This window comes from Ruegeria sp. BG9, assembly GCF_056538305.1.
In genome coordinates this window covers 1-55,613 of sequence record NZ_JBQFSY010000001.1, presented here as the reverse complement: position 1 = coordinate 55,613, position 55,613 = coordinate 1, and the positions used below count along the sequence as shown (strand labels likewise).

General features: G+C 58.1%; 55 protein-coding genes and 3 tRNA genes (1 of these 58 running past the window's edge). 30 read left to right on the top strand and 28 right to left on the bottom strand.

What is annotated here, in order from left to right; translation table 11 throughout:
- The 4 genes from ACR0I8_RS00290 to grxD all read left to right on the top strand — a co-directional run.
- On the top strand, positions 1–852 hold the end of the coding sequence (locus ACR0I8_RS00290; RefSeq protein WP_170688601.1) for a mechanosensitive ion channel family protein. 1,410 nt of this gene lie to the left of the window's left edge; 852 of the gene's 2,262 nt are visible here — the last part of the coding sequence; its start codon lies beyond the left edge, outside the window; the stop codon is at positions 850–852.
- A gap of 188 nt (positions 853–1,040) precedes the next feature.
- Positions 1,041–3,200 carry a phosphoribosylformylglycinamidine synthase subunit PurL gene (gene purL, locus ACR0I8_RS00285; protein WP_170688600.1) on the top strand — a complete coding sequence of 720 codons (2,160 nt, stop codon included), beginning with the start codon at positions 1,041–1,043 and terminating at the stop codon, positions 3,198–3,200.
- A 138-nt stretch (positions 3,201–3,338) separates the two neighbouring features.
- Entirely contained in the window at positions 3,339–3,575 is a 237-nt protein-coding gene (locus ACR0I8_RS00280) for a BolA/IbaG family iron-sulfur metabolism protein (RefSeq protein ID WP_170373612.1), read from the top strand.
- Positions 3,576–3,824: 249 nt separating this feature from the next.
- Positions 3,825–4,187, top strand: coding sequence for a Grx4 family monothiol glutaredoxin (grxD, locus tag ACR0I8_RS00275; RefSeq protein WP_170548961.1), 363 nt, complete (start codon positions 3,825–3,827; stop codon positions 4,185–4,187).
- A 7-nt stretch (positions 4,188–4,194) separates the two neighbouring features.
- Here the strand turns inward: grxD and ACR0I8_RS00270 are convergent, their stop codons facing one another.
- Genes ACR0I8_RS00270 through ACR0I8_RS00260 form a run of 3 tightly spaced genes read right to left on the bottom strand, consistent with a single transcriptional unit; the run spans position 4,195 to position 5,782 of the window.
- Positions 4,195–4,542, bottom strand: a complete 348-nt coding sequence (locus tag ACR0I8_RS00270) for an MliC family protein (RefSeq protein ID WP_170373610.1) — start codon at positions 4,540–4,542, stop codon at positions 4,195–4,197.
- The gene (locus tag ACR0I8_RS00265) at positions 4,539–4,931 is read right to left on the bottom strand and encodes a cell division protein ZapA (RefSeq protein ID WP_170638781.1); all 393 of its coding nucleotides are present in this window, start codon (positions 4,929–4,931) and stop codon (positions 4,539–4,541) included. Before ACR0I8_RS00265 ends, ACR0I8_RS00270 begins: the two co-directional genes overlap by 4 nt.
- Entirely contained in the window at positions 4,931–5,782 is an 852-nt protein-coding gene (locus ACR0I8_RS00260; RefSeq protein WP_170641455.1) for a coiled-coil domain-containing protein, read from the bottom strand. Before ACR0I8_RS00260 ends, ACR0I8_RS00265 begins: the two co-directional genes overlap by 1 nt.
- Before the next feature lie 236 nt (positions 5,783–6,018).
- Here ACR0I8_RS00260 and tkt point away from each other — a divergent pair, with 236 nt between their 5' ends.
- Entirely contained in the window at positions 6,019–8,040 is a 2,022-nt protein-coding gene (gene tkt / locus ACR0I8_RS00255; RefSeq protein ID WP_170688599.1) for a transketolase, read from the top strand.
- Between the two features lie 50 nt (positions 8,041–8,090).
- Here the strand turns inward: tkt and ACR0I8_RS00250 are convergent, their stop codons facing one another.
- Positions 8,091–8,891, bottom strand: coding sequence for a thioesterase family protein (locus ACR0I8_RS00250; protein ID WP_170688598.1), 801 nt, complete (start codon positions 8,889–8,891; stop codon positions 8,091–8,093).
- 77 nt (positions 8,892–8,968) lie between these two features.
- Positions 8,969–9,940 (bottom strand): DUF808 domain-containing protein, encoded by a 972-nt coding sequence (locus ACR0I8_RS00245; protein ID WP_170373605.1) that lies wholly within the window; start codon positions 9,938–9,940, stop codon positions 8,969–8,971.
- Between the two features lie 181 nt (positions 9,941–10,121).
- Between ACR0I8_RS00245 and gap (ACR0I8_RS00240) the strand changes: the two genes are divergently transcribed.
- The 3 genes from gap (ACR0I8_RS00240) to gap (ACR0I8_RS00230) all read left to right on the top strand — a co-directional run bounded on the left by gap (ACR0I8_RS00240) (position 10,122) and on the right by gap (ACR0I8_RS00230) (position 12,425).
- Complete coding sequence (gap, locus tag ACR0I8_RS00240; protein WP_170688597.1) at positions 10,122–11,123, top strand: type I glyceraldehyde-3-phosphate dehydrogenase; 1,002 nt, start codon at positions 10,122–10,124, stop codon at positions 11,121–11,123.
- A 71-nt stretch (positions 11,124–11,194) separates the two neighbouring features.
- Positions 11,195–11,338, top strand: a complete 144-nt coding sequence (locus ACR0I8_RS00235; RefSeq protein WP_170458101.1) for a hypothetical protein — start codon at positions 11,195–11,197, stop codon at positions 11,336–11,338.
- A gap of 82 nt (positions 11,339–11,420) precedes the next feature.
- On the top strand, positions 11,421–12,425 hold the full coding sequence (gap, locus tag ACR0I8_RS00230) for a type I glyceraldehyde-3-phosphate dehydrogenase (RefSeq protein ID WP_170688596.1): 1,005 nt from the start codon (positions 11,421–11,423) through the stop codon (positions 12,423–12,425).
- Here gap (ACR0I8_RS00230) and coaD read toward each other — a convergent pair.
- The 3 genes from coaD to ACR0I8_RS00215 all read right to left on the bottom strand — a co-directional run bounded on the left by coaD (position 12,417) and on the right by ACR0I8_RS00215 (position 14,389).
- The gene (coaD, locus tag ACR0I8_RS00225; protein ID WP_170688595.1) at positions 12,417–12,908 is read right to left on the bottom strand and encodes a pantetheine-phosphate adenylyltransferase; all 492 of its coding nucleotides are present in this window, start codon (positions 12,906–12,908) and stop codon (positions 12,417–12,419) included. The two genes, gap (ACR0I8_RS00230) and coaD, sit on opposite strands and share 9 nt — an antisense overlap.
- A gap of 81 nt (positions 12,909–12,989) precedes the next feature.
- A complete protein-coding gene (locus ACR0I8_RS00220; protein WP_170659465.1) occupies positions 12,990–13,427 on the bottom strand; it encodes a CBS domain-containing protein in 438 nt (145 codons plus the stop codon).
- A gap of 59 nt (positions 13,428–13,486) precedes the next feature.
- Positions 13,487–14,389, bottom strand: a complete 903-nt coding sequence (locus ACR0I8_RS00215) for a LysR family transcriptional regulator (protein ID WP_170688594.1) — start codon at positions 14,387–14,389, stop codon at positions 13,487–13,489.
- A 103-nt stretch (positions 14,390–14,492) separates the two neighbouring features.
- Here ACR0I8_RS00215 and ACR0I8_RS00210 point away from each other — a divergent pair, with 103 nt between their 5' ends.
- Positions 14,493–15,992, top strand: a complete 1,500-nt coding sequence (locus ACR0I8_RS00210; protein ID WP_170665200.1) for a CoA-acylating methylmalonate-semialdehyde dehydrogenase — start codon at positions 14,493–14,495, stop codon at positions 15,990–15,992.
- A 202-nt stretch (positions 15,993–16,194) separates the two neighbouring features.
- Positions 16,195–16,779, top strand: coding sequence for a L,D-transpeptidase (locus tag ACR0I8_RS00205; RefSeq protein ID WP_170688974.1), 585 nt, complete (start codon positions 16,195–16,197; stop codon positions 16,777–16,779).
- Positions 16,780–16,851: 72 nt separating this feature from the next.
- On the opposite strand, the gene ACR0I8_RS00200 is transcribed toward ACR0I8_RS00205, so the two are convergent.
- Both ACR0I8_RS00200 and ACR0I8_RS00195 read right to left on the bottom strand, forming a co-directional pair.
- On the bottom strand, positions 16,852–17,328 hold the full coding sequence (locus ACR0I8_RS00200; protein ID WP_170373597.1) for a fasciclin domain-containing protein: 477 nt from the start codon (positions 17,326–17,328) through the stop codon (positions 16,852–16,854).
- A 71-nt stretch (positions 17,329–17,399) separates the two neighbouring features.
- On the bottom strand, positions 17,400–18,251 hold the full coding sequence (locus ACR0I8_RS00195; RefSeq protein WP_170688593.1) for a class I SAM-dependent methyltransferase: 852 nt from the start codon (positions 18,249–18,251) through the stop codon (positions 17,400–17,402).
- A gap of 150 nt (positions 18,252–18,401) precedes the next feature.
- Here ACR0I8_RS00195 and ACR0I8_RS00190 point away from each other — a divergent pair, with 150 nt between their 5' ends.
- The 4 genes from ACR0I8_RS00190 to mmsB all read left to right on the top strand — a co-directional run bounded on the left by ACR0I8_RS00190 (position 18,402) and on the right by mmsB (position 22,690).
- Positions 18,402–19,517, top strand: coding sequence for a carboxylate-amine ligase (locus ACR0I8_RS00190; RefSeq protein WP_170373595.1), 1,116 nt, complete (start codon positions 18,402–18,404; stop codon positions 19,515–19,517).
- A 106-nt stretch (positions 19,518–19,623) separates the two neighbouring features.
- Positions 19,624–20,766, top strand: a complete 1,143-nt coding sequence (locus tag ACR0I8_RS00185) for an acyl-CoA dehydrogenase family protein (RefSeq protein WP_170688592.1) — start codon at positions 19,624–19,626, stop codon at positions 20,764–20,766.
- A 7-nt stretch (positions 20,767–20,773) separates the two neighbouring features.
- Positions 20,774–21,814, top strand: coding sequence for an enoyl-CoA hydratase/isomerase family protein (locus ACR0I8_RS00180; protein WP_480702609.1), 1,041 nt, complete (start codon positions 20,774–20,776; stop codon positions 21,812–21,814).
- A 3-nt stretch (positions 21,815–21,817) separates the two neighbouring features.
- On the top strand, positions 21,818–22,690 hold the full coding sequence (gene mmsB / locus ACR0I8_RS00175) for a 3-hydroxyisobutyrate dehydrogenase (protein ID WP_480702607.1): 873 nt from the start codon (positions 21,818–21,820) through the stop codon (positions 22,688–22,690).
- Positions 22,691–22,769: 79 nt separating this feature from the next.
- Here mmsB and uvrA read toward each other — a convergent pair whose 3' ends face one another.
- The 3 genes from uvrA to ACR0I8_RS00160 all read right to left on the bottom strand — a co-directional run bounded on the left by uvrA (position 22,770) and on the right by ACR0I8_RS00160 (position 26,002).
- Positions 22,770–25,628 carry an excinuclease ABC subunit UvrA gene (gene uvrA / locus ACR0I8_RS00170; protein ID WP_170688591.1) on the bottom strand — a complete coding sequence of 953 codons (2,859 nt, stop codon included), beginning with the start codon at positions 25,626–25,628 and terminating at the stop codon, positions 22,770–22,772.
- 175 nt (positions 25,629–25,803) lie between these two features.
- A tRNA-Asp gene (locus tag ACR0I8_RS00165) sits at positions 25,804–25,880 on the bottom strand.
- Between the two features lie 45 nt (positions 25,881–25,925).
- Positions 25,926–26,002 (bottom strand) — tRNA-Asp (locus tag ACR0I8_RS00160).
- A gap of 289 nt (positions 26,003–26,291) precedes the next feature.
- On the opposite strand from ACR0I8_RS00160, the gene ACR0I8_RS00155 reads away from it, so the two are divergent.
- The 3 genes from ACR0I8_RS00155 (at position 26,292) to ACR0I8_RS00145 (ending at position 28,851) form a co-directional block, all read left to right on the top strand.
- The gene (locus tag ACR0I8_RS00155) at positions 26,292–27,011 is read left to right on the top strand and encodes a porin (protein WP_170688590.1); all 720 of its coding nucleotides are present in this window, start codon (positions 26,292–26,294) and stop codon (positions 27,009–27,011) included.
- An 89-nt stretch (positions 27,012–27,100) separates the two neighbouring features.
- Positions 27,101–27,175, top strand: a tRNA-Val gene (locus ACR0I8_RS00150).
- A gap of 89 nt (positions 27,176–27,264) precedes the next feature.
- Positions 27,265–28,851: an APC family permease gene (locus tag ACR0I8_RS00145; protein WP_170688589.1), complete on the top strand. Its 1,587-nt coding sequence runs from the start codon at positions 27,265–27,267 to the stop codon at positions 28,849–28,851.
- 38 nt (positions 28,852–28,889) lie between these two features.
- Here ACR0I8_RS00145 and lon read toward each other — a convergent pair whose 3' ends face one another.
- From lon to ACR0I8_RS00130, 3 genes are all read right to left on the bottom strand, one after another.
- Positions 28,890–31,298, bottom strand: a complete 2,409-nt coding sequence (lon, locus tag ACR0I8_RS00140) for an endopeptidase La (RefSeq protein ID WP_170688588.1) — start codon at positions 31,296–31,298, stop codon at positions 28,890–28,892.
- Between the two features lie 203 nt (positions 31,299–31,501).
- Entirely contained in the window at positions 31,502–32,632 is a 1,131-nt protein-coding gene (tgt, locus tag ACR0I8_RS00135; protein WP_170688587.1) for a tRNA guanosine(34) transglycosylase Tgt, read from the bottom strand.
- Between the two features lie 63 nt (positions 32,633–32,695).
- A complete protein-coding gene (locus ACR0I8_RS00130; RefSeq protein ID WP_170688586.1) occupies positions 32,696–33,607 on the bottom strand; it encodes a nucleoside hydrolase in 912 nt (303 codons plus the stop codon).
- 175 nt (positions 33,608–33,782) lie between these two features.
- On the opposite strand from ACR0I8_RS00130, the gene ACR0I8_RS00125 reads away from it, so the two are divergent.
- The 3 genes from ACR0I8_RS00125 (at position 33,783) to ACR0I8_RS00115 (ending at position 35,506) form a co-directional block, all read left to right on the top strand.
- A complete protein-coding gene (locus tag ACR0I8_RS00125) occupies positions 33,783–34,673 on the top strand; it encodes an SPFH domain-containing protein (RefSeq protein WP_170688585.1) in 891 nt (296 codons plus the stop codon).
- Positions 34,673–34,951, top strand: a complete 279-nt coding sequence (locus ACR0I8_RS00120; RefSeq protein ID WP_170458086.1) for an NfeD family protein — start codon at positions 34,673–34,675, stop codon at positions 34,949–34,951. Before ACR0I8_RS00125 ends, ACR0I8_RS00120 begins: the two co-directional genes overlap by 1 nt.
- A gap of 192 nt (positions 34,952–35,143) precedes the next feature.
- The gene (locus tag ACR0I8_RS00115) at positions 35,144–35,506 is read left to right on the top strand and encodes an SUF system Fe-S cluster assembly protein (RefSeq protein WP_170458085.1); all 363 of its coding nucleotides are present in this window, start codon (positions 35,144–35,146) and stop codon (positions 35,504–35,506) included.
- A 211-nt stretch (positions 35,507–35,717) separates the two neighbouring features.
- Here the strand turns inward: ACR0I8_RS00115 and ACR0I8_RS00110 are convergent, their stop codons facing one another.
- Entirely contained in the window at positions 35,718–36,056 is a 339-nt protein-coding gene (locus ACR0I8_RS00110; protein WP_480702604.1) for a hypothetical protein, read from the bottom strand.
- Between the two features lie 206 nt (positions 36,057–36,262).
- Here ACR0I8_RS00110 and ACR0I8_RS00105 point away from each other — a divergent pair, with 206 nt between their 5' ends.
- Positions 36,263–36,628 carry a HesB/IscA family protein gene (locus tag ACR0I8_RS00105; RefSeq protein WP_170467154.1) on the top strand — a complete coding sequence of 122 codons (366 nt, stop codon included), beginning with the start codon at positions 36,263–36,265 and terminating at the stop codon, positions 36,626–36,628.
- Here the strand turns inward: ACR0I8_RS00105 and ACR0I8_RS00100 are convergent.
- Positions 36,625–37,536, bottom strand: coding sequence for an isopenicillin N synthase family oxygenase (locus ACR0I8_RS00100; RefSeq protein ID WP_170688584.1), 912 nt, complete (start codon positions 37,534–37,536; stop codon positions 36,625–36,627). The two genes, ACR0I8_RS00105 and ACR0I8_RS00100, sit on opposite strands and share 4 nt — an antisense overlap.
- A gap of 127 nt (positions 37,537–37,663) precedes the next feature.
- On the opposite strand from ACR0I8_RS00100, the gene tpiA reads away from it, so the two are divergent.
- Entirely contained in the window at positions 37,664–38,413 is a 750-nt protein-coding gene (gene tpiA / locus ACR0I8_RS00095; RefSeq protein ID WP_419740153.1) for a triose-phosphate isomerase, read from the top strand.
- A gap of 6 nt (positions 38,414–38,419) precedes the next feature.
- On the opposite strand, the gene ACR0I8_RS00090 is transcribed toward tpiA, so the two are convergent.
- From ACR0I8_RS00090 to ACR0I8_RS00060, 7 genes are all read right to left on the bottom strand, one after another.
- Positions 38,420–38,731 carry a DMT family transporter gene (locus ACR0I8_RS00090; protein WP_170373583.1) on the bottom strand — a complete coding sequence of 104 codons (312 nt, stop codon included), beginning with the start codon at positions 38,729–38,731 and terminating at the stop codon, positions 38,420–38,422.
- A gap of 155 nt (positions 38,732–38,886) precedes the next feature.
- Entirely contained in the window at positions 38,887–40,263 is a 1,377-nt protein-coding gene (locus tag ACR0I8_RS00085; protein WP_170549035.1) for a TRAP transporter large permease, read from the bottom strand.
- Entirely contained in the window at positions 40,263–40,940 is a 678-nt protein-coding gene (locus ACR0I8_RS00080; protein ID WP_170688583.1) for a TRAP transporter small permease, read from the bottom strand. Before ACR0I8_RS00080 ends, ACR0I8_RS00085 begins: the two co-directional genes overlap by 1 nt.
- Positions 40,941–41,055: 115 nt before the next feature.
- Positions 41,056–42,057: a DctP family TRAP transporter solute-binding subunit gene (locus ACR0I8_RS00075; RefSeq protein WP_170641417.1), complete on the bottom strand. Its 1,002-nt coding sequence runs from the start codon at positions 42,055–42,057 to the stop codon at positions 41,056–41,058.
- 355 nt (positions 42,058–42,412) lie between these two features.
- Positions 42,413–43,642 (bottom strand): sigma-54-dependent transcriptional regulator, encoded by a 1,230-nt coding sequence (locus ACR0I8_RS00070; protein WP_480702602.1) that lies wholly within the window; start codon positions 43,640–43,642, stop codon positions 42,413–42,415.
- Positions 43,639–45,372, bottom strand: a complete 1,734-nt coding sequence (locus ACR0I8_RS00065) for an ATP-binding protein (protein ID WP_170688582.1) — start codon at positions 45,370–45,372, stop codon at positions 43,639–43,641. Before ACR0I8_RS00065 ends, ACR0I8_RS00070 begins: the two co-directional genes overlap by 4 nt.
- Before the next feature lie 266 nt (positions 45,373–45,638).
- On the bottom strand, positions 45,639–46,118 hold the full coding sequence (locus ACR0I8_RS00060) for an Lrp/AsnC family transcriptional regulator (RefSeq protein WP_170373577.1): 480 nt from the start codon (positions 46,116–46,118) through the stop codon (positions 45,639–45,641).
- Between the two features lie 141 nt (positions 46,119–46,259).
- On the opposite strand from ACR0I8_RS00060, the gene cobA reads away from it, so the two are divergent.
- From cobA to infC, 7 genes are all read left to right on the top strand, one after another.
- Positions 46,260–47,036 carry a uroporphyrinogen-III C-methyltransferase gene (cobA, locus tag ACR0I8_RS00055; RefSeq protein ID WP_170688581.1) on the top strand — a complete coding sequence of 259 codons (777 nt, stop codon included), beginning with the start codon at positions 46,260–46,262 and terminating at the stop codon, positions 47,034–47,036.
- Positions 47,036–47,350, top strand: a complete 315-nt coding sequence (locus ACR0I8_RS00050; protein WP_170373575.1) for a DUF2849 domain-containing protein — start codon at positions 47,036–47,038, stop codon at positions 47,348–47,350. The genes cobA and ACR0I8_RS00050 overlap by 1 nt, the downstream gene beginning before the upstream one ends.
- Before the next feature lie 65 nt (positions 47,351–47,415).
- The gene (locus ACR0I8_RS00045; RefSeq protein WP_170688580.1) at positions 47,416–49,080 is read left to right on the top strand and encodes a nitrite/sulfite reductase; all 1,665 of its coding nucleotides are present in this window, start codon (positions 47,416–47,418) and stop codon (positions 49,078–49,080) included.
- Entirely contained in the window at positions 49,070–49,831 is a 762-nt protein-coding gene (locus tag ACR0I8_RS00040; protein WP_170688579.1) for a phosphoadenylyl-sulfate reductase, read from the top strand. Before ACR0I8_RS00045 ends, ACR0I8_RS00040 begins: the two co-directional genes overlap by 11 nt.
- The gene (locus ACR0I8_RS00035) at positions 49,828–50,235 is read left to right on the top strand and encodes a DUF934 domain-containing protein (protein WP_170373572.1); all 408 of its coding nucleotides are present in this window, start codon (positions 49,828–49,830) and stop codon (positions 50,233–50,235) included. The genes ACR0I8_RS00040 and ACR0I8_RS00035 overlap by 4 nt, the downstream gene beginning before the upstream one ends.
- A gap of 106 nt (positions 50,236–50,341) precedes the next feature.
- Positions 50,342–51,193: a ferredoxin--NADP reductase gene (locus ACR0I8_RS00030; RefSeq protein WP_170688578.1), complete on the top strand. Its 852-nt coding sequence runs from the start codon at positions 50,342–50,344 to the stop codon at positions 51,191–51,193.
- Between the two features lie 116 nt (positions 51,194–51,309).
- Positions 51,310–51,900 carry a translation initiation factor IF-3 gene (gene infC / locus ACR0I8_RS00025; protein ID WP_480554529.1) on the top strand — a complete coding sequence of 197 codons (591 nt, stop codon included), beginning with the start codon at positions 51,310–51,312 and terminating at the stop codon, positions 51,898–51,900.
- 54 nt (positions 51,901–51,954) lie between these two features.
- On the opposite strand, the gene ACR0I8_RS00020 is transcribed toward infC, so the two are convergent.
- The 3 genes from ACR0I8_RS00020 to ACR0I8_RS00010 form a co-directional block, all read right to left on the bottom strand.
- A complete protein-coding gene (locus tag ACR0I8_RS00020; protein ID WP_170688577.1) occupies positions 51,955–52,344 on the bottom strand; it encodes a hypothetical protein in 390 nt (129 codons plus the stop codon).
- Positions 52,345–52,419: 75 nt separating this feature from the next.
- Positions 52,420–53,736, bottom strand: coding sequence for an aspartate aminotransferase family protein (locus ACR0I8_RS00015; RefSeq protein WP_170688576.1), 1,317 nt, complete (start codon positions 53,734–53,736; stop codon positions 52,420–52,422).
- The gene (locus ACR0I8_RS00010) at positions 53,733–54,485 is read right to left on the bottom strand and encodes a beta-keto acid cleavage family enzyme (RefSeq protein WP_170688575.1); all 753 of its coding nucleotides are present in this window, start codon (positions 54,483–54,485) and stop codon (positions 53,733–53,735) included. Before ACR0I8_RS00010 ends, ACR0I8_RS00015 begins: the two co-directional genes overlap by 4 nt.
- Positions 54,486–54,661: 176 nt before the next feature.
- Here ACR0I8_RS00010 and ACR0I8_RS00005 point away from each other — a divergent pair, with 176 nt between their 5' ends.
- Complete coding sequence (locus ACR0I8_RS00005; RefSeq protein WP_480702599.1) at positions 54,662–55,474, top strand: MurR/RpiR family transcriptional regulator; 813 nt, start codon at positions 54,662–54,664, stop codon at positions 55,472–55,474.
- Positions 55,475–55,613: the final 139 nt, after the last annotated feature.

The window sequence follows — 55,613 nt, the reverse complement described above, 5'->3', positions numbered from 1 at the left end:
ATCAACCGCCGACTGGCGAAAGAGATGACCGCCGCGCAAAGCCCGGACGAAGAAGCTGGCGAAGGCGGCGGTGCTGGTGGCTCGCGTCTGGCAACGGTTCTGCCGCTGCTGCGAGTAACGGCTCAGGTGGCGATTGCCGTGATCTTCGTTTTGCTGGCATTGGGCGCCCTTGGGCTCGACATCACGCCACTTCTGGCTGGTGCAGGTATCCTGGGTCTGGCCATCGGTTTCGGCGCGCAAAAGCTGGTATCCGACATCGTTGGCGGCATTTTCTTCCTGATCGATGATGCATTCCGCGTTGGTGAGTATGTCGATGTGGGAGGCACCACCGGGACAGTCGAGAAGATCTCGATCCGCTCCATGCAACTGCGTCACCATCGCGGGCCGGTGCACACCATTCCATATGGTGAGATTCAGAAACTGACCAATTACAGCCGCGACTGGGTCATCATGAAGCTAAAATTCACCGTGCCGTTCGACACCGATCCCAACAAGGTGAAGAAGATCTTTAAGAAGATCGGCGCCGAGATGATGGAGGACGAGACCCACAAGGATGGCTTCCTGCAGCCGTTCAAGTCTCAGGGTGTGTTCGACTTTGACGATGTCGGCATGATCATCCGGGGCAAGTTCATGGCCAAACCCGGCAAGCAGTTCACCCTGCGCAAAGAGATCTTCAACCGCGTCAAAGCCGCCTTCAAAGAAAACGGCATCGACTTCGCACGCCGCGAAGTGCGTGTCGCCATTCCCGGTCTGGATGATGCGGAACACCTGAGTGAAGACCAAAAAGCAGCCGTTGGCGCTGCCGCTGGTGCCGTCGCGCAGCAGGCGCAGCAACAGGACCAGCAGAAGTAAACTCATCCGGCACGCGGCTGTCTCTGTCGCGTGCCGGAACCCTATTTGTGGCTCTGTCCGATCCCCGCAATTTGCACCTTTGTCCGGTTTGCAACAGGACAGCGCGCGGAAAGTGCCTTTTCTCTTCCCCCCGGCGGTCCCTTCCCCTAAAAGGCGCCAAACATTGCCATCTCGGGGACCGAAACAGGATGCAAGAGCCAGCCATCACACCTGATCTGATTGCCGCCCACGGGTTGAAGCCCGAGGAATACGACATGATCCTCGAGATCATCGGGCGTGAGCCGACATTCACCGAGCTTGGCATTTTCTCGGCCATGTGGAACGAGCATTGCTCTTATAAATCCTCCAAGAAATGGCTGCGCACCCTGCCAACGTCTGGTCCTCAGGTCATTTGCGGACCGGGTGAGAACGCAGGCGTTGTTGATATCGGTGACGGGCAAGCAGTTGTTTTCAAGATGGAAAGCCACAACCACCCGTCTTACATCGAACCCTATCAGGGTGCGGCAACCGGCGTTGGCGGCATTCTGCGCGACGTCTTCACCATGGGCGCGCGCCCGATTGCCTCGATGAACGCCCTGTCCTTTGGTGAGCCCGGTCACCACAAGACCCGCCAACTGGTCAACGGCGTGGTCGAAGGCATTGGCGGCTATGGCAACTGCTTCGGTGTGCCCTGTGTCGGAGGTGAGGTTCGCTTCCACCCGGCCTATAACGGCAACTGCCTTGTGAATGCGTTCGCTGCAGGTTTGGCTGATAGCGACAAAATCTTCTACTCGGCGGCCTCTGGCGTCGGCATGCCCGTCGTTTACCTCGGTGCCAAAACCGGACGTGACGGCGTTGGTGGTGCGACCATGGCCTCGGCTGAGTTCGACGATACCATCGAAGAGAAACGCCCCACCGTTCAGGTCGGCGACCCCTTCACCGAAAAGCGCCTGATGGAGGCGACGCTGGAGCTGATGAAAACCGGCGCTGTAATCTCGATCCAAGACATGGGCGCGGCAGGCCTGACCTGCTCGGCCGTTGAGATGGGCGACAAGGGTGGTCTGGGTGTCCGTTTGGACCTCGAAAACGTCCCGCAGCGCGAAGAGAACATGACAGCTTATGAAATGATGCTTTCCGAGTCACAGGAACGCATGCTGATGGTTCTGAAGCCCGAGCTGGAGGCCGAAGCCCGCGCCGTATTCGAAAAGTGGGACCTTGACTTTGCCATCGTCGGCGAAACCATCGCCGAAGACCGTTTTCTGATCATGCACAATGGAGAGGTGAAGGCTGATCTGGTCCTGTCGAAGCTCTCCTCGACCGCGCCGGAATATGACCGCCCATGGGTCGCGACGCCTGAGGCTGAGGAACTAGCCGACGTCCCGCAGATTGACCCGATTGATGGTCTGCGCGCCCTGCTCTCTTCGCCCAACTATGCGGGCAAGCAGTGGGTGTATGAGCAGTATGACACCATGGTTATGGCCGACAGCGCCCGCACCCCGGGTCTGGGCGCCGGTATGGTCCGTGTTCACGGTACCGACAAGGTGCTGGCCTTTACCTCAGACGTGACGCCGCGCTATGTCCGCGCCAACCCGGTTGAAGGTGGTAAGCAAGCGGTGGCAGAGGCTTATCGCAACCTGACCGCTGTCGGGGCCAAACCGCTGGCCACAACCGACAACCTGAATTTCGGCAACCCTGAAAAGCCCGAGATCATGGGCCAGTTCGTTGGCGCGATTCAAGGCATCGGAGCCGCCGTTGGCGCGCTGGATGTGCCCATCGTGTCCGGCAACGTCTCACTTTACAACGAGACCGATGGTCAGGCGATCTTGCCGACCCCGACCATTGGCGCCGTTGGCCTGCTCGACCACACCGATGAGATTATCGGAAACGAGGTGCGTGAAGGTCACGTTGCCCTCGTGATCGGCGAAACCAAAGGCCACCTGGGCCAGTCCGCCCTTCTTGTCGAGGTGTTCAACCGCGAAGAAGGCGATGCGCCCCACGTGGATCTTGAGGCCGAGAAACGCAACGGCGACTTCATCCGCGCCAACCGCGAGATGATCAAGGCCTGTACCGACCTGAGCGACGGTGGCCTGGCGCTTGCAGCGTTTGAACTGGCCGAAGCAGCGGGCGTTGGCGTTCACCTCGACGATGCCTCGACCGAAATCCTGTTCGGCGAAGATCAAGCCCGATATCTGGTGGCCTGCAACTTTGATCAGGCCGAGGCATTGATGATCGCAGCCGGTCAGGCTGGCGTTCCCCTGACCTCAGTCGGTCGCTTTACCGGCGAAACTGTGAAGATCGGCAGTTCCGAAGCCCCTCTGGCCGAATTGACTGAGATTTTCCGCCAAAGCTTTGCCACCGCGGTCGCCTGATCACACTACTCTTTCTACAAACCAATAGTCCCGCGCCCTGATCGGTGCGGGATTTGCATATCTGAAAGACCTTCCACATCTTGCACGCGCCTTCCCATCGCTCTACATCTTGGGAAAGACCTTCAGGAGTAAGCCTACATGCCGATGAGCGCCCACGAGATTGAAACCCTGCTGCGCGAGAGCTTTCCCAACGCGGAAATTCAGGTTGGCGGCAGCGATGGCGTTCACATGTCCGCCATGGTCGTGGACGAGAGCTTTCGGGGCAAGAACCGCGTCCAGCAACAGCGCGCTGTTTATGCGGCCCTGAAAGGCAAGATGGACGGCCCGGATGGAGACCTGCACGCGCTGGCGCTGACCACCAAAGTTCCGGAGTAGAATGGAACATGCGATTGTAATCTCAATTGCGGTTTCCGTATTTGTTTTGCTCATCGCGCTGTTGGCGCGGAACAACTCAAAGACTGGGCGCAAGACGAGGCGTGGAACGCCGCCCGGACAGGGATGACACCTCCTATATTCCTCCTATCAATCACATGACGCTACAATTAGCTCTGCAGAGACCCATATCCCCAAGGATACGCAAGATTACGCCAAAGCTATGATGCCGAAGAGCAAAGGAAACGCGAAATGACCGACGTGAAGACCCAGATCGACGAAACCGTCAAAGCCAATGACGTGGTGCTGTATATGAAAGGCACCAAAGAGATGCCTCAGTGCGGTTTCTCATCCCGTGTGGCAGGTGTGCTGAACTACATGGGCGTCGACTACGCTGATGTGAATGTTTTGGCCGACGAAGCAGTCCGTCAGGGCATCAAGGACTATTCGGACTGGCCGACAGTGCCGCAGCTCTATGTCAAAGGCGAGTTTGTTGGTGGCTGCGATATCATCACCGAAATGACCCTGTCGGGTGAATTGGACACGTTGTTTGACGAAAATGGTGTCGGCTACAACAAGGAAGCAGCCGACAAAATCCGTGAGGCCAACGCCTGATCCGGCCTTAACGGCTGGAACAATCTTGAAAAATGACCTGCTCGCTGGCGGCGTTTGTCGCCAGAAAGCTCACCGTGGCATTCCACCCTTTTGATCGCAGGATATAGGTTCCGTTCGTATCCACGGATTCGTACCGAATGCCCGAACCGCTCTCGACCTGTCGCATCGCGACCAGAGAATTGTCGACCATCGTCGCCGCGGCGCCCGAGCCGTCCGATGCGTTGAAATACGTCACTGGCAGCGGAATACCGTTCTCGCAGTTGAACGTCACCGTCAGTATGTCGATCTCGGCCATCGCCTTGGATGCACACACAAGGGCCACGGCCCCACAGATCAAGCCGCATGCTCGTTTCATTTTGTTTTTTCCTCGATGTCTGATGCCAGGGCTTCGGCCCGTGCGGCCAATTCGGCCAGTGTATCCGTAACCGAAGGCGGCACGACAGCGACCTCGATCCGTTCGGGTTCAGGTGCCGGCGCGCTGCGTAGCGTTTGAAGCTCGGCCTCGGTTTCGGCCAGCTTCGCCTCAAGCGCTTTGACTTTGTCATCAGTCGCGGCTGTTTTATCCGCCAACATCAGACCGGCCATCAACAACATGCGGGATTCGGGCATACGCCCAATCTGATCCGAAAGCACCTGCGCTTCGTCATCCAGCATTTTCGCGGCGGCCTGCAGAAAACTTTCTTCCCCGTCCTGACAAGACACGTCAAACCCGCGCCCGCCGATATGAATGGTCACTTCGGGCATTACTCAACCTCACCTTCTGCCAGTTTCGCCTGCGATAGCAGAGGCTCAAGGCGAGCCAGAACAGCCCGTGCCTCGGCCGCATCGGTCGCTTGCGCCGCGCGCGTTGCTTCCAACTCCGCCACAGTCGCCTGATTCAACAGCTCCGCGTCCTGAACTCCCTCTTGCGCCGCAGCGCGCAGGGCATCAACCGAGTTGCGTAGTTGCTCATTCGCCTGCCGCATCCTCTGCAGATCGTCATCCAGACGTGACATGGCAGCCCCGTGGCTGGCGCGCTCGGCCCTCAACATCTCCAGCTCTGCGTTCAGCTCGGCCACCCGTTCGCTATCGGCCAATTCGGCCTGCAAACGGCTGTTTTCGGCCTCGATGTCTCCAGCCCGCAAAATAGCAGCCCTCATCTCTTCAATCTCGGCACGCAGCGCTGCCGGGTCTTCCTGACCTTCCAGATCGGCCCGCAATTGCGCGTTCTCGGCTTTCAGAGCGTCCAGTTCCTCGGTGTTTTCCAGTGCCGCCTTGGCCTCGGCCAGTTCGGCCCGCGCAGCCTCAACCGCAGAAAGCTTGGTTGCGGCTTCGGCCAACTCAGCCCGCAGCGCGTCGACATCGGCCGTAGGCTCTGGAGCAGCACGCAGCGCCTCCATATCGGCGCGCATGCCGTCAACTTCCTGCTCGTGGCGTTCCTTCAACGAAGTCAAGCGTTCTTGCAGCTGCGCGTTGGCAACACGCTCATCATCCAACGCTGCTTGCAAGCCATGATCTGCATCGCCTGCGGGCGCGCTTTGCAGGGCTGTCACGCCCGTGCCAATACGCTCCATCGCGGCAAGAATGCGTTGCTGTAACTCTTCAATCTGGCTCATGCCCCTGTCACCTCTTAACCAAGGTTCATTCTGTTGCCGAACCGCCCGAATCAAGAATCGGTCCCGCTTGACCCCAGTCTAGCGGAATGTGACGGAAAATACCCACTGTTTGGTTTCAAAGGCTTGGACTGCTCTCTTCAAGCGGTGCGACCTTGTTTCGCCCGGTTCTGCTTGCACTTTGAGGGGTGAATGCTATTGAGCGCGCAATCTGCTTCAAACCCAAAGGAACAACGCCCGTGGACCTGACTGCGCTGCGCAATGCAAACCCCGAACACTGGGACAAAGCTGCGGCCATCCGCACCCTGACCCTTGACGCCGTCGCCGCCGCCAATTCCGGCCATTCCGGTATGCCGATGGGCATGGCCGATGTTGCGACCGTCCTGTTCGAAAAGCACCTGAAATTCGACGCCTCGGCTCCGAACTGGCCGGACCGCGACCGCTTCATTCTGTCGGCGGGCCACGGCTCGATGCTGATCTATTCGCTGCTTTATCTCACCGGCCACGCGGATGTGACGCTGGACGAGATCAAGAACTTCCGTCAGCTGGGCGCGAAAACTGCGGGTCACCCGGAGAACTTCCTAGTCGACGGGATCGAGACCACAACTGGCCCACTGGGTCAGGGCATCTCGAACGCTGTGGGCTTTGCCATGGCCGAGGAAATCCAACGCGCGCATTACGGCAAGAAGATCGTTGATCACTACACCTACGTGATCGCAGGCGACGGCTGCCTGATGGAGGGCGTCAGCCAAGAGGCGATCACCCTCGCCGGTCGTCATGAGCTGGGCAAACTGATCGTCTTCTGGGATGACAACAACATCACCATCGACGGCACCGTGGATATCGCCGACCGTACCGATCAGGTGCGCCGTTTTGCGGCCTCGGGCTGGCATGTTATCGAGATCGACGGCCATGATCCCCAAGCGATCGACGCGGCTATCACGCAGGCGAAAAAGTCGAAAAAACCTTCGATGATTGCCTGCAAAAGCCACATCGCTCTGGGTCACGCCGCACAGGATACCTCGAAAGGTCATGGCGCGCTGACAGATCAGGAGCAGCTGAAAGCCGCCAAAGAAGGCTATGGCTGGCCGCATGACGCGTTCGAAATCCCTGCCAATGTGAAATCGGCTTGGGAAGCCATCGGCGCCCGTGGTGCCGCCGAGCGCGCAGAATGGGAAGAGCGTTTCGCGCAAATCTCGGAGCGTAAACAGGCCGAGTTCAGCCGCGCCTACGCGTTTGAAGCACCCAAGAAACTGGCCGGTGCGATCCGTTCCTTCAAGAAACAGATGTCGGAGGATCAGCCCAAGTTGGCCACCCGCGCCTCGTCCGAAAAGGTTCTAAACGTTGTGAACCCGATCATGACCGAGACCGTGGGCGGCTCGGCTGACCTGACCGGTTCGAACAACACCAAATCGGCTGATATGGGTGTGTTCCTGCCGGAAAACCGCAAGGGTCGCTACATCCACTACGGTATCCGTGAGCACGGTATGGCCGCAGCGATGAACGGTATGGCGCTACACGGTGGCATTCGCCCCTATGGCGGCACCTTCATGGCCTTCACCGACTATGCCCGCCCGTCCATGCGTCTGGCCGCGCTGATGAAAATCCCGTCGGTCTTCGTGATGACCCATGACTCGATCGGTCTGGGTGAAGACGGCCCGACCCACCAGCCGGTCGAGCATCTAGCGATAAGCCGCGCGACGCCGAACACCTATGTGTTCCGCCCCGCCGACACCGTCGAGACCGCTGAAGCCTGGGAACTGGCGCTGACCTTCAAGGACAGCCCCTCGGTCCTGTCGCTGACCCGTCAGGGCGTGCCGACCGTGCGCAAGGATCACAAAGCCAAGAACTTGACCGCGCAGGGTGCTTACGTTCTGGCGGAAGCTGAGAGCAAGCGTCAGGCAATCCTGATCGCTACGGGCTCTGAGGTTTCCTTGGCAATGGAAGCCAAAGCGATGCTTGAAGCCGAAGGCATCGGTACCCGCGTCGTCTCCATGCCGTGTATGGAGCTGTTCGCTGAACAAGACGAAGCCTACCGCAAGCGCGTTCTGCCCGCCGGAGCGGTTCGCGTCGGCATCGAAGCCGCTGTTCGCGCCGGTGGTTGGGATCGCTGGCTGCTGGGTGAGCGTGGTCGCGAAGCCAAGGCAGGTTTCATCGGCATGTCGAGCTTTGGTGCCTCTGCTCCAGCTGGTGATCTGTATAAGCATTTCGGCATTACCGCCGAAGCGACCGTAGCCAAGGTCAAGGAACTTCTGGGCTAATCCAGCCTGCCACAAAATGAAAAGCCCCGGTCCACGCCGGGGCTTTTTTCTTACACGAAGATGATCACGGATTGCATTCCATCCACGATCAAATCGCCTTCTGTGTTCCAAACGCGCATGACCTGAGAACTATAGCCATCGCGGCCTGCGGTAAGTTGGTGCTCCAGTAAGAACCAACCGTCGCGAGTTTGAATATCCTCGGACAACACGTTGAAAATCCAGTTCATTGACGAATTTGGTCCGGGTTTCTTTAGCGTGGGGTAGATAGCTGGCGGTGGGAGGTCAGCGATTGCAATCAAGCCCTCCGTCCTGTTCCACATCCGAGGATCGTTGTGTCGGGCCCAAAGGCGCAGATACCCGCGATCTGCCCCCATGAAAGGCAATTCACCCTCGACCTTTCTGACGTCAAAGTTTGTAAGGAAAGGTATCGGCGGTCGCGGCAAATCTGGAGAGAAATAATACTCCGTCATCTCGGGCGCATCTGCGGGCTTCGCCGGGCAATCGAACGCGACATGGCTGTCTTGCGCGCGGCCAAAGGAAAATGTCGCTTGCGCCGCAACACTGCCACCGATTTCGGCAAGAGCGTGGATGGTCTTCACATTGCGCCCCTCGCGCAAGATTTCCGTTTTGACTAGCGGCGGATCACTGATCGGCGCCGTGAAATTTACCAGAGCTGATCTGAGGGGCGGTAAATCTTTGTGCCGATTGTAAACCGTTGACAGCATTAGGGCCGACGAAAACCCACCGAATGTTGTGCGGCCTTGCTTCCAGTTCTGCGGCACCGAGTAGCAGAGGCAATCGCCTTGCGCCTCAGCGGCGCTGAGGACATCGAACAGGGATGGCTCGGACATGGGAATTCCACTTAGCTATTGGCATGTCGAGGATAATCTGACCGCGGACGGAGGCCAGCAGGACCTAACGTCACCGCCTAGTGTTCTTTGGATGAACCTGAAAACGCCCCCATCACGGGCCCGATGACTTTGGTTGCCAGGGGGATCAAGACCATCCCCCAGGCCAGACCAAAGATGCCGTCCATGGTCGCCTTGGCGATCCACTCCGCCGCGGCCTCCCACTGTGCCGAGACCGAATGACCAACCGCATAAGCCCAGTCATGGATATGATGCCCCAGCCAGCCAAAACCCAGAACCTCCATCCCGTGGATGACGATTGATCCGCCCACCCACAGCATGGCCGCCGTTCCGACGATCGAAAGGGTTTTCATCACCGTGGGCATGGCCTTGACCAATCCGCGCCCCAGACCTCGGCCCACCGGCGTCGGAGCGTTTCCGGCCAGATACAGCCCGACATCGTCCATCTTCACGATCAAGGCGACCGAGCCATAAACGGCCACCGTCACCCCAAGCCCGACAACAGCCAAAGTTGCCGCCTGCATCCACACATTCGGAGCCTCAATCGCGGCCAGCGCAATGGTCATGATCTCAGCCGAAAGGATGAAATCCGTCTTGATCGCACCTTTGACCTTCTGTTCTTCAAGGTGGCCCGGATCGCGTACATCCATGTCCTTTTCAATGGCGTGGCTGCCATGTGGGAACAGAACGTGGAATATCTTCTCGGCCCCTTCGAAACACAGATATGACCCGCCCAGCATCAGCAGAGGTGTAATCAGCCAAGGCGCGAAATTCGCAAGCAACAGGGCGACCGGCAGCAGCAGGATGAGCTTGTTGAAAACCGACCCACGGGCAATGCGCCAAATGATCGGCAACTCACGCGCAGGCGCAAACCCTTGAACGTATTTTGGCGTAACCGCCGCGTCGTCGATAATCACGCCGGCCGTTTTGGCCCCCGCCTTGCCAGCAGCCGCTACGACATCATCCACCGAGGCCGCAGCCACCTTGGCAATCCCCGCCACATCATCCAAAAGGGCCAACAGTCCGCTCATCGCGTGTCCTTTCCTGTCACCTGCCGCAAACGGACCCTACCCGATCCAACAGCTAGCGCAAGCGTTAGCGCAATCTGTTCAGGTTTGCGCTAACACCTTAAAAATATGCCGCTTTTGCCCTTTTGAGATTCCGGTTTCAAGGCTATATGGCCTCAAACGCAAGCGCATTTGGAGACGTCACATGACCATCAAGGTCGGTATCAATGGTTTTGGCCGCATTGGCCGCTGTACCCTGTCGCACATTGCCGCCTCGGGCCGCAACGACATCGAAGTGATCAAAGTCAACGCCACCGGCCCGCTCGAAACATCGGCGCATCTGCTGAAATATGACAGCATTCACGGCCGTTTCCCGCGCGAAGTGTCGATCGAAGGCGACACCATGGATCTGGGCCGAGGCCCGATGCAGATGTTCTCGACCTACGACATGAACGAATTGGATTGGGAAGGCTGCGACGTCGTTCTGGAATGCACCGGCAAGTTCAACGACGGCACCAAGGCAAAAACCCACCTGGATCGCGGCGCGCAGAAGGTTCTGCTGTCGGCCCCCGGCAAAAATGTCGACAAGACCATCGTGTTTGGCGTGAACCACAACACGCTGACCGCAAATGACAACATGGTCTCGAACGGCTCCTGCACCACGAACTGCCTTGCTCCGCTTGCCAAGGTTCTGGACGAAGGTGTCGGCATCGAACACGGTATCATGACCACCATTCACGCCTATACCGGCGACCAGCCGACACTGGATCGTCGCCACAGCGACCTGTACCGCGCTCGCGCGGCGGCGATGTCGATGATCCCGACCTCGACTGGTGCAGCGGCTGCCTTGGGCGAGGTTCTGCCAAATCTGAAAGGTCGTCTGGACGGCTCGGCAATCCGCGTCCCTACTCCAAATGTTTCGGCCGTAGACCTGAGCTTCCGCGCCTCGCGCGACGTGACCGTCGAAGAGATCAACGCAATCGTTGAAGAGGCCGCCAAAGGCCCGATGCAGCGCGTTCTGGGTTATGAGCCCGCGCCGCTGGTCTCGACCGATTTCAACCACACCGAGGAAAGCTCGATCTTCGCTCCGGACCAGACCCGCGTGGTGGATAACCGAATGGTCCGCGTGTTGGCGTGGTATGACAATGAATGGGGCTTTTCGGTTCGTATGGCCGATGTCGCCGTCGCCATGGGGCGCCTTAACTGATTTCCTCATGATCGCTTGAACAGCTTCGCCCGCTCAGGTTATCTGAGCGGGCGTTTTTGTTCGGGGCCCTCATGACAAATCAAATCGCCATCTGGCTGGCGCTGCTGATCCTTGGCGCAATCATGCTGGACTATGCCCTGTTCGGAACCGAGCATTTTCTGTTCCTTGGCAAGAAACTTTACGACTTTCTCGACTGGCTCGCTTTCTGGCGCTGAGCAAGGTTTTACTTGACTTTCTCGCCGATCTCGCTTTGTTAGCGCTAACTCATTTCGAGCAAAGACTCTGACGGAGCAGGACATGACACTTAAACTGGCCATTAACGGATTTGGACGTATCGGGCGCGGCGTTTTGCGCGCGGTTATGGAGTCGGGACGGACCGACGTAAAAATCGTTGCGATCAACGATCTGGCCAAGCCGGAAATGAACGCCCACCTGTTCGAATTTGACAGCGTTCATGGCCGCTACTCCAAACCTGTCACACTGTCCGAGGCCGGTCTCGACGTCGGTGCGGGTCCGATCCGACTGACGAGCGAACGCGATCCCGAAGCGTTGGACTGGTCGAATGTCGATGTCGTGCTGGAATGCACTGGCGTATTCCGGACCCGGGAAGCGGCTGAGCGTCACCTGAAGAACGGCTCCAAGAAGGTTCTGATCTCGGCCCCGGCCCGTGGAGACGGCGGCGTCAAGACGATCGTGTTTGGCGTGAACGATTCCGAACTGACCGCCGAGGACACGATCGTTTCTAACGCCTCATGCACAACCAACTGCCTGTCGCCTGTTGCTGCGGCGCTGGATGCCGGGTTGGGGATCGTGCATGGTAACATGACCACCGTTCACGCCTACACCGCAAGCCAGCCGGTGCATGATACCGCAGGCAAAGACCCTTACCTGTCACGCGCGGCGGCTCTGTCGATGATCCCGACGACCACCGGTGCTGCCGCAGCAGTTGGGCTGGTTCTGCCTCAACTTGCGGGCAAGCTGACCGGTCAGGCGATCCGCGTGCCGACCCCGAATGTCTCGGTGGTTGATCTGGTGGCCGAAGTCTCTCGCCCAACGACCGAGGACGAGGTCAACGCCCTGTTTGTTGAGGCCGCTGCCAAAATCCCTGGCGTGCTGGCCGCAGAAAATCGTCCGCTGATCTCGATCGATTTCAACCACGATGCCCATAGCTCGACTGTGTCGCTGGCGGAGACCAAGGTCACGGATGGCACGCTGGTGCGCGTGCTGGCATGGTATGACAACGAATGGGGTTTCTCGAACCGGATGCTGGACACAGCCGCCGCGATGGGCGCGTTATCCTAACCGCTCTTTAAGGGCCACATTCACGCGGGGCGTGACGAAATTCGACACGTCCCCGCCTAATCGCGCGATCTCTTTCACAAGTTTCGAAGCAATGGCCTGATGCCGCGCTTCGGCCATCAGGAACACGGTCTCGATGGAATCGTCCAGAGCCCGGTTCATGCCAACCATCTGGAATTCATACTCAAAATCAGCAACGGCCCGCAGCCCGCGCACGATGACCTGCGCGCCCACATCCCGCGCGCAGTCGATCAGCAAGTTCTCGAACGGATGCGCCACGATCTGGGTCCCGGTCTGTTCTGACAGATGCGCGCATTCCGCCTCAATCATGGCAACGCGTTCTTCCAGCGAAAACAAAGGCCCTTTGTCACGGTTGATGGCCACGCCGATCACCAGCTTGTCCACCAGCGCCGAGGCTCGACGGATGATGTCGATATGCCCCAAGGTGATCGGGTCAAAAGTTCCGGGATAAAGGCCAACCCGCATCACGCTCTCCTGCGTTCAAAAACTGGGCGATAGCAAACACAATCATGCTGCAGGTGCAAGAGGGCGTTATGCCCTGCCCCCTCAATGCCCCATGATCATGCCCTGCAGGGCGTCTTTTTCCATTGCAAGCTCGGTCAGTTGCGCCTTGACCACGTCCCCGAGGGTGACGATGCCGACAAGCTTGCCATCCTCGACAATCGGCATGTGGCGGAACCGGCCTTCGGTCATGCGTGCCAAAATATCTTCGACCGATTCCTGTCGTGTCGCGGTGATCAGGTCCTTGGTCATATAGCTATCGACCGATTGGTTCAGGCACCCGCTGCCGCTGGCCGCCAGTTCTCGGACGATGTCGCGTTCGGACAGAATACCGACGGCGGTACTACCTCCGTCCTCTGAGACAACAACTGTACCGATGCGTCTTTCCGCCAGTATCTTCGCCGCCTCAGACACAGTCGCGGATGGAGCGACGGTCACCACCTCATCGGTGGCTTTGGATGTCAGAATGGCTTGAACGAGCATAAAAAACCTCCGGCAATAACGTACTGTTTTCCAAAGCGTTGCCGGAATGGTCATGAGTGTCAAGTTCCGGCTTCCGCCTCAAGCCGTGCAACTTCGTCGCGAATCCCACGGGTCAATGCCTGCGCAAAGCGGTTGAGGCGTTCGTTTCGCTGATCGCCTTGATGCCGAACCAGATGAAAGCTGCGGGTCAGACTGACCTGATCGGTCAACAACCTGCGCAGGTTCGGATGAAACGGAAGCGTGAAGTCATGCGCAACGCAGATCCCCGCGCCAAGCGCCGCCTGACGTAGCTGAACCGGTACCGAGTTAGATGCAAGCGCCACCCGGTCGATGCCCAAATCGTTGAGGTAGTCCAGCTCGCGATCAAAGATCATGTCCGGGATATAGCCAATCAAACGGTGGGCGTTCAGGTCCTCGACCGTCTGGATCGGGGCGTGTCGGTCCAGATAGTCCTGCGCCGCAACCAGATGCAGTTTGTAGTCGCTGACTTTTTGCACCAGCAGCTTGCCTGCGGTCGGAGAGCTGACCGTAACAGCCATATCCGCCTCACGCCGCGACAAGTTGATGATCCTCGGCAGCGCCAGGATTTGAATATCCAAATCCGGATTGGCATCGCTGATCTTCGCGCAGACCTGAGGCAACAGGTAGTTCGCTGAGCCGTCCGGAGCACCGATCCGAATCTGACCGCTCAGCGACTCGGTCGACCCAACCACTGCGCCAGCGGCAGCGCGCATCGCCTCCTCGGCCTGCAAACCGTGATCCAGCAGGCGTTCCCCAGCGGTCGTCAAAATGTAACCTTGTTGCGACTTGGTGAACAGCTGCGCGTCCAAGCTGCCCTCCAATCGGGCGATCCTCCGACCAACTGTAGCGGGGTCGATCTTTAAGATACGCCCCGCCGACGACAGGCTTTCCTCACGCGCGACGGCAAGAAAAACGCGCATATCATCCCAATTTGGCGTCATCCCGTCCCTCTTGCATTTTTGCAAAGCTCTTTTGAGACATTGCCTCTGTTCAGGTTATTTCTGCAAGCCTATTCTGCGCGCAAACATATCGGAGGAGTTTGCAATGCAAGATCTGACTCATTTCATCAATGGTGAGAACGTGGCCGGAACCTCGGGTCGCTTTGATGACGTTTTCAACCCGGCAACGGGTGAAGTTCAGTACAAATGCCCAATGGCGAGCACGGCCGAAACCACCGCCGCGATCGAGGCTGCCGCAGCCGCGCAACCCGCATGGGGCGCGACCAACCCGCAGAAACGCGCGCGCGTCATGATGGCCATGGTCGGCCTGATGAACCGCGACATGGACAAGCTGGCCGAAGCGCTCAGCCGTGAGCATGGCAAGACCCTCCCTGACGCCAAGGGCGACCTGCAGCGCGGTCTGGAGGTGATTGAATACTGCATCGGCGCACCGCAAATGCTGAAAGGTGAGTTCACCGACAGCGCAGGTCCGGGTATCGACATGTACTCGATGCGTCAGCCTCTCGGCGTTGTCGGTTCGATCATGCCGTTCAACTTCCCGGCAATGATGCCTCTGTGGCACGTTGGCCCGGCACTGGCCTGCGGCAACGCCGTGGTTCTGAAACCGTCCGAGCGTGACCCCTCAGTTCCTCTGATGCTGGCCGAACTGTTCATCGAAGCCGGCCTTCCCAAGGGCGTCTTTCAAGTCGTCAATGGCGACAAAGAGGCCGTAGACACCATCCTCGACAGCGAAATCATTCAAGGCGTCAGCTTTGTCGGCTCGACCCCGATCGCGCAATACATCTACAGCCGCGCAACGGCCAACGGCAAACGTGCGCAGTGCTTTGGCGGCGCCAAGAACCACATGATCGTCATGCCCGACGCGGATCTGGACCAAGCCGCAGACGCGCTGGTCGGTGCAGGTTTCGGTGCGGCGGGCGAACGCTGCATGGCGATCTCGGTTGCCGTTCCTGTGGGCGAAGAAACCGCGGACCGTCTGATCGAGAAACTGATCCCGCGCGTCGAAAAGCTGAAAGTCGGCCCCTACACAGCCGGAGACGACGTGGACATGGGCCCCGTTGTGACCGGAGCTGCAAAAGAGCGTATCCTCGGCCTGATCAACTCGGGCGTTGAGCAAGGCGCGAAGCTGGTCGTCGACAACCGCGATTTCAGCCTGCAGGGCTATGAGGACGGTTTTTTTGTCGGCCCGCACCTCTTCGACCACGTGACGCCAGACATGGATATCTACAAGCAGGAAATCTTCGGCCCGGTTCTGTCGACCGTTCGCGCGGGCTCCTACGAAGAGGCGATAGGCTTGGCGATGGACCACGAATACGGCAACGGCACCGCGATCTTCACGCGCGATGGTGACACTGCACGTGACTTCGCGAGCCGGATCAACATCGGCATGGTTGGTATCAACGTCCCGATCCCGGTTCCGCTAGCTTACCACACCTTTGGCGGCTGGAAGAAATCCATGTTCGGTGACCTGAACCAGCACGGCCCGGACAGCTTCAAGTTCTACACCCGCACCAAGACTGTCACGGCCCGCTGGCCGTCGGGCATCAAGGAGGGTGGCGAGTTCAACTTCAAAGCGATGGACTGATCCAAAGCCAAATCTGTTCAAACCCGGCCGCTCTGGCCGGGTTTTTCATTGGCAGGGTTCCGCCAGAACCCTCCAAAACCCGGAATCTCACGATAAATTCAAGCTGTAGAGGCTGGTCATTTGCGAGCCTGGCAAATATTTTCGGCACAACTATATATTCGAGCAGATTGAACCTCCGGAGGTCGCCTTGTCCAAATCCAACATGACTCGCCGTTCGGCCCTTTTGGGGGCTGCATCCGTTCTGGCCACACCTGCCCTCGTCCGCGCGCAAAGTTCCGATGCGTTCCCGCAAACCGAAGATGCGATCAGCACGCAACTGCCGGTACGCCGAAATGTCTCGTCGTTCTCGCAGCAGAACTGGCAAGACCATTTTGATCAGTTGGGTGCGGGCTGCCTGTTGGCCGACATCACCAGCCGCGCGGTTCACTATTGGGGACCGGACGGGACGTATAAACTGTATCCCAGCTCGGTTCCGATGAGTGAAGAGCTGACCAGGCGCGGTTACACCAAGGTCGTCCGCAAGGCCGAATACCCGACATGGACACCGACCGCCTCAATGCGGGAACGCGATCCGTCTCTGCCCGTTCGGATGGAGGGTGGTGACCCTGGCAACCCGCTAGGCACGCGCGCGATGTATCTGGGCTGGCCAGCTTATCTGGTCCATGGAACCCACGACACCCGCAAGATCGGACGGCAGAGTTCGTCGGGCTGCATCGGCCTTTACAACCAACATGTGGAAGAGCTGTACCCGCTGGTCCAAATCGGAACGCAGGTACGTTTGGTCTGAGGTCTAAAACTCAAAAAAAGCAAAGCCCCGGCCTTCAGGTCCGGGGCTTCTTTGTTTAGCGGGACGCCAAGGTTATTCGGGCAGTATAACCTCATCGACCACGTGGATAACGCCATTACTGGCTTCGATGTCGGCCTGCACCACATCGGCACCATTAACGCGTACGCCATTTTTAGCGTTGACGCTCAGACGATCGCCCTGAACGGTCAGAACCTTCGCGCGCTTGCCAGCGATATCACCCGACATCACTTTGGCAGGCACCACGTGGTAGGTCAGAATTTCAACCAGTTTGTCCTTGTTTTCAGGCAGCAGCAGGCTTTCAACCGTGCCTTCGGGCAGAGCAGCAAACGCCTCATCTGTCGGTGCAAAAACGGTGAACGGGCCGTTGCCCTTCAGAGTGTCGACCAGACCGGCGGCCTGAACGGCTGCGACCAGTGTGGTGAACGATCCCGCAGATACGGCGGTGTCAACGATGTCAGCAGCCTGAGCCTTGATCGGCATGGCAAGTGCAACTGCGGCGGCAGCGCCCATCAATGTGCGACGAAACATGGCTGTCTTCTCCTCTCCAGCTTGTTATGGAAAGGTTTACGGCGCATGTTTCACACCGGATCACTTTAGGATCACTGTTCTTTGATCTGAACCCAGATACTCTGCGCCCGGCCATCGTTCAAAAACGGTAGCGCGTCACACGCATCGGGGCGGTCCTGTTGCAGATAATACCCCGGCCAAAGCATTGAAAACGCTCCAGATTGCAGAAGGGCGTGCAACATGTATTGCTCACCCCAACCTGGACAGTCGTAGAAAAAACGCTTGGGATATTCGTAAGGTAAAAAAACATCATGCACGTGGATGACAACGCCCGGTTTCAGCGTCGGGATGATGCGGCAGAACAGATGCGCGACGTCGTTGCTCATCCTGACAACATGGCTGGAGTCGATGAAAAGAACGTCCCCGGCCTCGAGCTGTTCGAACAGAGCCGGATCTACCTCCTCAAGCCTTTTTTGTTCGAACGCATCGACCACATGGGCGATATCTGCGCGCGGATACGGGTCGATGGCTGTGATCTGCGTGTCCAACCCTCCGTCAAGGACAGCTTGCCGCGTCACGCGGGTTGAGTTGCCGCAACCGACCTCGACCACGCGCTTCGGTTTGAACCTGCGGATCATCAGATACAGAGCGTCGGCATCGGGGCTGTCATAATAGCCATTCCCCGACCGATATCCCGTCTGGTTCCGGGCCGGGTCCTTCAAGGCCTCCAGCGCATTCTTGTACTGGCCGTATTCGGCGACCAGTTCTGCGATGTCGAAGCCTTCCATTCCCGGAGACAACGCGTAAGCGGGACGCTCCAGCCCGCCTGCCCGCTCGAACGCCTCCAGCCGGGCGCGTTCGTCCTGTTCGGTCACCTTGTCGACCAGCTTCACCCCCAACTCATCAAGGGCTGCGTTGATCTGCGGGAATTTTCTGGGTTTCACGAGGCCAGCTCCGTTATCGTATTGCTGTCCGTTCCTTAGCGCTGCTTGTGGTCGCTCTGCAAGCGGCCCCACGACAAACCACTGGCAAACCCTTGGCAAAACGGTGATTTACGTATTCACTGATTGCATTGGAAAACGGCAGGTAGGCCCATGCAACAAGATTTCACGATCGGCATTGAGGAAGAATATCTGCTCGTCGACCGCGACAGCCTGCATCTGGCCGAGGCCCCCGCCGCATTGATGGAAGCCTGCCAGGCGGATTTCGAAGGACAGGTCAGCCCTGAATTCCTGCAGTGTCAGATCGAAGTTGGAACCCGCCCCCACACGACCGTTAAAAGCGCGCGCGAAGATCTCAGGCGTCTTCGGTCCTGTGTGTCAAAGCGGGCTGCCGAGTATAACCTCAGCCCGATCGCTGTATCCTGCCATCCGTTTGCCGATTGGAAGAAACAACACCATACACGGAAAGAGCGTTACGACGCTCTGCAACACGCTTTGGGCGGCGTTGCACGGCGGATGCTGATTTGCGGAATGCATGTGCATGTGGGGGTCGAGGACCCGGCCCTACGCGCAGACCTGATGCCGCAACTCAGTTACTTCCTACCCCATCTGCTGGCGCTTTCGGCGTCCTCCCCGTTCTGGAATGGCGAGGATACGGGGCTTTCCTCCTACCGCCTGACCGTGTTCGACAACCTGCCGCGCACGGGATTGCCGCCGGTCTACAATAGTTGGAGCGAGTACGAACGCACAACCGGCGTCCTGGTCGAGCTTGGCGTGATCGAGGACACCACGAAAATATGGTGGGATCTACGCCCCTCTCATCGGTTCCCGACGCTGGAAACACGCATCATGGACGTCCAGCCGCGGCTTGAGCACACCTTATCTCTGGCCGCGCTCGTGCAGGCCCTGACCCGTATGCTGTGTCGCCTGAAGGCCCGTAATCTGCGCTGGCGACAGTATGACCGCTTCCTGATCGGTGAAAACCGCTGGCGTGCGCAACGCTATGGGGTCGGCGAAGGGCTGATTGATTTTGGGGATCGGTCGATCAAACCCATGGCCGAGCTGATCGGCGAACTCATGGGGATGCTGGCTGAAGATGCCGAGGCTTTGGGAACCATGACCGAACTGGCCCGACTGCGTCAGATCGCAGAAACAGGCACCTCGGCCACCCGCCAGCGGCGCGTCCATGCTGAAGCTGTCGCGAAGGGCGAAGACCCCGGCCAGGCCGTTGTCCGCCATCTGATCGAGGAGTTTCACGCGGACCTCTAGCGAACCCTACACTCAAACAGCTCTCAGGATTGCTCATCCTGAAATAGTTCTGTAACGATTACTAAATAAACAATCGTTCAATTCTTTGCCTGTGGGAGGGTGCGCAATGGAGTTCGGGCTGACCGAGGAACAAACGGCCATTTTCGATATGGCCTATGGATTTGGGCAGGACAACATTGCCCCATTCGCCCGCCAGTGGGAGGCAGAAGGCACAATCCCCAAAGAGCTTTGGCCCCGTATCGGAGAGCTTGGCTTTGGCGCGCTCTACGTCTCGGAAGACAGCGGCGGAGCCGATCTCAGCCGTCTCGACGCAACCCTCGTGTTCGAGGCGCTGTCCATGGCCTGCCCCTCGGTCGCGGCGTTCCTGTCGATCCACAATATGTGCGCCAAGATGCTGGACAGTTTCGCCAGTGATGAGCTGAAATCACGGGTCATGCCCGATGTACTGAGCCTGAATACAGTGCTGAGCTATTGCCTGACCGAACCCGGCTCCGGCTCGGACGCCGCCGCGTTGAAGACGCGGGCTGAGCGCACGAACGAGGGCTACACTCTGAACGGTACCAAGGCCTTCATCTCGGGTGGCGGATACTCGGATGCCTATGTCTGCATGGTCCGCACGGGCGCGGAAGGTCCAAAAGGAATCTCGACCGTCTATGTCGAAGACGGCACGCCGGGTCTGAGCTTTGGAGCGCTGGAACAGAAGATGGGCTGGAAAAGCCAACCCACCGCGCAGGTCCAGTTCGACGATTGCAATATCCCCGCGGGCAATTTGGTCGGTTCCGAAGGCGACGGCTTCAAATACGCCATGAAGGGCCTTGATGGAGGGCGTCTGAACATCGCCTCCTGCTCGCTTGGGGCTGCGCAGGCCGGGTTGGACATGACCCTGCAATACATGTCCGAGCGTAAGGCGTTTGGGCAATCCATCGACCAATTTCAAGCCTTGCAATTCCGCCTTGCCGATATGGAGATCGAATTGCAGGCCGCGCGCACCTTCCTGAGGCAGGCTGCCTGGAAACTGGATCAAGGCGCTCCGGATGCGTCGAAATTCTGCGCAATGGCGAAGAAATTCGTAACCGAGACCGGCTCAAATGTCGTGGATCAATGCCTGCAGCTTCATGGCGGCTACGGATATCTTGCCGACTATGGCATCGAAAAGCTTGTGCGCGACCTACGGGTGCATCAGATACTCGAAGGCACAAACGAAATCATGCGCGTGATCGTGGCGCGCCACCTGCTGGCCGGAACCTGAGGGGATCATGCCTGACATCGACATTCGCACGACCGGTCGCGCCGGGCGCATCACCCTGACCCGCCCAAAGGCTTTGAACGCCCTGAGCTATGAGATGTGCTTGGCCATCGACACCGCCCTGCGCAACTGGCGCGAAGACGACGAGGTCGACCTGATCATCATCGACGCCGAGGGCGACAAAGCCTTTTGCGCAGGCGGCGACATTGCCAAACTCTATGAAACCGGTCTCGCGGGGGATTTCTCACACGGGCAAACCTTCTGGCGCGATGAATACCGCCTGAATGCGCTGATCTTCGCGTACCCCAAACCCATCATCAGCTTTCTGCAGGGTTTCACAATGGGCGGCGGAGTCGGCATCGGCTGCCACGGAACCCATCGCGTAGTCGGAGAGACCTCGAAAATCTCGATGCCGGAATGCGCGATCGGGCTGGTTCCGGATGTCGGCGGCTCGTTGATGTTGGCATTGGCGCCTGGGCGGCTTGGCGAATATCTAGGCCTCACCGCCTTCCGGATGGGGCCAGCGGACGCCATCTACGCCGGTTTCGCCGATCACTTCATCCCTCAAGCCACTTGGCCAGACCTTATCGAATTGCTTGAGGCGTCGGGCAATGCCGAACTGGTCACCGATCACGCCCAACCCGCGCCCGACGGGAAATTGCAACAGATGCAACCAGAGATCGACCAGTATTTTGCAGGCGAGACACTCGAGGATATCCTCATCAGCCTTCGCTCAGAAGATACTGATTTCACGGCGAAAGCGATGGACATGATGGGCCAGCATTCACCGCTTTCCATGGCCTGCACGGTCGAGATGATCCACCGTCTGCGCGGCCCGTCCCTGACCATGCACCGTGCATTGGATATGGAGTATCGCTTCACTTATCGCGCGCAGGAACACGGAGATCTCATCGAAGGTATCCGCGCACTGATCATAGATAGGGATCGTAGCCCAAGCTGGCAGTACCCGGATATGAAAGTACCCGCTGTTGCGGTCTCGAAAATGCTGCAACCGCTTGGCGCGAACGCACTGACTTTTCAGGAGGAATAAGAGATGCAAATCGGTTTTATCGGCTTGGGCAATATGGGCGCGCCGATGGCGGCCAACCTTGCGAAGGCCGGGCATCAGGTCACAGGTTTTGACACGGCGGGTGTAAGCGTTGATGGCGTGACGCAAGCGCAATCCGCAACAGAGGCCGTCTCAAGCGCTGATGCCGTCATCACCATGCTGCCGAATGGCGACATCCTGCGCGTGGTTGCCAACCAGATCATCCCGGCCATGCAACAGGGCGCGGTGTTAGTAGACTGTTCGACCGTCGACGTAGACAGCGCCCGAGCGGTGGCCGAGCAAGCCATCGAAGCGCAGCTTCTGTCCGTGGACGCGCCAGTCTCCGGCGGGATCGGAGGGGCCTCGGCCGGTACCCTGACCTTTATGGCTGGCGGATCATCCGACGCCTTTGCCAAAGCCGCCCCCCTGTTCGAGATCATGGGTCAAAAAGCCGTGCATTGCGGTGAGGCAGGTGCTGGACAAGCGGCAAAAATCTGCAACAACATGATCCTCGGCGTCACCATGATCGCAACCTGCGAGGCTTTCGCGCTGGCCGACAAACTGGGTCTGGACCGGCAAAAGATGTTCGACGTGGTCAGCACGTCCTCCGGCTATAGCTGGACTATGAACGCCTATTGCCCCGCTCCCGGTGTTGGTCCCACCAGCCCTGCGGATAATGGCTATCAGCCGGGCTTCGCTGCCGAATTGATGTTGAAGGACCTGCGCCTCAGCCAGCAAGCTGCCGAAAGCGCCGATGCCGACACCCCGATGGGCCAAGCCGCAACTGCGCTCTATCAGCAGTTCGTTGAAGCCGAAGGTGGTTTGGGCCAGGATTTCTCAGCCATGCTGCCCAGATTTGAAAAACGCAGCCGAGAATAAGGCACAATGATCCTTCATTCATCTGGCTAAAAATATCCCGGAGCGCGAGGCAGAGCCTCGCAAAAAACCGTGTCGCAGCCTATTCAGCCGCGACACGGGTGCCTGAAAGCATCGGCTTGAGGTAACGCCCCGTGTGGCTCCGCTCGACCTCGGCCACCTCTTCCGGTGTTCCGGTGGCAACGATCTCGCCACCGCCATCGCCACCTTCCGGGCCGATATCAATGATGTGGTCCGCGGTTTTCACAACGTCCAGATTGTGTTCGATCACGACAACCGTATTCCCCTGATCGACCAGTTCATGCAGAACTTCCAACAACTTACGAACATCTTCGAAATGCAAACCCGTCGTCGGCTCATCCAGAATATACAGCGTCCGCCCGGTTGAGCGCTTCGACAACTCCTTCGACAGTTTGACCCGCTGCGCCTCACCTCCAGACAGCGTGGTCGCCTGTTGGCCTACCTTTATATAGCCCAGCCCAACACGCGCCAGAGCATCCATCTTATCGCGGATCGACGGCACGGCCTTGAAGAACTCCTGCGCGTCTTCGACCGTCATATCCAGCACATCGGCGATGGACTTGCCTTTGAATTTGATCTCCAGCGTCTCGCGGTTATACCGCGCGCCCTTGCAGGTTTCGCAGGTTACGTAGACATCGGGCAGAAAGTGCATCTCGATCTTGATGACACCGTCGCCCTGACACGCCTCGCACCGGCCGCCCTTGACGTTGAAACTGAACCGCCCGGGCTTGTAGCCGCGCGCTTTAGCCTCGGGCAATCCTGCAAACCAGTCCCGGATCGGCGTAAACGCCCCGGTGTAAGTCGCTGGATTCGAACGCGGAGTCCGCCCGATGGGGCGTTGGTCGATGTCGATTACCTTGTCCAGATGCTCCAACCCTTTGATCGTTTCGCAGGGCGCAGGCGTTTGGCGCGCGCCGTTCAAGCGCATCGAGGCGGTTTTGAACAGCGTCTCAATCGTCAACGTCGACTTGCCCCCACCCGACACGCCGGTCACACAGACGAATTTGCCCAGAGGGAACTCGGCGGTCACGTTTTTGAGGTTGTTGCCCGTCGCTTTCACCACGGTCAGCTTTTTTTTGTTGCCCTTGCGTCGCTCGCTCGGCACCGCAATCTCTCGCGTACCGGCCAGATATTGCCCCGTGACCGAGGCCGCATCGGCCGTGATCTCGGCCGGCGTTCCCTTGCTGACGACCTGCCCGCCATGAACACCCGCTCCGGGGCCGATATCGAACACATAGTCGGCCTCACGGATCGCTTCCTCATCGTGTTCGACAACGATCACCGTGTTACCCTGATCTCGTAGGTTTTTCAGCGTGCCCAACAGGCGATCATTGTCCCGTTGGTGTAGGCCGATTGACGGCTCGTCCAGAACATAAAGAACCCCGGTCAGACCCGATCCGATCTGGCTGGCAAGCCTGATACGCTGGCTTTCACCACCGGACAAAGTACCACTTGAACGTGACAGCGTAAGATATTCCAAACCAACGTTATTCAGGAATCCGAGGCGTTCGCGAATCTCCTTCAAAATCGCCCGCGCGATCTCATTTTTCTGAACGCTCAGATGGTTCGGCGCGTCCTCGACCCAAGCCAGAGCTTCACGGATCGACATCTCGACCACTTGACCCACATGGAGGCCGGCGATCTTCACGGCCAAGGCTTCCGCGCGCAGGCGGTAGCCTTCGCAGGTGCAGCACGGACGGTTGTTCTGGTAGCGCTCAAACTCTTCCCGAATCCAGGCGCTGTCGGTCTCGCGGTAGCGACGCTCCATATTCGGAATCACGCCCTCGAAGTTGCGCGTCACCTGATAGACACGCCCACCTTCATCATAGCGGAACTGGATTTCCTCATCCCCAGAGCCGCGCAGAAACACCTGCTGCACCTTCTTGGGCAGGTCTTTCCACGGCGTGTTCTTGTCGAACTCATAGTGGCGCGCGATGGCTTCGATGGTTTGCAGGAAATACGGAGATTTCCCCTTTCGCCACGGCGCCAAGGCCCCGTCATACAGCTTCAGTGTCTGATCCGGCACCACAAGGCGTTCGTCAAAGAACAGCTCAACCCCCAGCCCATCACAATCCGGGCAGGCCCCGAACGGGGCGTTGAATGAAAAGAGGCGCGGTTCGATTTCGGGAATCGTAAAGCCACTGACCGGGCAGGCAAAGTTTTCACTGAAAGTAATCCGCTCAGGATCCCCTTCGCGCGGCGCGGTTTCCAAAATCGCGATCCCATCGGCCAGATCCAGAGCGGTGCGCAGGCTGTCGGCCAGCCGCGTCTCCATCCCCTCGCGCACGACCAGACGATCCACGACCACGTCGATATCGTGGCGGAATTTCTTATCCAGCGTTGGCGGTTCATCCAGTTCGTAGAACTCACCATCCACCTTGACGCGCTGGAAGCCCTGTTTGCGCAGTTCCAGAAACTCTTTCTTATATTCGCCCTTACGGTCGCGCACGATGGGGGCCAGCAGGTAGCCGCGCGTCCCCTCCTCCATTGTCATGATCCGATCGACCATGTCCTGTACTTGCTGCGCTTCGATCGGCTGACCAGTCGCAGGGCTGTAAGGTGTCCCCGCACGTGCAAACAGCAGTCGCAGGTAGTCATAAATCTCGGTCACCGTTCCAACGGTTGAACGCGGGTTCTTTGACGTGGTCTTTTGTTCAATCGAAATCGCCGGAGACAGTCCGCTGATATGGTCCACATCCGGCTTTTCCATCATATCGAGGAATTGCCGCGCATAGGCCGAGAGGCTTTCGACATAGCGACGCTGCCCCTCGGCATAGATCGTGTCGAAGGCCAACGAGGATTTACCCGAGCCAGACAGCCCGGTGATCACCACCAGCTGGTCGCGCGGGATATCCACGTCAATGCTCTTGAGGTTATGCTCGCGCGCGCCGCGCACCTCGATATTCTTCAGCTCAGCCATTCTGGCCCCCAACAAACACGTCCCTCAGAGATAGGCGAGCGGCGCTGAGTCTCCAACAGAAAAATTAGAACAAACTGTGAACGCACCGATTATTACCGACACATACTGACATCATACTGAAACAACGCCAGCCTTGCGCCAAGAACCAGTGATTTTCTAAATTTTCAAGGGAAAATGGCGCGGTTGACGGGGCTCGAACCCGCGACCCCCGGCGTGACAGGCCGGTACTCTAACCAACTGAGCTACAACCGCGCATCTATTTTCGTGGCCTTTAAACTGGACCAAGTCTGGCAGCGATGGCGCGGTTGACGGGGCTCGAACCCGCGACCCCCGGCGTGACAGGCCGGTACTCTAACCAACTGAGCTACAACCGCCCGCTGCCCGTTCGTTGCTGAACGTTGGGGTGTATTATGGCTACGCTCGGGCATCGTCAAGCGGCGTTTTGAAGTTTTTTGCCTGAAGCCTGATTTTTGTTTGCAGCCACTCCTCGGCCATCCTTCGAGGCGCGGCCCATACGACCGCGCATTTGTGCCCCACCTGCAACAGCATATTGAAATCGCGCCGACCCCCTACTCATCCGAAGCGACAAAAACTAGAGGGTCATTCATGCGCTGAAGTCTCATTTCGACCCGCGCCAATTACAACACAATTCGGAGCAGAAACGTGAAAAAAACCATTGCAACCAGTGCATTGACCAGCCTTCTACTGACCGGTACGGCATATGCCGTCGAGGTAACCGGCGGATATGTGGACCTGGGCTATTCCACCTTCACAGACAGCGATCTTGGCGACGTCTACAACCTTAACGGCGCGGGCGAGTTGGCGTTTTCCCGTGCGTTTAGCCTGCAACTGGATGCGGGCGGATACCGGTTCGAGGACGAGGACTATAGCGGCACAAACGTCACCCTGCACGCCAACCTGCACACACAAACCGCCTCGTTCGGCGCGTTCTACGGGCAGGACCATATCGAAGACGAGACGTTCCAATTCTACGGCGTTGAGGCCGGTTTCGGCGCAGGCCCTGCGCAGATCGAAGGGTACCTGGGCTTTCAAGACCTGAAAGAAGCCTCTGGCGCGGATGGCGCGATCCTGGGCTTTTCGGCCGGAGGGGCCGTTAATGATAAATGGACTGTGATCGGTAAATACGACTACCTGAACGACATTGAAGGTGCTTTAGACGTCAGCGCATTTTCGATTGGCGCGACCTATAATGTTGGCACCAACGCACAGGTCTACGGCGAATTCGGCGCGGCCCACCTATCTATCGGCAGCGGCAGCAGCACCGAACCCTTCCTTGGCGCAGGTGTCCGTATCAATTTGGGCAACGAGCGCGGCACAACCTTCGGTCGCCGTGGCGTTCTGGACAAGCTGCCCGGCCTCTAAGAACACCAGACCCCGGTTTGCATACTGGCCGGGGTCCCGCCCTATAAGTCTTGCAGCCGGGAATGAGCTGCGATAAGACGCCGGGCAATGGGTGATTAGCTCAGTGGTAGAGCGCTTCGTTCACATCGAAGATGTCAGGAGTTCAAATCTCTTATCACCCACCACCTCCAATTTTTTCATCTCCAGACAACGCTTGTCAGGTCAGAAGCCGCCTGCGTATCCTTGATATACGCAGTGTAAAGGGTTGACGCGGATGGCCAAATTGAAGCGTGACATTGGCCTACTGGGTCTGACCTTCATTTCCGTTGGCGGCATTATAGGCTCTGGATGGTTGTTCGGCCCGCTCTTGGCTGTGCAACACGCAGGACCAGCTGCGGTTCTGTCCTGGATCATCGGCGCGGTGGCCATGTTTGTTCTGGCCATCACCTTCGCTGAAATCTCGGCCATGCTGCCTATCCCGGGCGGCATCGCTCGGGTTCCCCAATTCTCGCATGGCAACATCGTCGCGATGGCAATGGGTTGGACAGCTTGGATCGGCTACAACACCACTGCGCCCATCGAGGTTGAGGCGATGTTGAAGTACTTAGCCCCCTACGCGCCGTGGTTGCACACTTCCGAGAGCGGAGATCTGACGAGCGCAGGTGTGCTGGTTGCACTGTCCTTCATGCTGCTATTCGTTGTCGTCAACGCCTTGGGCGTGAAATTCTTCACGCGTGTCAACGCCACACTAACTTGGGCGAAAATAGCGATCCCGGTCATTCTCTCAGCACTCTTGATCGCAAGCAGGTTTGAGTTTCAGAACTTCAAACAACCCGACGGGTTCGCCCCATACGGTCTGCAAGGCATCATGGCTGCAGTATCAACCGGAGGCGTGATCTTTTCATTCATCGGATTTCGCCACATCGTCGATATGGCGGGCGAGGTCCGCAACCCGAAATTCGCCATCCCAGCCGCGCTGGTCCTTTCAATCGTGATGTGTGCGGCCATCTATCTAGCTCTACAGATCGCATTCATCGGCGCCCTTGATCCAACTTCCCTTGCACAAGGCTGGTCCAGTCTCAGCTTCGGCGGTGAAGGGCCTTTGGATGCCGTGATTATGTCTGTCGGCCTTGTCTGGTTCCTAAGCGTATTGAATGTCGGCTCTGTCATCGGACCGTTCGGCAATGGGCTTGTTGCAACGGGTTCGAATGCTCGGATCGCCATGGCCCTGTCAAAGAACGGTTTTCTTCCTCAAAGCATCATGCAGTTGTCCTCGTTCGGAGTACCCCTTTGGGCGCTTGCATTGAATTTCGGGATTGGAGTTTTGTTCCTGCTTACAGTCCCGTTTACCACGGTCATCGCATTGAACGGCGCGGCCATAGTTTTGTCCTTCGCGGTCGGACCGATCGCTGTCGTATGCCTCAGAAAGCTGATGCCAGATCACCCACGCTCGATCCGAATTCCCGCAGTGCGCTTCGTGGGCGTACTGGCCTTCGCCATCGCCACACTGATCGTTTATTGGAGCGGATGGGACACTGTATGGCGTTTAGGCATCGCGCTGATCATCGGCATGATCTTGTTGCTAATCCGCTTTCGCAATCGCCTGGATGAAATGGATGCAGTCGAAGCGCGTTGGCTGATGCCCTATTTCGCCGGCATCGGTGTAATCTCACTATTCGGCCAGTTCGGAGAAGGTGCTCTGAAGCTCATCCCGTTCGGCTGGGATATTCTGGTCTGCATTCTGTTCTCGACGGCAATCTTCATGATCGCTGTCCGGTCGTCCTTAGCAGACGAAAAGTTTCAGAAATACATCGAAGAAGAGGAAATTTTGGACCCGAAACAACCCGTTATCGGGCTATAGAAAAAGGCGGGGACCAGCCCCGCCTTTTTCGGTGTGTCTTAGTGTGCCGTAGCAGACGGCCCAGAGCTTTCAGCCGCTTTCGCAGCCGCAGCCGCAGCCTCTTCTGCGGCTTCGTCCCATTCGATGGGCTCAGGCTCTTCTACCAGTGCCTGTCTCAGCACTTCCGAGACGTGTTTGACCGGGATGATCTCCAACCCTTCCTTCACGTTGTCCGGAATGTCGGCCAGGTCCTTTTCGTTTTCTTCCGGGATCAGAACCGTTTTGATGCCACCGCGCAGAGCAGCCAGCAGTTTTTCCTTCAAACCACCAATCGGCATCGCATTCCCGCGCAGCGAGACTTCGCCGGTCATAGCGATGTCCTTCCGCACCGGAATGCCGGTCAGCACGGACACAATCGAAGTCACCATCGCCAAACCAGCCGACGGGCCATCCTTGGGCGTTGCGCCATCCGGCACGTGCACGTGGATATCGATCTTGTCGAATTGCGGCGGCTTCACCCCGATCTGAGGCGAAATCGACCGCACATAGGACGAGGCCGCGTCGATGGATTCCTTCATCACGTCGCCCAGCTTACCGGTGGTCTTCATCCGCCCCTTGCCGGGCAGTTTCAGCGCCTCGATATGTAGCAGGTCTCCACCAACCGACGTCCACGCCAGTCCGGTGACAACACCAACCTGGTCGTCCTGTTCGGCCAGACCATAGCGGAACTTGGGCACGCCGAGGAAATCATCCAGATTCTCAGGCGTCACGGTAACCGAGTCAGCCTCTTTCTTGATGATCTTGGTCAGCGACTTCCGCGCCACTTTTGCGATTTCCCGTTCGAGGTTCCGCACGCCCGCCTCACGGGTATAGGTGCGGATGATCGACTGCAGCGCCTCATCGGTCAGTTCAAATTCCTTGGCTTTTAGGCCATGGTTCTTGACCTGTTTGCTGATCAGGTGCTGCTTGGCGATCTCGGATTTTTCCTCTTCGGTGTAACCGGCCAGCGGGATGATCTCCATCCGGTCCAGCAGAGGGCCAGGCATGTTGTAGCTGTTCGACGTGGTCAGGAACATCACGTTGGACAGGTCATATTCGACCTCAAGATAGTGATCCATGAACGTGCTGTTCTGCTCTGGGTCCAATACTTCCAACATTGCCGAGGCCGGGTCACCACGGAAATCCTGCCCCATCTTGTCGATCTCATCGAGCAAGATCAGCGGGTTCGTGGTTTTCGCCTTTTTCAGCGCCTGAATGATCTTACCGGGCATCGAGCCAATGTAAGTCCGGCGGTGACCCCTGATCTCGGATTCGTCGCGCACACCACCCAGCGAGATACGAATGAACTCGCGCCCCGTGGCTTTGGCAACGGACTTACCCAGCGAGGTTTTACCCACACCCGGAGGGCCTACAAGGCACAGGATCGGGCCTTTCAGCTTTTTCGAACGCTGCTGAACCGCCAGATATTCAACGATCCGCTCTTTGACCTTCTCAAGCCCGTAGTGATCGGCATCCAGAATGTCCTGCGCGCGGCCCAGATCCTTTTTGACGCGGGATTTGGTACCCCACGGCAGCGACAGGATCCAGTCCAGATAGTTGCGCACGACGGTGGCTTCAGCCGACATCGGGCTCATGTTGCGCAGCTTCTTCAGCTCGCCTTCGGCCTTTTCGCGCGCCTCTTTCGACAGCTTGGTCTCGTTGATCTTCTCTTCCAACTCGGCAACTTCGTTCGAGCCGTCCTCACCATCGCCAAGCTCTTTCTGAATGGCCTTCATCTGCTCATTCAGATAATACTCGCGCTGGGTCTTCTCCATCTGGGATTTGACGCGAGTCTTGATCTTTTTCTCGACCTGCAAAACCGACATTTCGCCCTGCATCAGGCCGTAGACCTTCTCAAGCCGCTCACTGACTGAGAGCGTCTCAAGCAGTTCCTGCTTTTGCTCGACCTCAATGCCCAAGTGACCCGACACGAGGTCGGCCAGTTTGGCGGGCTCGGTGGTCTCACCCACGGCAGCCAAGGCTTCTTCGGGAATGTTCTTGCGAACCTTGGCATAGCGCTCAAACTCGTCCGCGACGGTGCGCAGCAGCGCTTCGGTCGTGGTGACGTCGCCGGGGATTTCGGTCAGATACTCGGCACGGGCCTCGAAAAACTGATCGTTTTCAAGAAATTCCGTGATCTGCACACGCGCCTGCCCTTCGACCAGCACCTTTACGGTACCATCGGGCAACTTCAGCAGTTGCAGGACATTGGCCAGAACACCGGCCTGATAGATACCATCCACGTCCGGATCATCGACACTCGGGTCGATCTGGCTGGACAACAGAATTTGCTTATCATCCTGCATCACCTCTTCCAACGCGCGGACCGATTTGTCTCGGCCCACGAAGAGCGGCACGATCATGTGTGGGAACACCACAATATCGCGCAGCGGCAGGACGGGGTATGAGGAATTCAGAGGCTCTTGCATGCTCTATCCTTATCGTTGGCAAGACGGCTCTGGTCCCTGCTTGAGGCAACCACTGGCCGTCTCCTGTCTTGGATGGTTTAAGGTGGGGCTGTTACCGCCCTATTTCAACCTCACCACCGTGTCTCAATTCGCAGCATGACCAAAGGTTCTGCGGACCGCAAGGCGCGCCGGGAAGATATCCACCGAAATTGTGCCGGTGCCTGCTAAATCGGCTCAATATCACCCTGCGCGCGCTGCGCGTGGAAATTGGCCTGCCAGGCCTCAAACGTTCCTGCCGCAATCGCGTCGCGCATGCCCTGCATGATTTCCTGGAAGTAATGCAGGTTATGCCAGGTCAAAAGCATGCCTGAGATCATCTCGTTCGAACGGAACACGTGGTGCAGATAGGCGCGCGAGTAGTTCGAACAGGCCGGGCATGTGCACTCTTCATCCAGCGGGCGTGGATCATCGGCATGGCGCGCGTTCTTGATGTTCACCACGCCGTGACGCGTGAACACCTGACCGGTGCGTCCGGACCGGGACGGCAAAACGCAATCCATCATGTCCACACCGCGCGCCACAGCGCCTACGATATCATCCGGTTTCCCTACACCCATCAGGTAACGCGGCTTGTCGGTGGGCAGGAAATCGGGGGCAAAATCGAGGCAGTCAAACATCGCCTCTTGCCCCTCACCAACGGCTAGACCGCCGATGGCGTAGCCTTCGAACCCGATCGCTTTCAGTGCCTCGGCGCTTTCTTCGCGCAGGTCCTGTTCCAACCCGCCTTGCATGATCCCAAACAGCGCGTGGCCCGGGCGATCCCCGAACGCATCGCGTGAACGCTGCGCCCAACGCGTCGACAGCTGCATCGACTCGGCAATACGTTTCCGGTCCGCAGGAAGCGAGGGGCATTCATCGAAACACATCACGATGTCCGACCCCAGCAGGCGCTGAATTTCCATCGACCGTTCCGGCGTCAGCTCATGCTTGGAACCGTCAATATGGGATTTGAAGGTCACGCCCTTTTCGGTCAGCTTGCGCAACCCTGCTAGAGACATGACCTGAAACCCGCCTGAGTCGGTCAGGATAGGACGTTCCCAATTCATGAACTTGTGCAGCCCGCCCAAACGGTCGATCCGCTCAGCTGTGGGGCGCAACATCAAATGGTAGGTGTTGCCCAGCAGGATATCGGCTCCGGTCGCACGTACGCTTTCGGGCATCATCGCCTTGACCGTCGCTGCGGTGCCAACCGGCATGAAGGCGGGCGTGCGAACCTCGCCGCGCGGCGTGTTGATCACGCCTGTGCGGGCTTTGCCGTCGGTTGCTTTGAGGTCAAAGGAAAACTGCTGGGTCATGTCATCATCTCGGATCGCGGAACCGGGCAGGATTTGCCCGATCCGCCGGGTCTTTGCAACCCGTCAGGGCAGAGAGGCCACGCGAGCCGTAAACAGATCAACGACCCCTGCCCCGTTAACGTCCCGGCAAACCCAAACCGGGGGCCGCCCCTCATCCGGGATTGTGGCTCCAATTGCCTCGCCTTCGGTTGCCACCTTCAATCCCGTCTGAACGGAGTCGAACATATGATCATGGGTACAGGCGATGACAGCGGTCGAGTCGTGCAGGCCGCAGCCCTCCAACCCTCCGATCTCTTTGTAGAACTTCAGATAGAACCGAGAGATATCGCGCAGAAATGCCCCCATATCGGGCGATTTCAGGGCCAAATCCTCGAAATCAGCACTCTTGTAGAGTGTTTGCAGCGTCACATCCAAACCGACCAGAACAGTCTCTGGCGGTGCCGAAAACACCGCATCGGCTGCTTTGGCATCGTGGTAGATATTCGCTTCGGCATGTTTCGTTATGTTGCCGGAGCAATATACTGCGCCGCCCATGATCACCAGGCGTTTAAGATTCGAGGCGAATTCGGGATCCAATGCCATGGCATCCGCGATATTGGTCAAGGGGCCGACCGCGCACACGACAAGCTCTCCGGGATGTTGGCGGGCCATATCGACCAGAAACGCGGACGCGCTCAGGTCGTGGTTCTGCCCGATCTCAGGGATTTCAGTCAGATCACCAAAGCCTTCCGGCCCATGCACATGCTCGGATGGGCTATGGTCGTCCTCGCCATGAGCAAAGGGGGCACCCTGCGCCACAGGGACAGCTAGTCCAAGTTTATCAACCAGATAGCGCGCATTGCGGCTGGATTGATGGACATGGGTGTTTCCGAAAACGGTGGTCAGCCCGATCAGGTCAATCTCGGGTGCGGCCGCAGCGTAGGCAATCGCCATTGCATCATCGATGCCGGGGTCTGTGTCGATTATCAGTTTCATCCTCACCCGATAGCGCAAGCATTCACAGATGCAAAGCGGTCACTGACTTTAGGTTCAGCCGTAAATTTCGGGTATTCTGGATTTGCAACCACCCCGGTTCCCGCCATACCAGAGTTGAAATCGGGCGACTCAATCCCCAAATGTATACTATAGTACACAATAAAAGAGGACAGTTATGACAGAAGAGCAGATCATCGGATTGCTTTCGTCGAATATCATTTACCTGTTGGCCGCCATTCTGGTGGTGGTCGTCATTTTCAAAGGTATCAAAATCGTTCCCCAATCTGAGAAGTATGTGGTGGAGCGGTTCGGGCGCCTGCACTCGGTCCTTGGGCCGGGGATCAACTTTATCGTTCCGTTTCTGGATGTTGCGCGTCACAAGATATCCATTCTTGAGCGTCAGCTGCCCAATGCAACGCAGGACGCGATTACCAAGGATAACGTGCTGGTGCAGATCGACACCTCGGTCTTTTACCGCATTCTTGAGCCGGAAAAGACCGTCTACCGTATCCGCGATGTAGACGGTGCGATTGCGACCACGGTCGCAGGTATTGTGCGGGCTGAAATCGGCAAAATGGACCTGGATGAGGTCCAGTCGAACCGCGCGCAGTTGATTGCGCAAATTCAGGCCAGCGTAGAAACCGCTGTCGACGACTGGGGTATCGAAGTGACTCGGGCCGAGATTCTGGACGTGAACCTGGATCAGGCCACTCGCGATGCAATGCTGCAGCAGTTGAACGCCGAACGCGCGCGTCGCGCTCAGGTCACTGAGGCAGAAGGTCAGAAACGTGCGGTCGAGCTTCAGGCGGACGCAGAACTCTACGCGGCCGAGCAAAGTGCGAAGGCCCGTCGCATTGAGGCCGAAGCCGAAGCCTACGCAACCGGCGTTGTTGCCAAGGCCATTCAGGACAACGGCATCGAGGCCGCGCAGTACCAGGTCGCTCTGAAACAGGTGGAATCGCTGAACGCTCTGGGCAATGGTACAGGTAAGCAGACGATTGTCGTGCCGGCCAATGCGCTCGAGGCCTTTGGCGATGCGTTCAAGATGCTCAAAGGGGGCAAATGATGGCGGACCCGTTTTGGATGACGTGGTGGATCTGGATGGCGGGCGCTTTGGCGCTCGGCATTCTGGAGATCGTCCTGCCCGGGTTCATCTTTCTCGGGTTCGCCATCGGGGCGGCTGGCACCGGCCTGCTGCTTCTGATCCCGGGTCTTGCGCCCTCTCTGCCGGTTCTGATGCTGATCTTCGCGGTTTTGTCGCTGGTCGCGTGGCTGGCCCTGCGCAAGACCTTCGCGCACCCGCATGGGCAGGTGAAAACGTTTGAACATGATATCAACGACTAAAGCGTTTCGGGTTTACCTGAAACATCAAGCGACACGAATGTCCCGAGAACGCTGAAAGCGTGGCAGGGTATTCGTGTCACGGGTTAACCCAAAACGCTGCAAGCACAGGCAGCCCCCAAGAGTCATTGCACGACTGGACGCTGCCAGACCTGTTCCCTATATAAACACTCAGGCAACTGACCCGAGGCAAAGATGACTCACCCGAGTGAACAGTTAGAAGGCACACCCTTGATTGCGCCATCGAGCATTGAACACCCCCTGTATGACCAGGTGGTCGAAGCGTGCCGGACGGTCTTTGACCCGGAAATTCCGGTCAATATCTACGACCTGGGCCTGATCTATACGATCGACATCAAGGACGACAACGCCGTCAAGGTGATCATGACCCTGACCGCACCGGGCTGCCCCGTTGCCGGAGATATGCCCGGCTGGATCATGGAAGCCATCGAACCCGTTGCTGGCGTGAAGGAAGTCGACGTTGAACTGACCTGGGAACCGCCCTGGGGCATGGAGATGATGTCAGACGAAGCGCGGCTTGAACTGGGCTTTATGTAGCATCAGCACCCAACTAAGCCTTTGTCACAAAAGGTTAACCCGTCTGTTACCAAAGTGTAGAGCTACTGTCACAGTACTGCGGGACACATGCGGCGCACGTGTTTGCACTCCCAAACGCACTTGCACATGGGCCTGACTGGAAGACACCGCCCCCCATGGTACCGGCCCCGAAATTGGACCGCCCTTGCCCGAGGGCGGTCTTTTCTAAGCCCTAACTTACCCCACACTTGACCTTGATTTCATCCGATCGCGCATCGAGCTGCTTGATGTAGTCACCGGACAGCATCTTCAATCGCTTGTTCTCGGTCCCCGTCACCAAACCCAGCAATGCGCCTGCAGGAGTGATAGCGGCAACGCTTTCCAATTGCTTGTCCTCAGCATGTTTCTTCTCAGCCGCAATCGCGCGCAGATCGCCTTCGGCGGTTGCGCAGTTGATAGGATGTCGTTTCAGAGTTTCATCGGCAGTAGCTGGAACCGACAGGGCCACAAGACTCCCGCCAACCAAAAAAGTCCTTAAACACACCTTCACTTTACCTTCTAACCTATTCATTTTATTATATTCTCCCAAAAAAGATTTCTGATCTCAAGCGCGTGGCTGCGATCACCCAGAAACAGGCTATGCCTATCCTCAATGCGAAAGCAACACTGACACGGCTGTGCTTTCAGTATCAAATTTCATTTTCTAAGGGCGCTCTGACTTGAGCCTACTGAAAGACGACCCTAAATTACATCTATCGCGCGACGACGGAGACTCAGATGTTCGGCATCCCCGGCAAACAAGCCGTGACCATGACGCCCAAAGCGGCAGAGCAGATCACCCGCCTGATGAAGTCTGGCGGCCATGCTGGTCTGCGCATCGGCGTGAAAAAAGGTGGTTGCGCGGGCATGGAATATACCATGGACTACGTTGATGAAGCCGATCCCCATGACGAAGTTGTGGAGCAAGACGGCGCGCGCGTAATGATTGCCCCGATGGCGCAGATGTTCCTGTTCGGTACCGAAATCGACTACGAGGTTTCGCTGCTGGAATCCGGGTTCAAGTTCAAAAACCCCAATGTTGTCGACGCCTGCGGCTGCGGCGAATCCATCAAGTTCGACGAAACCCTCGCCCAGCAATCCTAACTGGCGTTCAAGTGCACGTAGGTCTCGTTGTAGCGCCGTGTCAGGTGCTCTCCGGCCGTGATCACCTGATCTGACGTCGGAGGCGCCACATTCGTGTGGTAGGACGGGTTGAAGAACAGCGGGACCGAGATCCTCTCATTCGTGCCGCCAACTACACGATGCTCGGTCGCTTTGACGCGACCGGCGGTCCAGAATTCCAGCATCTCGCCGAAATTGATGATGAACACGCCCGGTTCGGCCTCGACCTTTTCCCAGCTGCCATCGGGCATCCGCACCTCAAGCCCCGCAGTGCCATCTGTTGCCAGAAGGGTAAGGCAGCCATAGTCGGTATGCGCGCCTATTCCGAAATCCTTCTCTCCGGCCCAATCTGGGCGCTGCGGGTAATAGTTGCCGCGCAGCAACGCCATGGGCGTGTCAAAAGCGTCGTCAAAACTGTCCGAGCCGCGCCCCAGAGCGACCGCAATTGCGCGCAGAACGCGCATCGCGACATCGCAGGCGTCGGTGTAATAGGACTGCACAGCCTCGCGGAACCCCTCGGGCTTCGCAGGCCAAAGGTTGGGCGCATAGACGCTAAGATTTTCGGCGCGATATCGGTTTTCGGGCGGCAGCTCAAAGCCGCAATCGAACACTTCCTTGAAATCGGGATTTGCGTTTGGATCGACCTGTTCGGATTTCGGCGCGCCCCAACCTCGGTTCGAGCCAGTTGACGCCATATCAACCGACTTTTTCTCCTGCTCAGGCAAATAGAAAAAGGCGCGGTAGGCCTCAATCACGTGCTGAACCCGCTCAGCGCCAAGCCCGGTGTTGCCGACGGTCAGAAACCCCACCTGCCCGACGGCCCGCAGCAATCTGGCAAGCTCATCAATGTCCTGATTGTCCAATTTTTCAAGGTTGAGTTTGTCGATCATGGCGCCCTCGGAATCGCTGCGCGGACCCTGCCTTTCCGGTACCGGAACTGCAACCGGAATTGTAAGGCCGGACCAAGGGTGATATCGCATGGAAAAACCTCAAGATAGCGACAAGGGAGACGCGGAGATGCGGCGCAAACTGGCGGCTGGAAACTGGAAAATGAACGGAACCAGCGCGGCGCTGAGCGAGTTGGACGCGCTCGCCGCGAAGCACCCCTCGCCCAGCGTCGATGTGCTGATCTGTCCGCCTGCCACGCTGCTGCACCGGGCCGCGGAACGCACCCAAGGCACGGGCGTTGCCGTCGGTGGACAGGATTGCCACTCCGCACCCTTGGGCGCGCATACCGGCGATACCAGCGCCGAGATGCTGAAAGACGCCGGAGCTGCGGCCGTGATCCTGGGCCATTCCGAACGGCGCGAGGACCATGGCGAGCAGAACGAAGATGTGCGCGCCAAGGCCAACGCCGTGATGGAGGCTGGCCTCCAGGCGATCATCTGCGTCGGCGAAAGCCTTGAGCAGCGCGAGGCCGCCAACACGCTGGACATCATCGGAGGTCAGATGTCGGGGTCGATCCCGGACCGCTCCACCGGTGAGAACCTGATTGTCGCCTATGAGCCGATCTGGGCCATCGGCACCGGCAAGGTTCCGACATTGGACGAGATCGGAGAGGTCCATGACTTCATCCGCGCACGGCTTGAGCGCCGTTTCGGCGAGGGCGTCGGGCGCTCGGTGCGTCTGCTCTATGGCGGTTCGGTCAAACCGTCCAACGCGGCCGAAATTTTTGGTGTATCCAATGTGGATGGCGCGTTGGTCGGTGGGGCCAGCCTAAAAGCAGCCGATTTCTCGGGCATCGTTGAAGCGCTGGAAACCGCCTGAGGGCCCTCAGGCCAGTTTCATCGTGATTAGGCCCGCGACAATGAGAACCGCTGCGCAGATACGCGTGGCGGTCACGGCTTCACCCAGAAACATGATGCCAACCAGAAATGCACCCACTGCGCCAATACCTGTCCAGATCACATAAGCCGTCCCCAGAGGCAGGGTTCGCATCGCAAGCGCCAGCAACGCGAAGGACCCGATCATCGACACGCCCATCACAGCCGTGGGCCACAGCCGCGTGAAACCGGCCGATTGCTTCATGGCAACGGCCCAGACAATTTCCAGCAGGCCGGCAAGTAAAAGAAAAATCCAGGACATTGAGGACCCCTTTCGGATATTCGGGTCGTCCCGAATGAGCACCCTTCGTGGGGAGGTCGTCCTCTGACGCTCTAGCTAAGCATTCGCGACCCAACTTCAAGGCATGAAAAAAACCGGGCGAGAAAACTCGCCCGGTTCGCACTCGTTAACCAACCTTAGTTGGTTATGATTTCTGGCCCCATGAAGGTGTTGGGCAGGAAGGTCGATATCCACGGGATGTATGTCACCATGATCAGGAAGACGAACAGCACAGCCAGGAACGGCAGCGCGGCCTTCACAACGCCCATCATCGGCATCCCGGCTACGCCCGAGGTCACGAACAGGTTCAGCCCGACCGGAGGTGTGATCATCCCGATCTCCATGTTGACGACCATGATGATGCCCAGATGGATCGGATCGATGCCCAACTCAATCGCAATTGGGAACACCAGAGGCGCCACGATCACCAGCAGGCCCGAAGGCTCCATGAACTGACCGCCGATCAGCAAAATCACGTTCACCACGATCAGGAAGGTCACCGGACCCAGCCCTGCGGACAGCATGGCGCTGGCGATATGTTGCGGCACTTGTTCATCCGTCAGCACGTGCTTGAGGATCAGCGCGTTGGCGATCACGAACAACAGCGTGACGGTCAGCTTGCCGGCCTCGAACAGCGTGTGCTTGGTATCAGGGTGGAAGAAAGCCGTGAGCAACGCATAGGGCTTTTTCAGCAGCGACAGGTTCTGCGTGCCTTCCTCGGTGCTGAGCGGCCCCATATCCTTGTAGACAAAGCTCGCGATAAAGAAGGCATAGACAGCCGCCACTGCAGCAGCCTCCGTCGGGGTGAAGATGCCCCCATAGATTCCACCGAGGATGATCACGATCAGGAACAGGCCCCAACCGGCTTCACGGGCGGAGACAAAGATCTCACCCCAGCCCTTCCAATCGCCCTTGGGCAGGTTCTTGACCTTGGCCATGACGTAAATGGTGATCATCAACATCAAACCAGCCATCAGGCCAGGGATGACCCCCGCAAGGAACATACGCCCGACCGAGACCTCAACGGCGGCCGCATAGACAACCATCACAATCGAAGGCGGGATCAGGATACCCAGCGTACCGGCGTTACAGATCACACCAGCGGCGAATTCCTTTGAGTAGCCCACTTGACGCATCCCTGCGATGACAATTGAGCCGATGGCCACAACAGTCGCAGGGGACGACCCTGAAAGCGCTGCGAACAACATACAAGCGAAGACGCCCGCAATCGCCAGACCTCCCGGAAGGTGTCCCACACAGGCAATCGAGAAACGGATGATCCGCCTCGCGACACCTCCGGTCGTCATGAAGGACGACGCGAGGATGAAGAACGGGATTGCCAGCAGGGTAAAATGCCCCTCGAACGCCTCGAACAATGTGCCCGCAACCGAAGCCAGAGAGCTGTCGGAATAGATCAGCAGGAACAGGGTCGAGCTGAGGCCAAGTGCCACCGCAATCGGAACCCCGATCAGTAGCAGGCCGATGACCATGGAAAATAGAAGTACAACGTCCATTAGTCATGCTCTCCTTGCTGCGCACGAACCTCTTCGATCTCGTCCTCAACCTCGTGACTGGCGACCAGACGGTCCGCCTCACCCCGCCAGATCTGCACAGCGACCTGCGCAAAGCGGATCACCAGCAGCAACAACGACAGCGGTAGGATGAAGTAAGGAACAACTTTGGGCAGCTTTTCGTAATATTCGCCGTAGTTGATCAAGTCCTCGAGAAAGCGGAAAGGCGCGATCATCGGGATATCGTCAACCTCGTAAAAGCTCTGACTGCGCGCGTCGAAGTTCAGACCCGTGGGAAACCAGCGTCCCGAGGTTGGCGGCAGATCCGCGAAGACAGCCCAATAGTCATATGACCCCTTCAGCAACAGCAGCGAAAACGCCAGACAACAGGCTACCGAGATCAGCGCTAGAATTCGACGCGGCGCAGGGGCCAGCATGTTCAGGATGGCATCAACGCCCAGATGGGCGTGTTTCTTGACGGCGTAGGACGCCCCCAAAAGCACCAGCCATCCAAACAGGAAGACCGTAAGCTCAAGCGCCCACAGGATATTCGAGTTGAAGAAGAACCGCGCGATCACGTTGGCAAAGGTCACGGCCGTCATCAGGCCAAGCAACACCGCGATCAGGGTTTCTTCGATATGGTCGACCAGCCCAGTCGGGCCGGATTTCGCACCAGACATCTATCTGTCCCCACATTTTTTATGATGATGAGAGTGTTGGGGCGGGCCTTTGTTTGGCCCGCCCGGCCTGCGCGCAGATTACTCCCCAGTCCCCAGCGCGCGGCCTGAACCGGGATCAGAACCCAGCGTTAATGGCCTGAGCGGCGTCGATCTTGTCCTGACCGACGTCATCCGCGAACTGGTCCCAAACCGGTTTCATTGTGTCGACCCAGGCCTGACGCTGTTCGGGCGTCAGCTGACGAATGATGCCACCCGCTTCGGTGATCGAGGCCTTGGCGGCTTCGTTCACGGCAAAGGCTTCTTTGTTACGGGTCTCGGTGACCTCAGCCAGAATGGTCAGGAATTGGTCACGCACTTCGGGGTCGAGGCTGTCCAGCCAGTCCACCGAGGTCACGACCAGATAGTCGATGATGCCATGGTTGGTCTCGGTGATGCCGTCCTGCACCTCAAAGAACTTCTTGCCGTAGATGTTGGACCAGGTGTTCTCCTGCCCGTCGACAACGCCCTGTTGCAGCGCGCCATAGACTTCAGAGAACGCCATTTTCTGCGGGCTGCCACCGATGGCTTCCATCTGCGCGACCAGCACGTCCGAGGACTGCACGCGGAATTTCAAACCATCTGCATCGGCAGGCGTTTCCAGCGGTTTGTTCGCCGACATCTGCTTCATGCCATTGTGCCAGAACGCCAGCCCTTGCAGACCGCGGCGTTGCATGCTGTCCTTCATTGCCTGACCGGCATCCGAGGCCTGGAAGGCATCTACTGCGTCAATGTTCTTGAACATGAACGGCAGGTCGAAGAGGCGGAACTGCTTGGTGAACTTTTCGAACTTGGACAGCGAGGGTGCGGCCAGCTGGACGTCGCCCTGAAGCATCGCCTCAAGAACCTTGTCATCATTGTAGAGCGTCGAGTTCGGATAGACCTCCATGCACATAACGCCCTGCATCTCGTCATTGACGCGCTGTTCCAGCAGCGAGGCAGCGATACCTTTGGGGTGCTTGTCTGTGTTCGTCACATGCGCGAACTTTACGACGATCTCACCATCGTCACACGCAGCCATGCCCGCCGTCGCCGTTACCGTCAAAGCCAGCGCTGTGGCTGCTGTTGTTAGGAATTTCATCTGTTTTCCTCCCAGACTTCCTCGAATTGTCTCATCGGCCCCATCTCGGCACCGTATGGACGGCAGTGAACAGACTGCTTCACGGTGAAACAACAATTTGTAACAGACTTTGGGATGTCAGGATTTATCTATTTAAAACAGCGTATTAAAACCTAAATTTAAAACACGGAATTTGACCATGATCGCACATGTGCGAAATCCCGCACATCTCTCTACGACGCTGTGCGGAATCCCGCACAGTTTTTCGAATCACCCCCGAATCGCTCTAGCACCACCCGCAGTCCGCCTTGGCGGACTGCTTGGCCCAACAGCTTTAACCGCATGCAAATGCGGGTAAAGCTGGCGGGAGGGCCTCCTATCGCCGGTAATCCTCGGGCCGAATCTGATACCGCGCCAGTTTGTCGTAGAACGTCTTGCGCGGCAGCTTCAGCGCCTTCGCCGCGTCCGAGGCCTTGCCGTTGTGCCGCCCCAACGCAGCGATCAGCAACGATCGTTCCACCCGTGCCATCTGCTCGTTCAAGCCCAGATCCGTCGCCTGTGCAACCTCCTCGGGCATTCCCAAAACAAACCGCATGGCCGACGACATCAAAGAGCGCGCATTGCCCGGCCAATCGCCGGCCATCAACGCCGCAAGATGCTCGGACGACACGTCTGGTTCAGGAATCCCTGCCTGCTCGGCGGCCTGCGCGACATAGTGACGAAACAGGGTCGGGATATCCTCGGGGCGCTCTGCCAGAGACGGAATGCGCACGCGCATCACATCCAAACGGTAGTAGAGATCCGCGTTGAACCGGCCCTCGGCAGAGATCGCAGACAGGTCGGAGGTCGTGCCCGCAATAATCCGCGCGCCCGCACCGCGCTCGATCACATCCAACGCTTCATACTGAGTAGCCTGCGGCATCACCGATATCTCGTCCAGAAACAGGGATCCGCCCTTGGCATCTTCGCAGGCTTGGGCGAATTCCTGAACGCTCAATCCGGCCGCCGCGCGTTTGACGAACGGTCCCTGCCCAACGGGCGACATCAGATGCACAACCTCGGCGACTTTGGAAATCCCGCTGCCCGCCGGACCGGTGACCAGAACCTCGGCTCCAGTCGGAGCAACACTGCGCACCCGCTCACGCAAGGCCTCTGCCTGAGGGGACAGCCCGAACAAAAGTCGCGCCGCGGGGTCTCCGCGTTCCAGCTCTGATTTTAACGCGCGTTGTTGGATGATACGCGCGCGGGCGTCAAACGCCCGGTCGAGCACCGCCAGAAGGTCCGCCGCGGCACAGGGTTTCTCCAGAAAGTCGAAGGCCCCCTGCCCCATGGCCTGAACCGCCATCGGAATGTCACCCTCACCCGTCAGCAAAACCACCGGCAACTCCGGGTCGATTTCTTGCGCGTAGCTGAGCAGATGAAACCCATCCCTCCCGGGCATACGGATATCTGACAGGATAACACCTGGAAAACCAGCCCGAATGTGGTCTTTGGCGGCCACAAAAGACCCCGCCGCGATCGGTTGATACTCGGCCAGTTCGAGGGTCTGGGCCAGCGCCTCGCGCACCGCAGCGTCGTCATCCACCAACAAAACGACCCGAGTCATGCCGCCTGTTCCTTCTCACAGGGTTCAAGCTCGACCGTGAACTCTGCCCCTTCTTCCGTGTTGATCCCACGGATGTTGCCCCCGAAGCTCTGGACCAGACCGTAGGATATCGAAAGTCCAAGCCCCATCCCTTCGGAAGAGCCAACGGCCTTGGTCGAATAAAACGGCTCGAACAGCTTTTCCGTGTTCTCGATGCCCGGCCCGATATCCCGCACAGTAACCGAGAGTCTTTCACCCGGATGAATCGCGATCTGAATGCGGCGGTCTTCTTGTTGGCTCATTGCATCGGCTGCGTTGTTGATCAGGTTCACAAAAACCTGCACCAAACGGACCTCGCCGCCCCACGCAAAGACAGGATGTTCGGGCGCGGACCAGTCCAACGAGACATTTTCGGAACGCAGCCGAGCTTCGGTCAACTCGACAGCAGCGTTCAGAACCTGCACCAGATCCACACGGCCCATCGGTTCGCTTTCATTGCGAGCAAACGCGCGTAGGTTCTTGATGATCCGCGCCATACGCGCCGCCATTTGGGAAATTCGACCCAGATTTTCCGCGGCCTTCTCGGACTTCCCCCGCTCCATAAAGGCTGAGCCATTGTCGGCAAATTGCTGGATCGCCATCAAAGGCTGGTTCAATTCATGGCTGATCCCAGCGGACATCTGTCCCAGAGCGCTCAGCTTACCAGCCTGAACAAGATCGGCCTGCGCGCGTTTTAGGGCGGCTTCGGCCTCCTGCCGCTCTGTGACCTCGCGGCGCAGCGCAGCGTTTGCTTTCGTCAGATCTTTAGTGCGTTTTGCCACACGGGTTTCCAGCACTGCGTTTGCCTCTGTCAGCGTACGCCGCCGTTCGGTCGCCAGAAATAACAACGCGCCAAAAGCCAAACAGAGGGCTGCGACTGTCGCGGCCTGCAAACCCGCCAGTCGCCGGGCCGGAGCAACATCCATCAAGACCTCACCAGTCATGCCGATGACCGGCAATTCCTTGACAAGATGCAAAGCCCTGCGCGGCAGATATGGACTCCAATCCAGCGTCCAGAGTTCATATGGCCCCAAGCGCCGCGCCTGAAAAGAAACCGTCTCACCATCCGGAGGGGTCAAGCCAACCTCCTCACCCACGCGTTGCCACATCAGCAATTCCAACCGGTTCGAAATGAAGACCAGTCCGGAATGATCAACAAAGAACACCGCTTCGGTGCTGCCGCGCCAAGTTTGCTCAATGTCCTCAACGTCAGCTATCACGATCAAAGCCCCAATCACCGCTCCGTTCTCATCGAAATCGGGTGCGGCATAGGTGAATATGCGATCGCCGGGGCCCGGCAGGATACCATGTGCGCTCCCTAGCGCGCCTTGCATGGCGCGTATGAAGGCTGGATTGTCTAGGACCGAGCCTGTGACGCCTTCATGTGCAGACGCCAGAACCGTCCCGGACCGGTCGGCATAAAGAACGTCGACCGCCGCCGTTTTATCCGAGACCTCCAACAGCAATGCCTGCGCGGTGGCGCGTCCGGATAGTGTATCCAGATCCTCAAGCACTGGGTGGCTGGCCATCAGCACCGCCAGTTCCTGATAAACCTGCAACTGCGTGGTTAACCGATCTGCCGCAAGATCCAAATCTGCCTCGGCCTTTTCGCTGAGTTGAAACACAGCCTGCCGGTAGCCATAGGACCATACAGTCGAAGACAAAACTCCGACCATCAGTAGAAATCCGGCAATGACCAAAATACGCTGCATGTCCTACGGTCTTGCATTGGCGGCGTCTTATGGCAAGTCTGCACAACTTCCAAAAAGCTTCGTGCCAGATTGCATCCCGCCGCAAAGACGAAATAAATCAGCCTCCGGGCGGGCAAAAGATTCAAGAAAACCGCGCTACCGCGCGATGCCTCCGGCGGGGATATTTAGGGCCAGATGAAGCATGGGATCCTTTATTCATCTGGCTAAAAATACCTCGGGGGGGTCGCCCCTTCAGGGGCGGCGGGGGCAGCGCCCCCAATCTATTGCTAGCTCTCCACCAAAGCGTTGAGAGGCAGCATCGTGGTCGACTTGATCTCTTCCATCGACAAAAGTGCGGTCACGTTGTGAACACGCACCTCTGATATCAGCTGTTGGTAGAACTGATCATAGGCGCGGGCATTCTTGACCCTCACTTTCAGGATGTAATCAATGTCCCCTGCCAGCCGATGGGCCTCTTGGACTTCGGGTTGATCACGCAGCGCCTTCAGGAATTTGCGCTGCCATTCGGCCTCATGCTCAGAGGTCCGGATCAAGACGAAGAACGTGGCCTCAAAACCAAGAGCTTCGGCATCGAGCAAAACGGTCTGCTGACCGATGATGCCGGCCCCCTTCAACTTGCGGATTCGATTCCACACAGGCGTCTTGGAACTGCCGACCTGCGCCGCTATTTCGTCCAGAGATTGGCTGGCATCGCGCTGCAGTTCAGCCAGAATTTTCCGATCTGTGTCATCTATTCGCACCGACATTCCAATTTTCCTTGCGTTTCGAAACCAGCGTTCCAAAATTTAAACCCATGAGAACGAATGTTCTTATTTGACGCGACATATGGCGCGATACCGGGAATATTTCCTATATATCAGGATAAGTCAAACCAACTGGAACAGAAGATGACGCAGTCGGAGTCACAAAAAAACTTAGGGCACGTCGATTTTGTCGGCGCAGGACCCGGTGATCCGGATTTGCTCACGCTCATGGCGGTCAAAGCCTTTGAGCGGGCAGATGTCGTACTGCATGATCGCCTAATCAGCGCAGAGGTTCTGAAACTGGCTGGTCAGTCCGCAATTCTGGTCGATGTTGGCAAGGCCGGTTTCGGGCCTTCGTGGAAACAGGAAGACATCGACGCACTGCTTGTTTCTTACGCCCTTGAGGGCCAACGTGTTGTGCGCTTGAAATCAGGCGATCCGACCGTCTTCGGGCGTCTGGACGAAGAGATTGAGGCCGTCGCGGCCGCAGGTATCGCGTGGCAGATCGTACCGGGTATCACTGCGGCCTCTGCTGCCGTGGCCGGGATCGGTCAAAGCCTGACACGGCGCGGTCGCAACTCCTCGGTTCGGTTTCTGACCGGCCACGATATGAAAGGGTTCGCGGATCACGACTGGGCGGCCCTCGCGCGCCTGGGATCAGTTGCGGCGGTCTATATGGGCAAGAAATCAGCACGGTTCGTTCAAGGCCGCCTGATCATGCACGGCGCCGACCGACAGACACCTGTGACGCTGATCGAGAACGCCTCGCGCCCCGGCCAACGCATTCTGGAAACCAATCTGGACCGTCTGCCAAAAGATCTGGCTGCTGCCGAGATGGAAGGCCCAGCCCTTATGTTTTATGGCCTGGCTCCGCGCCAAGCGGCTCAGGCCCTGACCGAATTCAAAAAGGAGCATGCCTGATGGCCCGCGCTTTTACCCCCAAAGTCGTCACCGCCAACGATCTGCTCGAAGGCGATGTGATTTATCAGACCGAAGATGACCGCTGGTCGCGTGAACTGTCCGAGGCCGAGCTGATCACCGATGAGGCCCATGCGCAGGTCCGTTTGCTGGACGCCGCGCGTCAGGCGAACAAGATCGTCGGTGCGTATCTGGCCGATGCCGTGGCTGGTGAAAACGGCCCCGAACCCACCCATTTCCGAGAGGAGTTCCGCCGCACCGGACCCTCGAACTATGCCCATGGCAAGCAGGAAACACAGTCGCAGCCCCGGGCCTGACCTCCGGCCCCTTTCTCCCCATTTAGGCCCCAAGGTTTCGGGGCTGCATTTAAGGACAGCTACACATGTATCGCTACTCCGAGTTTGACACAGCATTCCTGGCCGAGCGCAATCGTCAGTTCCGCGCACAGGTCGAACGCCGCATCGACGGCTCGCTGACTGAAGATGAGTTCAAGCCGCTGCGCTTGATGAACGGCCTGTATCTGCAGCTGCACGCCTATATGCTGCGCGTTGCCATTCCCTATGGCACGCTGTCCAGCGCGCAGATGCGCCAACTGGCCCTGCTGGCTGAGAAGTGGGACAAAGGCTATGGCCATTTCACCACCCGTCAGAACATCCAGTACAACTGGCCGAAACTGAAAGACGTGCCGGATATGCTGGACGCGCTGGCTGAGGTGGGCATGCACGCCATCCAGACCTCGGGCAACACCATCCGCAACGTGACCGCCGACCATTTCGCCGGTGCCGCTGCGGATGAGGTCGCCGACCCGCGCCCCTATGCCGAACTGCTGCGCCAGTGGTCGACCGACCATCCGGAATTCCAGTTCATGCCGCGTAAGTTCAAGATCGCCATCACCGGCTCGGAAAACGACCGCGCCGTGATCAAAGCGCATGATATCGGCCTTCAACTGGTCGAACGTGACGGCGTTCTGGGCGCCCGCGTGATCGTGGGCGGTGGCCTGGGCCGGACCCCGATGATCGGCAAGGAACTGTCCGATTTCGTCGCTTTTGACGACCTGTTGGCTTACCTCGAAGCCACCGTTTCCGTGTGGAACCAGATCGGTCGCCGTGACAACAAGTATAAGGCACGCATTAAAATCACCGTGCACGAACATGGCATCGACGCCATCCGTGCCAAGGTCAACGAACGCTTCCTGAAGGTTCGCCCACAGTTCAAAGGCGCCGACATGGCGCTGCTGGAAGAGATCAAGGGCCATTTTGCGGCCCCTGCCTTCCGCGAAGGTTCGGTTGCTTCCTTTGAGTCCGCCTATACCAATGATCCGGTCTTCCGGTCGTGGGTCGACACCAACATCGCGCCTCATAAAAACGCGGACCACGCGATCGTCACGATCTCGGTCAAGAAGCACGGCGCAACGCCGGGTGATGCGACTGCCGAGCAGATGCGCGTGATGGCCGATCTGGCCGAAGAGTTCGCCTATGACGAGCTGCGCATCAGCCACGAGCAAAACGTGATCCTGCCGCATGTCCACAAATCGGACCTGCCCGCAATCCACGCGAAGCTGAAAGAATATGAACTGGCCACCGCCAATATCGGCCTGATCAGCGACATCATCGCCTGCCCCGGCATGGATTACTGCGCGCTGGCGACGGCCCGCTCGATCCCGGTGGCGCAGGAAATCGCAACCCGTTTCGACGAACTGAAGCTGGAACATGATATTGGCCACCTGAAGATCAAGATCTCAGGCTGCATCAACGCATGTGGTCACCACCACGTGGGCCATATCGGTATCTTGGGTCTGGATCGCGCAGGCGTCGAGAACTACCAGATCACTCTGGGCGGCGACGGCACCGAGACCGCGGCCATTGGCGACCGCACGGGACCGGGCTTTGCCTATGATGAGATCGTTCCGGCCGTCGAGCGCATTGTCGACACCTATCTGAACCAGCGGGAGAGCGCTGAAGAAACCTTCCTGGACACCTACCGCCGCGTCGGTATGGCGCCCTTCAAGGCTGCACTCTACCCCGAGGCACAGGCCAATGCCGCTTGACCTGATCCAAACGGAACTGGGTAAAGACCGCGCTGAACTGACCGAAAAGGTCACCGCGTTGAACGCCCGGTTCCGCCATCACTCGGCGCATGATGTCATGCACGGAGCGATTGAGGAAATCGATGATCTGGCTCTGGTTTCAAGCTTTGGGGCCGAGTCGGTTGTTCTGTTGCACATGGCTGCCGTTGTCGACCAGATGACGCCGGTCCTGTTTGTTGACACCATGATGTTGTTTGCGGAAACGCTTGAATATCAACAGGAAGTCAGCGAGCGCCTCGGCCTGAAGAACGTCAAGATCATCCGCGCCGAGGATGAGGACATTCAGCGTGAGGACCCCTATGGCGCACTGCGTCTGCGGGATACGGACGCGTGCTGCAACCTGCGAAAGACTTTCCCGCTGCAACAGGCCCTGACCGGCTATTGCGGTTGGATCACCGGTCGCAAGCGGTTTCAGGCGGGCACCCGCGCCGCGCTCGAGTTCTTTGAGGTCGAGGACGGCACAGGCCGGATCAAGGTCAACCCGCTGGCCCATTGGGCGCCCGAGGACGTGCGCGCCTATATGGACGAAAACAACCTGCCCCGCCATCCGCTGGTGGCCAAAGGCTATCCCTCGATCGGTTGTGCGCCCTGCACTTCGCCGGTCAAGGAAGGCGAAGACCCGCGCGCCGGACGTTGGCGCGACCAGAACAAAGAAGAATGCGGCATCCATTTTGTCGATGGCAAAATGGTGCGCGCCGGAGAGAAAACATGAACGTAATCGTATCGGATGAGGGGTTCTCCCCTGATGACTGGACCGACGGCTTTGTCACGCTTGAGGACGCGGCCAATGATGTTGTGGCGCTTGATGTGGCCTCGGACACCGACCCCGATGAGCTGGTCGAGCGCCTTGGCAATGCACAGATGGTGCGGGTGGACTTCCCGTCCTCGGCGGATGGTCGCGGTTTCACCATTGCCCGCGTGCTGCGCCTGAAAGGCTATACGGGCCGTTTGCGCGCCAAAGGGCACGTTCTGGCCGATCAATACGCCATGGCCCGCCGCAGCGGCTTTGACGAGGTCGAGATCGACGACGCCCTCGCCTCGCGCCAGCCCGAAGATCAGTGGTTGGCTCGCGCCAACTGGGAAGAAAACAACTATCAGGCTCGCCTGCGGGGCTGACCCCGCCATCGCCAGCTTGTGACACGAAAGGGGCATTTCGCCCCTTTTCCTGACTTGGATCAAAGATTAAACGGAGATGTCGGTTTAGCAGACCGATAGCGAAACGATGACAGAGATGAAGCCCGTGAGTGAAGCAACCGCCGTAAAGGCCCCCGTTCTGCCGGACGCCCAGACCGTGACCGAGGTCAAACACTGGACCGACAGCCTGTTCTCGTTCCGGGTGTCGCGCCCTGCGACGCTGCGCTTCCGCTCGGGTGAGTTCGTGATGATCGGCCTGATGGGCGATCCTGATCCGAAAACCGGTCGGCAGAAACCGCTGCTGCGCGCCTATTCGATTGCGTCTCCGTCCTGGGACGAAGAGCTGGAGTTCTACTCGATCAAGGTACAGGATGGCCCGCTGACCTCGAAGCTGCAGCACATCCAGCCCGGCGATCAGATCATCCTGCGGCCCAAGCCCGTGGGCACACTGGTGCATGACGCCCTGCTTCCCGGCAAACGCCTGTGGTTCTTCGCCACTGGCACCGGCTTTGCCCCCTTCGCCTCGCTGCTGCGCGAGCCTCAGACCTATGAGGACTATGACGAGGTGATCATCACCCACACCTGCCGCGAAGTGGCCGAGCTGGAATATGGCCGCCAGTTGATCGAGAACATCCGTCAGGACGAAATGCTGGCCGAGCTGATGGGCGAAGGCTTTGCCGACAAGATTCGTTACTACCCAACAACGACTCGGGAAGAGAGCCCAAAGATGGGCCGCATCACCAACCTGCTGAAAGACGGCACCGTGTTTTCCGATCTGGGGATCGAAGGCGGTATCAAGCCGGAAACCGACCGTGCGATGGTCTGCGGTTCGCTGGCCTTCAACCTGGACATCAAGGAAATCCTCGAGGAATTCGGCCTGCGCGAAGGTGCAAACTCGGAGCCCAAAGAGTTCGTGATCGAAAAAGCATTTGTCGGCTGATCAACTTGTTTGGCCGGGTCCATGGGGTCCCGGCCAGCAGTTTCCTGTGTTCAATCATGGGAAATTCCAGTCTTTAAGCCTTTATGCTGCTTGAAACACTGCGCGCACCCGTCTAAATTCCCACCTCGAAATTCTGCAATCATCAAAGGAATGAACCCATAGCTCGCAGACCCCACAACGCGCCGCCGCAGAGAGACACTGGCCCGCGCGTCAATGAAAAGATACGTGCCCCCGAAATCCGCCTGATTGGTGCCGAAGGTGAAAATGTCGGGGTGGTTCATCCCGCCAAAGCCATGCAACTTGCCGCCGATGCCGGCCTTGACCTGGTCGAGATCTCGCCCAACGCGAACCCGCCGGTCTGCAAGATCATGGACTTTGGCAAGTTCAAGTACGAACAGCAGAAACGCGAAAGCGAAGCCCGCAAGAAACAAAAGATCATCGAGGTGAAAGAGGTCAAATTCCGACCCAACACCGACACTCATGACTATGAAGTCAAAATGAAGAACGTCTATAAGTTTCTGGAAAAGGGCGACAAGGTTAAAGTCACCCTGCGCTTCCGTGGCCGTGAGATGGCGCACCAGAACCTGGGCCGGGAACTGCTAGAGCGCGTCGCCGAAGACATCAAGGAACTGGGCAAGGTTGAGAATATGCCCAAGATGGAAGGCCGTCAGATGATCATGATGATCGGTCCGCTGCCGCAGAAGTAACTCGGCCTATCACCGCAAATTCCCAAGCCCCTTCGATCTCCGAAGGGGCTTATTTCATCCTGGCTTTCGGCTGCGCATCCAATGGGCCGCATCCCGCACGTCGAAAACCAACGAGATGACATCGACAATCAACAGCAGCCACAGGTACCGAACATAGTTGGGGTTGAGCGTTTCTGCAGCGCTCAGAAGTCCCACCACTACAATCACCAGCGGAACCCAGCACAGGAGATGCGGAAGGGCCATCGCCCCGCTCATCCCGCGCGCGGCCATCATGATCGGCAGGTTCAACGCCATTCCCGTGATCGCAAGAGCGGCAATCAATACCCCCTGCGGCTGGTCCAGAAAGAACAGCGGCATCAGGTTGACCGGAACCAAAATCACGGCGACCCAGATTTGCACCCAAAGGGGTAACCCTCGGAAACTCAGCCAAATATCCTGCACCATATGGTCGCGACCTTTTTTCAGTTCTCACCAAACTTAGCGAAACTGCGTGGCGCGAAAATGGCTGTCACGGGATTGTCAGATCACAGCTGCGATCGCCCCGCCAAGCTTGGCGACAAGCTCGTCCATCTGCTCCTCTTCGATGATGAAGGGCGGAGCCAGCAGGATATGATCACCGGCCTTGCCGTCTCGCGTTCCCGACATCGGATAGCAGATCAACCCTTCGGCCATCGCAGCCTTTTTGATCTTTGCAGCTACTCCCAACGTCGGATCGAACGGAGTTTTGCTTTCGCGATCCGCGACCAGTTCAATACCGCGAAACAGGCCCCGACCACGGATATCGCCAACATGGGCGTGCTGACCAAAAGCCGCTTCCAGCGCTGACTGAAGCTTATCCCCCATCACACCGGCCCGGGCGGGCAGGTCTCGACTGGTCAACTCACGAACCACCGCCAAAGCCGCTGCCGTTGCCACCGGATGGCCAATATAGGTATGACCATGCTGGAAAAAGCCCGAGCCTTGTTGGATCGCATCATAGATTTTGTCCGTGCAGAGCATCGCTCCAATCGGTTGATATCCAGCCCCCAACCCTTTGGCGATGCACAGAATATCCGGTGCGACGACGTCGTGGTCGCAAGCATACAGATGCCCGGTACGCCCCATTCCACACATCACTTCATCAAGGATCAGCAGAACCCCGTATTGGTCACAAATCTCGCGAATACGCTTGAAATACCCCTCGACCGCCGGAACAGCACCGAGGGTCGCCCCGACAACCGGTTCTGCCATAAACGCCATGACGGTTTCCGGCCCAAGACGTAGGATCTCCTGCTCCAACTCATTCGCGACGCGTTGACCGTAGTCAAAGCTGCTCTCATCCGCGGGCTTTTCTGCGTACTCATAACACGCCGCGATATGGGTCATCTCGATCAACATCGGCGCGAACTGTGCCCGCCGCCACGCATTGCCGCCAGCAGACAGCGCACCCAGCGTATTGCCGTGATAGCTTTGGCGACGCGCGATCACATGGCGACGTTCAGGCTGACCGATCTCAAGTAAGTACTGGCGCGCTAGTTTGATGGCCGCCTCGGTCGCCTCGGAGCCGCCGGACACGAAATACACCCGGTCCAGATCGCCCGGCGCATGCTGTATCAACAGATCGGCCAACTCTTCCGCCGGTTCAGAGGTCATGAAACCGCTATGGGCAAAGGCGATCTGTTCAACCTGTTGCTGCACCGCTTCGATCACCGCGTGGTTGGAGTGCCCCAAACAAGACACGGCCGCATCGCCACAATCCAGATAGCGTTTGCCGTCGGCATCAATCAGGTAACACCCGTCGCCGCCTGCCGCGATGGGTAGCTCGGCCTTGGTGTGGCGCGGAAACACATGGCTCATTCTTGTTCTCCTTTGATCAACGACACGAGTGCTGCAACCGATGCCGCGTTATTCGCCCAGCTTTGACCCGAGGAATCCGTCAGGCTGTTCTCAAACCCGACGCGCACATCTCCGCCCTGCCGCGCGGCCTTCAGCAAACACGCATGTTCCTGTGTGCCAAACGCGCAGAGCATCCACGGGCCACCCTCCTGCGGAAACTGATCCAGATCATCAGGCGCAGATTCCTGCCCCGTCGCATACCGGCCCAAAACAAACAGGCGATCCAACTGCCCGGCCCTCACAACGCCTTCAGCCTGTAGTCGCGCCAACAAGGCCGCGTCCTCAGCATCATAGAGGATATGTTGAACGCGCGTCCCCTGATCATGGCACAGCCCGTAAACCCGATCTGCTATCTCCGCGACTTCGCGCACAGAAATCGACGCCCAAGTGGGGCGCACCTGCCGCAAGCACTCGAATTGAGCCTCTGCGTCATAGACCCCTGCGGCCTCGGTCGTGATCTGAACCTCCAGACCGGGCAACTGCTGGCGCAACTCACCTAGGGCTTCACGATACAGCCCCGCATCCAAAGAGTGCCGCCCCTCCGAATCCCGGACATGCAGATGCAGCCCGTCCGCTCCGGCCGCGTGGCAGTCATGCGCGGCTTGAAGAGTTTCCTGCAAGCTCACCGGTAGCTGAGGATGATCCGCATGCCCGCGCCGCGCCCCATTGGGGGCAACAAGCACATAGGGTTTTCCTGCTTCGGACGTCATGAAACTCTCCGTTCTGTTTGGGTTCGATCTACGCCCATACAGTTCGTTTTCAATTGGCTATCTTAAAAACATATGTTTTCTTCTTTTTTATGACCGACGCCCTAGGCCCCCTGATCTCTGCTCTCCGGCAATCAATCGACCAAATGCCGCCGCAACTACAAGCGGCAGCCAAATATGTGATAGACCATCCGGGAGACTTTGGCCTCGACCCGATCCGCACGACCGCAACGAAGATCGGTGTCAGCTCAAACGTTCTTGTCCGCCTCGCCCAGCGGATGGGCTTTGATAGCTACAACGCCTTGCGCAAACCCTTTCGACATGCCCTAGTCACAGATGGTGAGACCCGCTTGGATCGGGATTGGTTGAGCGAGGAGCGAACAGACCCTTCGTTCGACCCCGCTCAGGCTGAGTTTGCGCGCAATGAAATGAACGTTGTGGCAAGATCCCTACGTTTGATGGATCCGGTGAAAACAAACGCCGTGATACAGCTTATTCTAGGCGCAAATCGCTGCTTTATAACAGCGACGCGCGCAAGCTATGCGCTCGCCCATTACTTCCACTATGCAGGCCGCATGGCCCATCCGGGCTTGCAACTCATCCCGCGTCACATGGGGTCCGCAACCGACGATCTGCTGGATGCGGGGCCGGAGGATTGTTTGCTGGCCATAACCGTTCGTCCCTATTCGTCCGAGACGATCCGAACCATGCGCTTCGCGGCGGACCGAGGTTTGAAGATCATCCTGATCTCGGACAGCGACATGATCGCGCCGGGTATTCGCCCGGACCTGAGCCTGCAAATCAGCACGCGCTCGATGCACCACTTCTCTAGCTTTTCCGGAGCGATGGCCGTTCTGGAATGCCTGCTCAGCCACCTATTCGCAGCCGGCGGAGAAAACGCCCTGCGCCGCGTGGAAGCCTATGAGAAAACACGCGAAGACACCGGCGCCTATTGGCAGCCTGCAAAGCTCCCAAAAGTTAGAAAATCATAGCAAAAGCCCCAGGGTTTTGCCCGGGGCTTTAGGGTTTATTGTTTCTGTGGTTACAAGCAGTCTTGGACGGCGCGTTTTGTCATGACGCTGACGAGATGCGCGCGGTAGGTTTTGCTGCCGTGCAGGTCGGCGATCATGT

Excerpts from the sequence above, each read along its gene's own strand:
- purL (WP_170688600.1), top strand. The coding sequence starts at position 1,041 with ATGCAAGAGCCAGCCATCACACCTGATCTGATTGCCGCCCACGGGTTG.
- ACR0I8_RS00280 (WP_170373612.1), top strand. The coding sequence starts at position 3,339 with ATGCCGATGAGCGCCCACGAGATTGAAACCCTGCTGCGCGAGAGCTTT.
- grxD (WP_170548961.1), top strand. The coding sequence starts at position 3,825 with ATGACCGACGTGAAGACCCAGATCGACGAAACCGTCAAAGCCAATGAC.
- ACR0I8_RS00270 (WP_170373610.1), bottom strand. The coding sequence starts at position 4,542 with ATGAAACGAGCATGCGGCTTGATCTGTGGGGCCGTGGCCCTTGTGTGT.
- ACR0I8_RS00265 (WP_170638781.1), bottom strand. The coding sequence starts at position 4,931 with ATGCCCGAAGTGACCATTCATATCGGCGGGCGCGGGTTTGACGTGTCT.
- ACR0I8_RS00260 (WP_170641455.1), bottom strand. The coding sequence starts at position 5,782 with ATGAGCCAGATTGAAGAGTTACAGCAACGCATTCTTGCCGCGATGGAG.
- ACR0I8_RS00250 (WP_170688598.1), bottom strand. The coding sequence starts at position 8,891 with ATGTCCGAGCCATCCCTGTTCGATGTCCTCAGCGCCGCTGAGGCGCAA.
- ACR0I8_RS00245 (WP_170373605.1), bottom strand. The coding sequence starts at position 9,940 with ATGAGCGGACTGTTGGCCCTTTTGGATGATGTGGCGGGGATTGCCAAG.
- gap (WP_170688597.1), top strand. The coding sequence starts at position 10,122 with ATGACCATCAAGGTCGGTATCAATGGTTTTGGCCGCATTGGCCGCTGT.
- ACR0I8_RS00235 (WP_170458101.1), top strand. The coding sequence starts at position 11,195 with ATGACAAATCAAATCGCCATCTGGCTGGCGCTGCTGATCCTTGGCGCA.
- gap (WP_170688596.1), top strand. The coding sequence starts at position 11,421 with ATGACACTTAAACTGGCCATTAACGGATTTGGACGTATCGGGCGCGGC.
- coaD (WP_170688595.1), bottom strand. The coding sequence starts at position 12,908 with ATGCGGGTTGGCCTTTATCCCGGAACTTTTGACCCGATCACCTTGGGG.
- ACR0I8_RS00220 (WP_170659465.1), bottom strand. The coding sequence starts at position 13,427 with ATGCTCGTTCAAGCCATTCTGACATCCAAAGCCACCGATGAGGTGGTG.
- ACR0I8_RS00215 (WP_170688594.1), bottom strand. The coding sequence starts at position 14,389 with ATGACGCCAAATTGGGATGATATGCGCGTTTTTCTTGCCGTCGCGCGT.
- ACR0I8_RS00210 (WP_170665200.1), top strand. The coding sequence starts at position 14,493 with ATGCAAGATCTGACTCATTTCATCAATGGTGAGAACGTGGCCGGAACC.
- ACR0I8_RS00205 (WP_170688974.1), top strand. The coding sequence starts at position 16,195 with ATGACTCGCCGTTCGGCCCTTTTGGGGGCTGCATCCGTTCTGGCCACA.
- ACR0I8_RS00200 (WP_170373597.1), bottom strand. The coding sequence starts at position 17,328 with ATGTTTCGTCGCACATTGATGGGCGCTGCCGCCGCAGTTGCACTTGCC.
- ACR0I8_RS00190 (WP_170373595.1), top strand. The coding sequence starts at position 18,402 with ATGCAACAAGATTTCACGATCGGCATTGAGGAAGAATATCTGCTCGTC.
- ACR0I8_RS00185 (WP_170688592.1), top strand. The coding sequence starts at position 19,624 with ATGGAGTTCGGGCTGACCGAGGAACAAACGGCCATTTTCGATATGGCC.
- ACR0I8_RS00180 (WP_480702609.1), top strand. The coding sequence starts at position 20,774 with ATGCCTGACATCGACATTCGCACGACCGGTCGCGCCGGGCGCATCACC.
- mmsB (WP_480702607.1), top strand. The coding sequence starts at position 21,818 with ATGCAAATCGGTTTTATCGGCTTGGGCAATATGGGCGCGCCGATGGCG.
- uvrA (WP_170688591.1), bottom strand. The coding sequence starts at position 25,628 with ATGGCTGAGCTGAAGAATATCGAGGTGCGCGGCGCGCGCGAGCATAAC.
- ACR0I8_RS00145 (WP_170688589.1), top strand. The coding sequence starts at position 27,265 with ATGGCCAAATTGAAGCGTGACATTGGCCTACTGGGTCTGACCTTCATT.
- lon (WP_170688588.1), bottom strand. The coding sequence starts at position 31,298 with ATGCAAGAGCCTCTGAATTCCTCATACCCCGTCCTGCCGCTGCGCGAT.
- tgt (WP_170688587.1), bottom strand. The coding sequence starts at position 32,632 with ATGACCCAGCAGTTTTCCTTTGACCTCAAAGCAACCGACGGCAAAGCC.
- ACR0I8_RS00130 (WP_170688586.1), bottom strand. The coding sequence starts at position 33,607 with ATGAAACTGATAATCGACACAGACCCCGGCATCGATGATGCAATGGCG.
- ACR0I8_RS00125 (WP_170688585.1), top strand. The coding sequence starts at position 33,783 with ATGACAGAAGAGCAGATCATCGGATTGCTTTCGTCGAATATCATTTAC.
- ACR0I8_RS00120 (WP_170458086.1), top strand. The coding sequence starts at position 34,673 with ATGGCGGACCCGTTTTGGATGACGTGGTGGATCTGGATGGCGGGCGCT.
- ACR0I8_RS00115 (WP_170458085.1), top strand. The coding sequence starts at position 35,144 with ATGACTCACCCGAGTGAACAGTTAGAAGGCACACCCTTGATTGCGCCA.
- ACR0I8_RS00110 (WP_480702604.1), bottom strand. The coding sequence starts at position 36,056 with ATGAATAGGTTAGAAGGTAAAGTGAAGGTGTGTTTAAGGACTTTTTTG.
- ACR0I8_RS00105 (WP_170467154.1), top strand. The coding sequence starts at position 36,263 with ATGTTCGGCATCCCCGGCAAACAAGCCGTGACCATGACGCCCAAAGCG.
- ACR0I8_RS00100 (WP_170688584.1), bottom strand. The coding sequence starts at position 37,536 with ATGATCGACAAACTCAACCTTGAAAAATTGGACAATCAGGACATTGAT.
- tpiA (WP_419740153.1), top strand. The coding sequence starts at position 37,664 with ATGCGGCGCAAACTGGCGGCTGGAAACTGGAAAATGAACGGAACCAGC.
- ACR0I8_RS00090 (WP_170373583.1), bottom strand. The coding sequence starts at position 38,731 with ATGTCCTGGATTTTTCTTTTACTTGCCGGCCTGCTGGAAATTGTCTGG.
- ACR0I8_RS00085 (WP_170549035.1), bottom strand. The coding sequence starts at position 40,263 with ATGGACGTTGTACTTCTATTTTCCATGGTCATCGGCCTGCTACTGATC.
- ACR0I8_RS00080 (WP_170688583.1), bottom strand. The coding sequence starts at position 40,940 with ATGTCTGGTGCGAAATCCGGCCCGACTGGGCTGGTCGACCATATCGAA.
- ACR0I8_RS00075 (WP_170641417.1), bottom strand. The coding sequence starts at position 42,057 with ATGAAATTCCTAACAACAGCAGCCACAGCGCTGGCTTTGACGGTAACG.
- ACR0I8_RS00070 (WP_480702602.1), bottom strand. The coding sequence starts at position 43,642 with ATGACTCGGGTCGTTTTGTTGGTGGATGACGACGCTGCGGTGCGCGAG.
- ACR0I8_RS00065 (WP_170688582.1), bottom strand. The coding sequence starts at position 45,372 with ATGCAGCGTATTTTGGTCATTGCCGGATTTCTACTGATGGTCGGAGTT.
- ACR0I8_RS00060 (WP_170373577.1), bottom strand. The coding sequence starts at position 46,118 with ATGTCGGTGCGAATAGATGACACAGATCGGAAAATTCTGGCTGAACTG.
- cobA (WP_170688581.1), top strand. The coding sequence starts at position 46,260 with ATGACGCAGTCGGAGTCACAAAAAAACTTAGGGCACGTCGATTTTGTC.
- ACR0I8_RS00050 (WP_170373575.1), top strand. The coding sequence starts at position 47,036 with ATGGCCCGCGCTTTTACCCCCAAAGTCGTCACCGCCAACGATCTGCTC.
- ACR0I8_RS00045 (WP_170688580.1), top strand. The coding sequence starts at position 47,416 with ATGTATCGCTACTCCGAGTTTGACACAGCATTCCTGGCCGAGCGCAAT.
- ACR0I8_RS00040 (WP_170688579.1), top strand. The coding sequence starts at position 49,070 with ATGCCGCTTGACCTGATCCAAACGGAACTGGGTAAAGACCGCGCTGAA.
- ACR0I8_RS00035 (WP_170373572.1), top strand. The coding sequence starts at position 49,828 with ATGAACGTAATCGTATCGGATGAGGGGTTCTCCCCTGATGACTGGACC.
- ACR0I8_RS00030 (WP_170688578.1), top strand. The coding sequence starts at position 50,342 with ATGACAGAGATGAAGCCCGTGAGTGAAGCAACCGCCGTAAAGGCCCCC.
- ACR0I8_RS00020 (WP_170688577.1), bottom strand. The coding sequence starts at position 52,344 with ATGGTGCAGGATATTTGGCTGAGTTTCCGAGGGTTACCCCTTTGGGTG.
- ACR0I8_RS00015 (WP_170688576.1), bottom strand. The coding sequence starts at position 53,736 with ATGAGCCATGTGTTTCCGCGCCACACCAAGGCCGAGCTACCCATCGCG.
- ACR0I8_RS00010 (WP_170688575.1), bottom strand. The coding sequence starts at position 54,485 with ATGACGTCCGAAGCAGGAAAACCCTATGTGCTTGTTGCCCCCAATGGG.